The following is a 54,548-nucleotide window of genomic DNA, read 5'->3' on the forward strand; positions in this document are numbered from 1 at the left end:
GCCCCCGAACCGGGGATCTCGCCGTCGTCGATCGGGATCGTCGCGTCCGGATCGGTTCCGTAGAAGGGCACGTCGCCCTCGAGGGCCCGCAGGGACTCCCAGAGCGTGTCGAAGGAGAACTCCCGGTCGAACGATCCGAGCACGACGTCCGCCGCGTCGGGATCGTCGGTCAGCCCGACGGCCGAGTCCTCGAGGATGGTCCGGAGCCGATCGCTGCCGACGAGATAGACCGTCGCGTCGGGATACGTCGTCGCGAGGTACTCCGCCGAGACCGTCGCCGAGGTGAGGACGGTCGCCGGATCGACGTCGATCCCGTGGGGCTCGAGTTTCGTCCCGTAGTGATCGCTGCCCCGCGTCGGGTTGTTCGAGAACAGGAGTCGATCGATGCCGGCGTCTTCGAGAGCCCGGAGACCGTCGGTAACGTTCGGGAGCAACTCCTCACCGCGGACGACGGTGCCGTCGACGTCGAGGATCGCCGCCTCGTAGTCGGTCATCGGCCGGGACTACGTCCGGCCGGCGATTGAGTGTTGGGATGGTCCGCGGTCGAGTGACGACGGTCAGTTCGATCGCTCGAGTTCGAGTTCCAGGTCCGACGTCTCGAGTCCGGCGGCGTCGGCCCGCTCGTTGGACTCGATCAGGCGATCCAGTTTCGCCTCGAACTCCGCTTCGGAGAGTTCGCCGTCGGCGTATCGCTCCTGCAGTCTCGTGACGGGATCGCTCGCGGACGCCGTGGTCTCGGATTCGGACTCGGCCCCGACGGCGTTCCGTTCGGCCGCGCGATCGGCGTCGGCTCGCTCGTCGCGGCGGGTGAGATACCAGATCAGGAACGTGCTGACCACGAACAGCGCCGTGATTCCGAGTGCCCACAGCGGTCCCGCCAGTAGCAGGGCGGCGACGATCACGACGTCGGCCAGGACGAACTTGATGGCGAAGATTTCCGTGAGATTGTAGCTTCGGCCGCCGCTCTCGCTGCCCATACGTGACAGTTGGGTGTCGTTCGAAATAACTGTGCGGGACTGGCGGACGAGCGCTCTCGCGTCCCGGACTGTCGCGCGGTTCGAATCGGCGGTCGTCGGTACCGGGCGACACCGCGTCGAGAGGGAAATCGGTCTCTCGCCGGGACAACCCACATCACGCTGTCGAACGAACGGTCGGGTATGACGCTCGATACCGAGGCTCCCGATCCCCCCGCGCTCCGGGGACCGCAAGATCCGGGTGACTACGACGCCGTCGACGAACCCGAGGAGCGAACCGGCGACGACACGTACCGCGAGGACCTGGCCGACCTGCTCGAGGCGGGCGCCTGGGCGGACGCCTTCGACGACTGGGCCGACCGGACCGACCTGTCCGACGCGGCGTTTCGGGTCGTCCGCGAGGAAGGGTTGCTCCGCCGACTCGACTTCTACTGGAATCCGGCGGCCGAGGACGTCGGCTACCGCGTTCCACCGGTCCCCGAGGACCTGTTCGCGGCCCGCGAGACCCCCGAGTCGGACGACGTCGAGGACGTCGAAGAGGAGTTGGACGACCTCGCGCGGACGGTCAGCGAAGTGCTCGAGAACGATTACATCCACCGGGGGAGCGAGGAGTTCGGGTACGATTGGGAGTGACTCGATCCGTGTACGCAAGGCCGAGGGTTTAGCCGTCCAGAACCGACCGAGCGAGTATGCACGACGGCCGGGACCCGATCGAGCCGGTACGGTATCTGGCGGACACCCCCGGAGAACTGCTCGAAACGACCCGCCGAATCGTGGCGGCGGACACCCGGAATCCGCCCGGGGACACGAAACCGCTCGTCGACTGGCTCGTCGACGAGTTCGAGTCGCTGGGGTTCGACTGCGAGCGGTTCGGCGTCGATCCGATGAAACCGAACGTCGTCGCGACGATCCCCGGCGCCGACGACTTCACGCTCCTGTACAACGGTCACGTCGATACGGTTCCGTTCGACGCCGCGGAGTGGGAGCGCGATCCGCTCGGCGAGGTGGACGGCGACCGCCTGTACGGCCGCGGAACGACCGATATGAAGGGCGCGATCGGGGCGATGCTGCAGGTCGCCCGCGCCTACGCGCACACCGACACCGAGCCGCCGGTGACCCTGCAGTTCGCCCTCGTGAGCGACGAGGAGGTCTGGGGCGACATCGGACTGGCCGACCGACTGGCGGACGAGCGACTGGATCCCGACGCCTGTATCGTCGGCGAGGCGACCGGTCGGACCGACGTCAACTCGATCGCGGTCGGCGACCGGAGCTACGTCTGGCCGACGATCGAGTACGCGGGCCGGGCCGCCCACGGGTCGCGACCGATGCTCGGCGAGAACGCGATCGATCAGCTCTACGAGGTGCTGCAGGTCTGTCGCCGACGTCTCCGGGAGTTCGACGTACCGACGGACGGGATCGACGACGAGATCCTCGACGAGAGCGTCGCGTACTACGCCCGGTATCTGGACGCGGCGTCCGCCAGCGCGCTGTTCTACTCGCCGACAGTCAATCTCGGTCGGTTCTCCGGCGGTGACGCGGTCAACACCGTTCCCTCGAGCGCCCGGGCCGACCTCGACGTCCGCGTGTTGCCGACGGTCGAGCCAGAAGCGATCGTCTCGCGGATTCGCGACTGTCTCGACGACCGGGCAGCCGCGACGCTCACGGACATCACGTGGTCGGAGGGCTCGTACACGGATCCGGAGTCCGCGATCGTCCGCGCGACGACCGACGTCGTCGACGATGTCGTTCCGACGCCGGTCTACCGCCGATTCGCGACGGGCGGCGGCGACGCCCAGGTCTTTCGGGAGGCCGGCGTTCCGACGGTCGAGTTCGCGACCGGAACGGGGACGGCGCACGCGGTCGACGAGTACACGACCGCGGACAAACTCCTGCAAAACGCGACCGCGTACGCTCGAGTGCCGTTCGCGATCGATCGGGAACGCAGCGGGTGACGTCCGATCCTCGCCTTCCGACCGGAGGTGGGAATTCTTATCCGCGGACCCGCCCTACGTCCGCGTATGACACTCGAGGTCGAACCCCCCGAGCCGCCGGAGCTGGACTTCGTCGACCCGAACGAGTACGAGGACGCGACGATCAGCGCCGACGGGGACGTCGACTACCGCCGCGAGGAGCTCCAGGAGTTCCTCGAGACGGGCGCCTGGGAGGAAGCGTTCGACGAGTGGCGCGAGGACACCGATCTCGAGGAACGGGAGTACGAGATCGCCCGGGAGTTGGATCTCTTCGCCGGTTTCGACTTCTTCTGGGACGACTTCGCCGACAGAGTCGGCTACCACGCGCCCGGCATTCCGGAGGACTGGCAGGCCCGGGAGTACCACCCCGACCTCGACACGTGGGGAACCGTCTCCTCGATCAACGCCGAACTGACCGAATTCGGACAGATCGTCTCGGTGACCCTCAAGGAGGAGTACGTCGACTGGGAGGCCGAGTACGAACCGCCGGAGGACCTCCCGGACTTCGATTGACGAGCGCGGCCGTCGCGACCGCACTCTCGAGCGTGGCAGGAAAGCGCGCGAGCGACTGAACTACTGACCGACCGACCCGGCGAGCTATGCCCGGGCGACCGCGATGTTTCTCGTCCGCCCGCCGCACTCGGGACAGGACTCGAGCGAGTCGGTCATCTCTCGGTAGCCACACTCACTACACTCGTAGTACGATCGGTCCGGCGCGTGTGGGGCGGGATGCACCATAGTGGAATGAGATGACTTACCACGAAAAAGCGTTGTGCTGGGACAGTTAGTACGACCTTCTACAATCATACTTGGGTAGACATCCTATAATATTGATCGTACGCCCAATTATTCTCGACATCGGGGGAGCCAGAGATGAGAGAGTTCGACGCCCGAATTCCGTTCCGTTCGGCGGAATCTCGAGACGGTCGTGGGGTCATACTCGAGCCCGTCCCGTCTTCGAACGTCCACCTTCCCAGCAATCGCGGGGAGAACACGGTTTTATCGACCCGTTCGTATTCTCGGTCGGGATCGACGATACGCGAGTCGGAACGAAACGACCTCGAGAGCAATTCTCGCGCGGGTGATCCTCGCGCGTTCGTCTCCCGAGTGGGGACCGCAACGACCGCGCGAATCGGACCGATCTGTTCCTCGCACCACCGAGACACCATCGACGGCCGAACCGCCCTCCTCGAGTCCGAAATCGGTGGGTATTCGTCGGTCGTTCGGCTATCCCCGATAGACCCCACATGGCGCTTCGCGAGACGGTCGACCGGCTTCGCGGCTTCGACGTCCTCGTCCTGACGGCCGCCATCTGGTTTCTCGCGAAGTTCCTCCGCTACGCCTTCCCGCCGCTGTTCGACTCGTTTCAGGCGAGCTACGGCGTCTCGAACGCGGTGCTCGGGACCGCCTACACCGGGCTGATGCTCGTCTACGCGGCCATGCAGTTTCCCTCCGGCGTGCTCGCGGACCGCTTCGGCTCGGTGGGCGTCATCACCGCGGGCGTCGTCGTCGCGGCCGTCGCCGCGCTCGCGCTGGTCGTCGACTCGCCGTTCCTCGTCCTCGTCGGCGCGATGCTCGTCATGGGCGCCGGCACCGGGGCACACAAGACCGTCGCCGTTCGACTGCTGTCGCGCGCCTATCCCGCGCGGACGGGCCGGGCGCTCGGCGTGCTCGACACGTTCGGCGCGTTCGGCGGCGTCGTCGCACCGGCCGTGATCGTCGCCGTGGCGAGCGTCCCGTTCGCGCTGGGCGAGAGCTGGCGGCTGCTCTTCCTGGGCGCCGGACTCCTCGGACTCGCCCTCGGCGCGACGTTCCGGGTACGCGTTCCCCGACGGCTGCCGGACGACTCCGCGGGCGATGCCGCCACGGCCGCCGTCTCGGCCGGCGGCATCGGTCAGTACACGACGCTCCTCCGGGACCGGCGGTTCGCGGTGTTCGCGCTGGTGACGGTGCTGTTCTCGTTCACCTACAACGGGTTCGTCGCGTTCGCCCCGCTCTATCTCACGCAGGAGGCGGGACTGACCGACGCGACGGCGGGATTCCTCTACAGCGCCCTCTTCCTCGCGAGCCTGGTCCAGCTCGTCACCGGCGACCTCAGCGACCGGATCGGGCGACTCCCGATCATCGTCGGCACGCTCGGGCTGGCGTCGGTCGCGATGACCGCCTTCATCGCGCTGACCGGGACGGCCGGACCGCTGGTCCTGGGCGCGACGCTGATCTCGGTCGGCATCGGCTCCCACGGCTTTCGGCCCGTGCGAGGGGCCTACCTGATGTCGACGATCCCCGACGACGTCGCCGGCGGCGGCCTCGGCGTCGTCCGGACGCTGTTGATGGCCGCGGGGGCGATCGCTCCCGCGATCGTCGGCACACTCTCGGAAACCGCCGGTTTCCGGCCCGCCTTCGCCCTTCTCGCGGCGTCGGTCGCCGCCGCCACGGCGCTCGGCGCCGTGCTCTGGCTGCTCGAGTAGTCGACTTCGATGACAGTCATCACCCCTGTTTACCGTGGAAAGAGTTAACGTACCTCGGTGCAAATGTTGACACATGACAGTCACCGACCAGCTCGAGTACGAGTGCGTCGCGTGCGGACACCGCGAGACGGTCGCCGACGCGCTCGTCAGCACCTGTCGGCGATGCGGGGGCGAGATGCGAAACGTCGAACCGATCCGGGAGTAACGAGCGACCACCAGATCCCGTACGGCGGGCGCCAGCGCCGTTTTTTCGCCAGTTCCGTCGCGTAGCGTCGCTGTCCGCGAACGCGATACGTCTCCCGAGTGACCGATACCGTCCTCGAGAACGGGACGACGATTCGAGTCGAGCGAAAGCGCGATCCCTTACCGCCTCGCCGCGACGGCACCGGCGATCAGAACGACGCCGAGCACGACGGCGACGACACCGATCGTCCCCTCGCCCGCGAGCGCGAGCGAGCCGCCGGCGACGACGCCGGCACCGCCCCCGCCGGCAGCGAGCGGGACGACCACATCGCCCGTCGCGGACGACTGATCCTGGTCCCGAGACCGGTCGTCCGTCTCGAGTCGCTCTCGCAACTCACCGACGTCCGTCCGCAGCGCCTCGAGTTTCTCCTCGCGGGCCGACGACGACTCTACGTCGTCGATCGCCGACTCGAGCGCGTCCAGCCGATCCGAGAGCCCCGTCAGCCGGTCGTCCGTCGACTCGAGCGCCGCCTCGTCCGGCGTGGCGTCGAGCGCCGCCGCGAGTTCGTCGACCTCGCTCGCGACCGACTCGAGGCGGTCGTCGTGCGCCTCGATCGAGTCGGCCTGCCGATCGAGCCGGGACCCGTGATCGCTCGTTCGATCGTCGAGTTCGTCCATCCGATCGTCGAGTTCGTCCATCCGATCGTCGAACTCGCTCGTCCGGTCGTCGAGTCCGTCGGTGCGGGCGGCCAGTTCGTCGACGCGATCCCCGACGGCCTCGAGGCGTTCCGCGACGTCGTCCGGCGCCGTCTCGCGGTCGGCCTCGAGCGCCGCGATCGCCTCGCGCGTTTCGTCGGACGACGCGCGAAGCGCATCGAGATCGCGCTCGAGACCGTCGATCGACTCCTCGAGCGTCGCAACGGCCTCCGTGGACGCGGTCGTTTCGTCGAGCGAGTCGAGTCGCTCGTCGAGTTCGGCGACGCGTTCTGAAACCCGCTCGACGTCGGCGTCGACGCCGTCGACGGTTTCGGTGACCCCTTCGAATCGGTCGTCGATGTCGGCCTCGAGCGAGTCGACCTCGGCATCGAGACCCTCGAGACGGTCCTCGAGCGCGTCGGTCTCGTCCGCCACGGTCGTTCGGAGGTCGGTCGCGACGTCGTCGAGGTCCGCCTCGACCGAGGCGATTCGATCCGTCAGCGTCGTCTCCAGTTCCTCGAACCGAGCCTCGAGCGCGCCGAGTTCGTCCGCGAGGGCGTCGATCTCCGCCGTCGCCGACTCGACCGTCTCGCGCGTCCCCGCGAGCGAATCGGACAGTTCGGCGACCGCGTCGGCGTCCGGAGCCGCCTCGTCGAGCCGATCGAGCCGCGACTCGAGGGTCGCGAAGTCGTCCTCGATCGATCCGATCGCGTCCTCGAGTCTCGTCTCGACGTCGGCCGTCCGGTCCTCGAGTCGCGCCTCGGTTTCCGTCACCGTCGCTTCGAGGTCGGCGGTCGCCGCCGCGAGTCGGTCGTCGACGTCGGCCTCGAGCGAGTCGAACTCGGCGCCGAGGTCGTCGACGTCGCTCCCGACGGCCTCGAGGTCGGCCGCGAGATCGGTGACGGTGTCCTCGAGCGCCGCCCGTTCCGCGAGGTCGTCGAGTCGTTCCGCGACGGCCGCGACGCCATCGCCGAGTTCCCCGAGCTCCGCCTCGAGGGCGTCGAGTTCGTCTTCGACGGCATCGACCCGCTCGCCGTCGGCCGCCGTCGACTCGAGGTCAGCGATCGTCTCTCGAGCGCGTTCCAGGCGCGCTTCCAGCTCGTCGGCTCGGTCGCCCAGCGTCTCGCGGGCGTCGGTGACGTCGTCGGCCAGCGTCTCGACGCGGTCGTCCGTCGAGGCGAGGCGTTCGTCGACGTCCGTGAGGTCCTCGTCGACAGCTTCGAGATCCGTCGCGGTCGCCTCGAGTTCGCCCTCGACCGCGTCGATTTCGTCCTCGATCGTCGCCACCACCTCCTCGATATCGGCGTCGATGGCAGCCAGGTCGTCGTCGACCGTCTCCTCGATCGCCTCGATGTCCGCCGCGAGTCGCTCGAGGTCGTCGTCGGTCCGCTCGACGTGGTCGTCGAGCCGATCGTCGACGCCGTCGATCCGAGCCGACTGCGTCTCGAGACCGTCGTCCAGATCGTCGATACGGCTCCCGATCCGGTCGACGTCCTCGCCGACCGCGTCGAGCGTCTCGTCCAATCGATCGATCGTCCCGATCGCGTCCTCGAGGGCGGCCGCGGACGCGGTCTCCGCCTCGAGACGCGCTAAGTCCGTTCGGAGCGTCGCCAGCCGATCGTCCAGCGCGGCCGCTCTGTCGTCGACCCCTTCGAGATCGTCGGTGAGCGCCTCGATCCGCTCCTCGAGGGCCGCGCGTTCGTCCGCGGTCGTCTCCGACAGCGCCTCGAGGTCGGCCTCGAGCCCGGATTCCAGCCCGTCGAGGTCCGCCGCCAGCTCCGATTCGAGATCGTCGAGATCACCCTCCAGCCCGGCCTCGAGCGCCTCGAGATCGGCCGCCAGATCGGTCGCGAGCCCGTCGACGTCCGCTTCCAGTTCCGCGAAGGCCGTCGAGAGCGCGTCGAGCTCGTCCCCGAGTTCGTCGACCGTCTCGTCGCTCGCGTGCGTCTCGCTCTCGGCCTCGAGGTCGCGCAGGTCGGCGGCGAACGCCTCGAGGCGCTCGTCGAGGTCCGCGACCGTCTCGGCCTCGGCCGTCCGCTCCTCGACGTACTCGAGCTCCTCGAACGCCGCCTCGAGGTCGGTTCGAACCGATTCGATCTCCTCGTCGCGGTCGGCGAGCCGGTCGAACAGCTGCTCGATGGCGTCGTCCGCGCGGTCGCGGTCCGCGTCGGCCCCGCCGTCCAGATCGCCGTCGAAGGCGAGCGTCGTCGATCCGTTCGCGTCCGGAGCGGCCGCGACCCCGCTCGCTCCGTCGCCACCGGCGCCATCGTCCTCGCCCGTCGACCAGGTGACGTCCTCGTAGGCGTCGACGTCGTCCTCGGCCGCCGCGAGGGCGCCTCGGGCGGCGCTCCCGGCGGGATCGTCTGCCAGCCGCACGCCGCGAACCGAGAACGGGAGCGGCGCCGCGTCGAACCGCCCGCCGAGCAGGAACTCGAGTCCCTCGATCGCGCCGTCGCCGGCGACCGCGATCGGGACGGCCAGCCCCTGCTGGACGTCGTTCTCGTCGGCTTCGGCCGCGACCGCGTCGGCGAGGTCGCCGATCAGCGCGTCGTAGGCCTGCGCGAGCGCGCTCTCGATCTCGCCCGACGCCGCGTCGGGATCGAGCGTGAACTCCTCGAGGACGGCCGCGATCGCCGCCGGCTCGCGGCCGGTCTCGGCCGCCGCCCGCTCGACGATCCACTCGCTGCCCTTCGCGAGCGAGAACGCCAGCGCGGGCACGCCGTAGTAGGCCAGCGCGACGCCGGTCGTCTGCGACCCGAGACAGATCCCGAGCCCGGTGTAGTTGTCATCGGCCAGCTGGTCGTAGACGACGGCGAACCCCCTGCTGATCGGTGTGGCGTCGGCCGCGTACTCGTCCACGACCGACGCGACGGTCTCGCGGTGGGCCTCGGTCGGCTCCGCGGCGTCGACCAGCGTCCCCGGCGTCGTATAGCAGAGGCGGCCGTCGCCAGCGTCGATCTCGAGCGTCTCCTCGAGCAGCGCCTCGAGGACCGGTTCGGCGTAGCCGTCGACCGTCAAGACCCCGTTAGAAAACAGCGACTCGGGCGTCGTCCCGGTCGCGTCGGCGACCGCCTCGGCGGTCGTCCCGACCGCGTAGGTCGTTCCGTCTCGCTCTACGAACAGTCCGTCCTCCGGCGAGTCGGTCGCCGTGACGTCGTCGACCGGAACGACGACCGGCGGTACCGATTCGATCGCGTCCCCGGCCGGTTCGGTGGCCACCCTGAGTGCTCCCGGTCCGATATCGAGACCCGTTCCCATGCTACCGGGAAGTCAGAGCGCCCTCTTTGAGCTTTGGCTCCGAATACCAGATGTGAAAATCGAGTGCGGACGCGTCTCGGCGCGTTCGGCCGAGAGACGGCAGTTTCGCTCTGTTTCGATCGACGAACAGCAACGCGTCGGTCGTCGACGCTCGAGTCAGTCGGCCGGCGTCGGGGACGGAACGGGCTCCCCGACGGTGATCGGCTCGCCGACCGAGAGCGTCGCTCCCACCGACGCCTGCGGGACCCGCGTCTCGGACAGCAGCCGGAAGTAGTGGTCGAACCGCACCGCGGTCGCCCAGTCGGGCAGCGTCGCTTGGCGGCGCTCGACGAACGTCTCTCGGAACCCGTCGGTTTGCACGCCGGTCTCGGGGTCGCGCGCCGAGACGCCGCGCAGTTGCGACGGCGCGGTACCGTACAGCGTCGTCGACCCGACCTCGACGGGAACGATCCGATCGGCCCGCCCGTAGAGTCGGTCCTCCCAGAACGGCGGGGCGCCGCCGACGACGAGGGTCGGCTGGAAGCGACGGCACAGTTCGTCGGCGTCGATCTCGTCGTACCATCCAGCGACCGTCTCGAGCGTCTCGGCGCTGACGACCGTCGGCCCCGACGGAGCCGCGACGTCCGGGCCGCCGCCCTCGTCGGTGCGAACGATTTCGACCGGGTAGCCGAGGTACTCCGAGAGCCACGAGGCGAAGCACTCCCGATCGAGGTCGAGGTGGAAGGTCGCGGTCTCGTCGCTCCCCCGTTCACCGACCGTCACGGTCTCTCGCTCGAGGTCGTACGTGGTCTCGAGCCTGCGGAGTCGGGGCTCGCGTTCCGCGGTGATCGGCGCGGGTCGGGCGTCGCTTCCCGCCGTTCGTTCGACGATCGTATACCGCCGCTCCCACGCCGGCCCGCCGTCGACGAGCGCCCGTTCCGAAACCGATACCGCATCGAGGGACGCGACCGGCCGAATCCGTATCCGCTCGAGATGTACCATCGGCCCTACTGTCTCTATCCGAACGGATATGTCTGTTCATTTCACAACTCGAATTGAAAATTCAATATCGATGGTGGTTGGCGTTCGTCGCGACTGCGTCGGAATCCGACGCGGCGAGGACACGTTTTTTGCGCTGGGAAACCATCACTACGACCGAAATGTCCGCCGAGAATCCGCTCGCCGAGGTCGTCGACAACCTCGTGTACGAACCCGCACAGGTCCACGAGCACGGCATCGATCTGACTGTCAGCGCCGTCTACGAGGTCGCCGCGCCCGGTCGACTGGATTTCGGCGGCGACGAACTCGAGGACGCCGACCTCGAGCCGGTGCCAACCGAACTCCGCGACCCGGACGACGAGTTCGGCTGGTGGGACCTCGAGGGCGGCCAGTACGTCCTCCAGCACAACGAGTTCCTGACCGACCTCGAGGAGCCCGTTCAACTCCAGCCGCGCAACGACCTGCTGGCTCGCGGCGGCTCTCACCCCTCGGTGCTGGTCGCGTCGCACCTGCCGCTGATTCCGCTGACCGTCGCCGACGGCGGCCTGCGAATCAAGGAGAACGCACGGGTCTCGACCCTGGTTCCGGTCGGTGCGGTCGGCGGCGGCTCCCCTCGATCCGAGTAGGACCGCGGTGCGCCCCGTCGCACTCACCGCGCCGGTCGGAGCCGCTCTCGGACGAATCGATGTTCTCGTTTCCGGTAGTTCGGTGCTACCGACGCGACCGCACGGTAGAGGCGGTGGACGCGGTGGACGTAACCCTCGGTACGACGATTCCTGAACTGCATAACAGTTATCATGTTAGGAGTGTGACTTGAACTAATGGATTCGAATCGGGGACTCGTTTCGCTCGGGTTCCTTCTCACGCTACTTCTCGTTGGAATGGGTCTCATCACCGTGTTTCATGGAGGGCCGAATGCGACGAACGAGGATGTCGCGCATGTCGAGAGCTATCCGGTCGGTCCGGAGAGACCGACCCCGTTGACCTCCTCGAACGTCGCGGACTACGCTGGTACGTACGAAGAGCGCCTGTTCTACAACGACCTACTCGCGAGCCAGAACCACAGTCTCGAGGCCGATAAACGAGTGATAGCCGACTGTTCCCCACTCTCAGTTTCGAACGCGAGTACGGACGGGTTTCACGTCCAGTTGGAGTGTCGAGGCGAGGTCACCGACTCATCGCAACCGTCCGAATCCGAGGAGTTCACCTACTCGGCCACCTATCGGATAACGAATAATACGACAAAACAGACTGTACTCCGGAATTATCCGTTCGGAACGGACAGAGCGTTCAATAACGAACGGAACGAGACGGCCGAAACCGAGTGACCGGATTACCGACCTTCGTACTCCGGATCGCGGTCCTCGAAGAAGGCCTCGACGCCCTCCTCGTGATCCGCGGTGTCGAAGACGATCCCCTGGGCCGTCGCCTCGTCGGTCAGGGCCTGCTCGAGGGACTTGTTCAGCCCTTCGCCTACCAGCCGATTCGCGTGTCGGAGCGCGATCGGCGGACCGGAGACGACCTTCTCGACGAACTCGTCGACCCGCTCGTCGAACTCATCGGCGCCGTAGACGTGGTTGACGAGCCCGATCTCCGCGGCGCGGTCGGCGTCGATGATATCGCCGGTCAACACGAGTTCCTTGGCGACGTTCTCGCCGACGACGCGGGGCAGCAGGTAGGAGGTCCCGGCGTCGACGCTCAGCCCGACCTGCCGGAAGACGAAGCCGAAGACGGCGTTCTCGCTGGCCAGTTGCACGTCGCAGGCGATCGCGAGGTTCGCGCCGGCGCCGACGGCGGGGCCGTCGACCAGCGCGACCGTCGGAATCGGGAACTCCACCACCCGCCCGATGAGCGCGTTCGTCGAGCGCTCGAGTCGGCGCACCCGCTCGTCGGCGGGCACGTCGTTCTCGATGCCCTCGACCATCCGCTCGATGTCGCCGCCGGCCGAGAACGACCCGCCCGACCCCTCGATGCAGACGACTCGAGCGTCGCTGCCTTCGATCTCGTCGAGCGCCTCTGAGATGCCGGCGCTGATCTCCGCGGAGAGGGCGTTGCGCCGATCCGGCTGATCGAGCGTGATGATCGCGCGGCCGTTGGCCTCGATCTCGAGGTGGACCGCCTCACCCAGCGCCATTATTCGGCCTCCGCTTCGCTCTCTTCTTCCTGCTCGCGGAGCTTGAACTTCTGGACCTTCCCCGTGGTCGTCCGCGGCAGTTCCTCGACGAACTCGACCTCGCGGGGGTGCTTGTACTCCGCGAGGTTGGTCAGGCAGTACTCCTTGATCTCCTCCTCGGTCACGTCGCCGTCGGGCGTGCGGACGATGAACGCCTTGACGGTCTCGCCGCGGCGCTCGTCCGGGATGCCCGCGACGGCGGCGTCGGCGACGTCCTCGTGCTCGAAGAGGAGTTCCTCGACTTCACGCGGATAGACGTTGTAGCCGCCGGTGACGATCATGTGCTTCTCGCGGTCGACGACGTAGAAGAAGCCGTCCTCGTCGCGGTAGCCGACGTCGCCGGTATGGAACCAGCGTCGGCCGCCCTCCTCGGTGAAGGCCTCCTCGTTGGCCTCGGGTAGGCCGTAGTAGCCCTTCATCACGTTCGGGCCGGCGACGACGATCTCGCCGGTGATCTCGTGGAGGTCGGCCTCCTCCTCGTCGACCGGCCCCTCCTCGACGGGGTCGACGTCCTCGAAGTCGTCGTCGACGACCCTCGAGTCGACGCCGGGGACGGTCCTGCCGATGCTACCGACGCGTCGGCCCTCGATCGGGCTGTTGAAGTGAGTGATCGGACTGGTCTCGGTCAGTCCGTATCCCTCGTAGATCTTCGGCTCGTAGAGCTCCTCGAACTGGCGCAGGACCTCGACCGGGATCCCGGAGCCGCCGACGCCACAGAGCCGTAGCGAGGACATGTCGAACTCCTCGGCGTCGGGCTGGTTGATGATGTCGTTGTACATCGCCGGCACGCCGTGCATGACCGTCAGCTCCTCGTCCTCGATCAGCGAGACGGCCTCCTGTGCGTCCCAGGAAGCCATCGGGTAGTAGGCGCCGCCGTTGAACAGCGACGCGTTCATGACGACGGTCATCCCGTAGATGTGGAACAGCGGCAACACGCCGAGGGCCTTGTCGTCCGGCCGGATCCCGTCGGGGATGAGTTTCGACGCCGCGTTCGCGTTCGACGCGAGGTTCTCGTGGGTGAGCTGGACGCCCTTCGGCTGGCCCGTCGTCCCGGAGGTGTACGGCTGGACGGCGTCGTCGTCGTCGTCGCGCTCGGTGATCCCGGGATCGCCCGGCTCGAGGAACGCCTCGAACTCGGTAGCGCCCTCGGCCTCGCCGCCGACGCTGACGATGTGCTCGACGTCCGTCTCGTCCCGTACCTCCCGGACGAAGGGGACCAGATCGGCCAGCGCGACGACGACCTTCGCCCCGCTGTCCTCAAGCAGGTGACCGATCTCGCGCGCCTTGTACTGCGGGTTCATCGGAACGACGACTCCGCCGGCCCGCAGCGTCCCGTGGAACGAGATCAGAAACGGCGGGACGTTCGGCAGATAGAGCGCGACCCGGTCGTCGGCACCCAGCCCCCGTTCCTCGAGCGCGGTGGCGAACGCCCCGGTCTGACCCCAGAACTCCTCGTAGCTCGTCTCCGAGCCCTGAAACCCGATCGCGGTGTTCTCGCCGTGGTCCTCGACGGCGGCCGCGACGTTAGTGACAAGATTTGTCATGCTACGTGCGATGTGTTTCCGTGTACCGTAAAAAAGATTGTCAAAGATCCACCGGAGTACTCCTTTCCGACGGTAACCGCTCGCCCAGACGAGACAGTCAGCGTTAGCGAATCGTTCCGGTTCGCCGACCTCGGCCGGACCGTTCTCGAGCGAGAAGCAGGTCGACTGGCGATCGGTGCGAACGGGTGACCGCGACTGGCCGATCCGGGCGAGTCAGGTATCGACGAAGATCCCGTCCGGATCGAGTTCCGCGAGCGGTCCGACGCGCTCGCCGTCGGTCGCGTACCGGTAGAGCGCCGTTCGGACGATCATGCCCAGTACCTGCGTAACGACGATGGTCGCGACGACGAGGACGCCCCCGAGCGCACCGAGCGCGTACGCAGTGGGTCCCGTCGCCGAGACGTAGGCAACGGCGAGCATGCAGATTCCGGTCAGCGTGACCGGGAGCAGCGCGAGTCCGATACCGAACGCGGCAGTGATGGACTCGCCCCACGTCCGGGCGAACGCGTCGCCGCTCTTCCGGAGCTCCGACCGGAGCGATCCCGTTCGGTCCGTGACGATCACCGGGACGACGAAGAAGGGGAACGGAGGCGGGGACGGAACCCGCCGAGTCGGATCAGCCGTCGGGCGCGAACCGCTCGGCGCTCTCGGTGTGCTCCGCGAGCGTCTCGAGGAACCGGGCCGCGTCCGCGCCGTCGACGACCCGGTGGTCGAAGCTGAGGTCGTAGGTCAACTCGCGGCGGAACTCGAGGCCGTCGCCGCTCCGTCGCGGGCGCTCTCGCACCCGCCCGATTCCGAGGATCGCGATCTCCGGCGGGTTGATGACCGGCGTGAACGAGTCGACGCCGAGGACGCCGAGGTTCGTGACGGTGATCGTCCCGCCGCGGAAGTCCCGCATCGTGTACTCGCCGGACTGAACGGTCTCGGTCAGCCGTCGCCGCTCGGTCGCGATTTCGCCGAGGGACTTCGAGCCGATATCGCGGAGCACCGGCGTCACCAGTCCCGCGTCGATATCGACCGCGACGCCGACGTTGTGCTCCTCGTACAGCCGGTGGGTCCCGTCCTCGAACGTCGCGTTGAACGCGGGATGCTCCTCGAGCGTCGCCGAGAGCGCACACAGCACGGGGTCGACCAGCGAGACGTCCGCCTCGAGGCGGTCGTTCGCCGTCTCGGTCGCCCGAAACAGCGCCTCCGCGTCGACCTCGCGGCTGGCGGTCACGTGGACGGCGTTCCGATAGCTGTCCTGCAGGCGGTTCGCGATCGTCCGTCGCATCGGGGAGAGCGACCGCTCCTCGCGGACGGTGCGGTCGGTCTCGTCGCTCTCATCTGGCTCGGTATCGTTCGATGACATGGGAATGGAATAATCGATATCAGTGGCTTCGATGGCCGTTCGAAACGAGGCGAACGCGGGGATCGCTACGCCGGGGCGATCCAGGCGAGGACGTCCCCGCGCTCGAACTCGTCGTCTTCCTCGAGGGCGATCTCCTCGAGCGTGCCGTTCGTCGGCGCCGGAACGTCGACGCTGACCTTCTCGACCTGGAACTCACAGAGGTCGTCGCCTTCCTCGACGCTGCTTCCCTCGCTCAGGAACCAGTTGACGACGACGCCCTCGTCCTCGTCGGTGTCCGCCGGCCAGACGTCGCCGGTGTCGACGGCGACGCGATCGTCGTCCGGACTCATTCGTCACCGTGGGCCGCGCGGATGGCGCCCGTGATGTCCTCGGCGTCCGGAATGACCTCGTTCTCCATCGGCCGGGCGTAGGGAAGCGGAACGTCCGGGACGGCGACCCGTTCGACGGCCTCGAGGTCGGCGAGGCCGTCCTCGGCCACCCGCGCGACGATCTCGCCGGTGACGCCGAACGAGCGGTAGTCCTCGTCGACCACGACGAGGCGGCCGGTCTTCGCCACCGAGTCGCGGACGGTGTCGGCGTCGAGCGGCACGAGCGTCCGGAGGTCGACGACCTCGACGTCGATCCCGTCGTCGGCGAGGTCGTCGGCGGCCTCGAGCGCGCGGTGGACGTGCAGGCCGAGCGTGACGACGGTCACGTCCGCCCCCTCGCGCTTGACGTCGGCGCTGCCGAAGGGGATCGTGTAGTCGTCCTCCGGGACGGGCGTCTTCGGCCCGTCGGGAGCCGGCAGCCAGCCGATACCCATGAGCCGCTTGTGGAACAGGTAGACGACCGGGTCGTCGTCGCGGACGGCGTTGTGCATCAGCCCCTTCGCGTCGTAGGCGGTCGACGGCACGACGACCTTCATCCCCGGCAGGTGGGCGAACGTCCCGTAGAGGGTCTGGGAGTGCTGGGCGGCGTCGTTGTACGTGCCGCCGACGGCGGCCGTGAGCACCATCGGTACGCTGACGGAGCCGCCGCTCATGTAGGTGTTCTTGGCCATCTGGTTGTAGATCTGGTCCATCCCGACGCCGAAGAAGTCGACGAACATGAGTTCGGCAATCGGTCGCATTCCGGCCTGAGCCGCCCCCACCGCGGCGCCGATGTACGCCGTCTCGCTGATGGGGACGTCCATGACGCGGTCGCGGCCGAACTCCTCGAGCAGCCCCTCGGTGCTGTCGAAGATGCCGCCGTAGTCGGCGACGTCCTCGCCCATGTAGAAGACGTCGTCGTCCGCGCGCATTTCGTGGGCGATCGCCTCGACCATCGCCCGGCTCATGGTCAGCGATCGATCCGTCTGCCCTCCCTCCGCCGGGTCTTTCTCCTGTTGTGCCATCAGTCGTCACCTCCGAGTTCCGCGGCGGTCGGTTCGCTGTCCGTCACGCCCGACGGCGGGTTCGTGAACACGTCCTCGTGAGCGTCCGCCGGCTCGGGCTCCGGTTGCTCTTTCGCCCACTCGATCGCCTCCTCGACGCGCTCGCGAGCGCTCGAGCGCAGGCCGGCGATCGTCTCGTTGTCGACGCCGTGGGCGCGGAGATCCGCCTCGAGTCGGTCGATCGAGTCCCGTCCCTCGGCCGCGGTCTTGTCCTCGTCGGAGCGGTAGGCCTCGGGGTCGCCCATGAAATGGCCCATGCGGCGGTGGACCTGCACCTCGAGCAGCGACGGCCCGTTCCGGTCTCGAGCGCGACCGATCACCTCTCGCGCGGCCTCGTAGACCGCGACGGCGTCGTCGGCGTCCACGCGAGCGCCCGGGAGGTCGAACCCGTCGGCGCGCTGGGCGCCGTTCTCGACGTCGGTGACGCGTTCCTTCGGCATGCTGATCGCCCAGTCGTTGTCCTCGACGACGAAGACGACGGGGAGGTCCTGTACGGCCGCGAGGTTGAGCGACTCGAGGAACGCGCCCTGATCGATCGCGCCCTCGCCGAGGAACGCGACCGCGACGCTGTCGGTGTTGCGCTTCTTCGCGGCCAGTCCGGCGCCGACCGCGGGCGGACAGCCCTCGGCGATGATTCCGCTGCACGCGAAGTTGACGTCGGGATCGAAGAGGTGCATGTGGCCGCCCTTCCCCTTGCTCAGGCCCGTCTCGCGGCCGAAGATCTCGGCGGTCATCCGCTTCAGATCGACGCCCTTCGCGATGGCGACGTGGTGAGGGCGGTGCGGGGCCGTGACCGTGTCGTCGTCCCGCAGCCGCTGGCAGACCCCTGCGCCCGCCGCCTCCTGGCCCGCGGCGAGGTGTAACTCGCCGGGAATCGGCCCGGCGGAGATGTCGAACGCCGGTTGCTTCCCCTCGAGGTACTCCTCCTGCAGGCGCTCCTCGTAGTGACGCGCCGTCACCATGGCCTCGTACATCTCTTGAAGTTCGGTAACAGGTACCATGCTCGGTGGGTGTGACTACATCGATCGATAAATAGCTAGGCACCGGAACGGCGACGCGAGTCCCCTAGAGCGGGACTCGAGGCTATATACGTCCGTATTCCTAACGTCCGATACCATGTATCAGGACGTGCTCATTCCGACGGACGGGAGCGACGGGACCCGCCAGTCGATCGATCACGGGTTGGCCATCGCGAAGCGGTTCGACGCGACGATTCACGCGCTGTCGGTCGTCCCGGAGGGCCCGCTCGGGACGTTGCAGAACGATACGGCGATCACCGCCGCCGACCGCGCCGTCGAGCGCGTCGAGCGGGAGGCCGCCCGCGAGGACGTCGAGGTCGTGACGGCGGTCGAGCAGGGCGTTCCCCACGAGGAGATCCTCGAGTACGCCGACGAACACGGCGCGGACATGATCGTCATGGGGACCCAGGGCCGGACCGGTCTCGACCGCGTACTGATGGGGAGCGTCACCGAGCGCGTCGTCCGGATGGCCGACGTGCCGGTCGTGACCGTTCGCCTCTCCGAGGACGTCCGGATCGACGACGCCGACGAAGCGGAACGGATCGCCCGCGAGGCGCTCGCCGCCGAGGACGGATCGCTCGACCCGGCAGCGATCTCCGTCCTCGAGGAACCCCACCGCACGAGCGCCTCCTGGATCGTCCCGCTCGAGACGGCCACCGATACCGTCCACGTCCACGTCGACGCCGTGACCGGTGAAGCGCGGACGGCGACGCGATCCGAGTGACCGGCCGCGTGGCACTACCGATCGGGCCGAGAGAGCGACGGTGGCGATTCCGCCGCGTTCCGGTTCGAACCGGTCGACGATTGGCCCGGACCGACGCTCCAGCCGCGTCACACCTACATAGTTTGGCAATGGAGCTATCAGTATCTGGGACGTTCACGCTAATGACGAGGGAGGAACACCTAGTCGTTGCCAGTAGGGGGGTTCCGACTCTGAGACAGTTCCCTCGTCTCGGTTATCACCGTTCCACCGTCGGCCTCCACCAGCCGACTTTTTCAGGCGCTCGAATCGATACCCGCCGGACCGACAGCGAGTGACGCTCGAGTCGGGTCGGCCGAGCGAGTCTCGCTCGATCGGTCGTAGCCGCGGCTTTCGTACGTCTCGAGAGGCCGTCGTCCCATTCGTTCCCGGCTCATTCCGAACGCGGCGCAATGTGATGGTCAGCGTGACACTACAAAGCACTTATACTAGCGATCGAATCCTCCAGACGTCACCCGCCGATGAGTTCGTCACAGCAGGCATCGAAATCGACCGATCGACCCCGGACGGCGCTCGAGCGATTCCGCGCGGTCGCGAGGCCGCGCCTGGGCGTCGATCCGCGAGCGCTCGGCGCGTTTCGAATCGCGCTGGGAGTGCTCTTGCTCGCCGATCTGGCGTTCCTCCGGATGCCGGGACTGATTCCCTTCTACACCGACGACGGCGTCTTCCCGCGGTCGGCGCTCGCCGACGTCTATCCGACGTTCGCGGCCGCGTCGCTCCACGCGGTGTCCGGCGCGGCGTGGGTGCAGGGGATGCTGTTCGCGATCGCCGGCGTCGCCGCCGCGTGTCTGCTCGTCGGCTACCGGACGAAGCCCTCGCTGGGGCTCTCGCTGCTCCTGTCGGCCTCGCTGTTCGCCCGGAACCCGCACGTGGTCAACGGCGGCGACACCATCCTGCTCACGTTCCTGTTTCTGGGCCTGTTCCTGCCCCTCGACGCGCGCTGGTCGCTCGGCGGCGGTCAGCAGAGCGACGACGCCCGCGGCCGGAATCGACCGGTCTACTCGCTCGGGACGGCGATACTCTGCGTCCACTTCGCGACCATCTACGCGGCGAGCGCGGTCCACAAGTACCAGAGCGACGCGTGGCTGTCCGGGACGGCGGTACCTCGAATCTTCCACCTCGAGGAGTACATCGTGCTACTCGGCCCGTCGCTCGCCGAGTTCCGCGCCGTCCTCACCGCGATCAACTGGGTCTGGGTCGCTCTGCTCTCCGTCTCGCCGTTCCTGATTCTGTACACCGGGCGGCCGCGGGCCGCACTCGCCGCCGCGTTCGGCTGCGCCCACCTCGGGATGGCCGCGACGATGCGCCTGGGCGCGTTCCCGTTCGTCATGATCGCCGGCCTGCTCCTGTTCTTCCCGGCGTCGGTCTGGGACCGACTCGAGCGGGCCACAGCAACTGTCGGCCCGGCCCTCCGTCAGCGGCTCCCGTCCTCGATTCGATCGCATCGAATCGACGGGGTCGGACCGCTGTTGCCCGACTCGAGGCCCCACGTTCCTCGCGTTCGGCGGGGCGTCCGGGTCGGGAGCACCGCGCTGCTCGTCGGTGTCTTCGTCGCGCTCCTCCTCTGGCAGGCGGCGGGCCTCGGGATCGCCGAGGATTCGACGCCGGATCTGGACGGCGAGCTCTCGGAGGTGAGCTGGTCGTTCTTCGCGCCGAACCCGCCAGATACCTCGAGCCGGTACGCGATCGAGGCGACCCTCGAGTCCGGCGAGACGATCGACGCGGTCGACGGCGGCGAGGTCGCGTTCGACCGTCCGCCGGACGCCGCCGAGACGTACCCGACGACCCTCTGGCACCGATACGGCGTCGATATGCGCTACGCCGGCGAGTCGCAGTACGAACCGGCGGCGGCGTACGTCTGCGAGGCGGTGGATCGGGACCTCGAGTCGGTGACGATCTATCACGTCGAGCAGCCGGTCGACGCGGACGGGCCGGTCGGCGATCCGGTCGTGACCGAACGGATCACCAGGGGATGTTAACGGGAATACTCCATTTCCTTTCAAGAGAGTCCGGTCGAACCACTCAGTCACTCCGTGTGCGATCGCCACGACGGAGATCGAGTTGACCGAGAAGAGATCCTCGAAGATATCTAGGTCGGAGATGACGTCGATCCTAAACACCCGCGGAGGGCGTAGCAGTTGGCTGCTAATCGACTCCTCGAGTTCGGTGTCAGCCCGCACAGGGGCGACAACGCACTCGATATCGGCACCGATGATAGCCAGTAATCTTATCGTGAAACCATCCAATTTTGCTGATATGAATCGACGAACGGTGCTCCTTGCGAGCGGTGTCACACTCTCGACTGCGCTGGCCGGCTGTTCTGGTGATACGGACGAAAACAGTGACGGAAACGGGACTGGGAACGGCAACGAAACAGAACCTGAAAACGGAACCGAAAACAGCACCGAAAGCGAGACTGCAAATAGCGACGAAGACGGCGAGGAAGAATCAGGGAACGAAGACGTCGACGACGTCGAGGCGGTCGTCGGCTCACTCGTTGAGGGCGAGAACATCCATCTCGTCGTCGAAGATACTGAGACCACTACCCAGATCGGGGATTTTCAAGAAGCCGACAGCGGTACCGAATACCTTATCGCCACGCTCGCGATGAAGAACGTCTCAGAGGACTTCATCAACGTCTCCCAACTGCTCCAGACGTCCGTTCGCGACGACGAGGGGTATTCGTACACACAGTCGCTCGCCGTCACCGATCAGCCATCGTTCGATGGCGGTCAGTTCGTCCCCGGCGAAGTCGAACGCGGTACGATCGTCTTCGAACTGCCCCAGGATGCGACCGGGCGAACCCTCGAGTTCGATTTCGACGTCGACCTCATCGGAGGGGTCAATCGCGCCGAGATCGACCTCGAGGACGAGACTGGCGTTCATACTCTCGAACAGGATCTCGCGATCGACGTCCACGATGTCGGTGAGACGGTCGGCTTCAGCGATGTCTCGGTAACGGTCAACGGGGTCGAGTTCGAAAGCGAACTCGGTCGCTATACCCAACCTGACGAAGGCAACGAGTACGCGATCGTCGATATTTCTATTGAGAACAACTCAGGTGAAGAACAGTCCGTCTCGACCATGCTGCAGATGCTCGTCAAAGACGGCGCGGGCTGGAGCTATCAGGAGGATCTGATGGCGGCCTCGCAACTGGATCGAGCGTTTGACGAGGGCTTGCCGCTCTCGGACGGGGAGACGCGGCGCGGCCAGCTCGCCTACGAGGTCGAACAGGGCCTGCACTCGCTCTACTGGGTGTTCGAATTCTCCCTTTGGACCGAGGGCGATAAGACGTTTTGGCGACTTCGCTGAAGAAGATCGTCGTGTGTCTCCGCTGGTTCATACGCTTCGGGCTCGACATCGTCCGGATCGAACGTCCGCCCGCAGAGGGTCGTGTACGTGATCCCGGACTCGAGGTGGCAGCCGTTACCGTCGGCGGCGATCAGAACGTACTGCCGTACTGAGTCACGCCGCGACACCTCCGTTAGAGCCGGCTGAGGGGTTTTGAACCTCGGTTCGGACTACCGGAAACGGTGGTGTTTCCAGTGGGTTCGATACCAGTTGGTAGCGGAGTTGAACTACGGATCCAAGCCAGGGCGGGGATTTGAACCCCGGGAGTCTCGATTACAAGTCGAGTGCATGAACCACCCATGCTCCCCTGGCGCAGTTTCGGGTTAGCCGTCCTCCTTTGAAGGTGTATCGTTTTCCGAGCGGTCGTCCTCGACCTCGAGGTCGCGCTCCATCGCGACCCGATAGGTCTCGTACCCCTTCCGCTCGTAGAACCGGCGGGCGGCCTCGTTGCGGGCCATCACCTCGAGCACCACGACTTCGGCGCCCTGGGCTTCGAGTTCGTCCTCGGCGGCCTCGAGCAGCGCCGTTCCGAGTCCCTGCCCGCGGGATCCGGGAGCGACGTAGATGTTCGAGAGCAGGCCGCGGGTGGCGTCGAGCTCGAGCGAGCCGCGCTCGAGGGAGAACGAGGCGAAGCCGACGACGGTCTCGCCGTCGCGGGCGACGAGCAGGCCGTCGTTGACCTGGTGGGCCGCGAGCGTGTCCCGCATCGTCTCCCGGTTGGCGTCGGCGTGGACGTAGGAGTCGTGTCGGCGCTGGTCTCGAGCCAGCCGGACCCACAGGTCCGCGACCGCCTCGACGTCGTCGGCGGTGGCGCGTTCAATCGTCGGCCGGCTGTTGTCGTTTGGGACCATCCTCGAGTGCGGTCACGGCGGGCAGCGGTTCCGCGGTGAGCATCCGCAGGGCGGCGCCGCCGCCGGTGCTCACGTGGGTGAAGCCGTCGACGCCGAGGCTTCGCAGCGCGGAGGCGGTGTCGCCGCCGCCGACGATGCTCATCTCGACGTCGGTCGCGGCGCCGTAGAGCTGCCGGGTGCCCGTCGCGAAGGCCTCGTCCTCGAAGACGCCGGCGGGGCCGTTGAGGATGACCGTGCCCGCGTCCTCGAGCAGGCGTTCGTAGTAGGCCAGCGTCGAGCTGCCGATGTCCTTGGCGGCCTCCTCGTCGCCCGGCGGGAGGGCGTTGACGCCGAGTTCGTGGCGCTCGCCGTCGCGCTCGACGGCGACGTCCCGTGGGAGCGCGATGCTGTCGCCGTAGGCGTCGAGCAGGTCGGCGGCGCGGTCGATCTCATCCCAGTAACCCTGATCGTAGATGAAGTCGGAGCTGGCGTCGCCCACGTCGACGCCGTCGGCGATGAGGAAGACGTTGCCGACGACGCCCGCGGTGAGGACGTGATCGGCCAGCCCCTTCTCGAGGACGGACCAGGCGACGTCGATCGAGTCCGGGACCTTCGCTCCGCCGAGGACGTAGATGCGCGGTTCGGGGGTCTCCTCGATCGTCCCGAGGACGTCGAGTTCCGACTCCATCACGCGGCCGGCGTAGCCGGGCAGGACGGTCGGGAAGCCGACCAGCGAGGGCTGGGAGCGGTGGGCCGCGGCGAAGGCGTCGTTGACGTAGACGTCCAGCGCCGGCGCCAGTCCCTCCACGAGGTGGGTCTCGGCGGCGCGCTCGGGGTCGAACTCCATGTACTCCTCGCTGTAGAAGCGCGTGTTCTCGAGGACGACGCAGTCGCCGTTCTCGAGGCTCCGGACGGCTTCGCAGGCGGCGTCGCTGAACGTCGCGTCCACGTGGCCGACGGGCCGCTCGAGCAGTTCAGAGAGCCGCTCGGCGTGGGACTCGAGGGAGACGAAGTCGTCACCGCCGGGTCGGCCCTGGTGGGCGAGGACGGCGACCCGGCCGCCTCGCTCGAGCAGTTCCGAGAGGGTGTCCACGTGGGCACGCAGTCGGGCGTCGTCGGCGAGGGTACCGTCGTCGCCGATCGGGCTGTTGATGTCCACGCGGACGCCGACGGTGGTCCCTTCGACGTCGAGGTCGTCGAGGGTATCGATCATTATCCATGGGTGCACCGCGGCACCCGAAAGGTCTTTCTATCGGAGAAATCGCTGTCGGTGACCGTTGTCACGCCACCGCTTGACACGCAGCGGTCGCGTCCGCTCGGGCGACGCGGACCGCCGGCGACTCGGCGGTCACACCGTGCGACAGTCCGCACAGACGAGTTGGCCGTTGGCGTCCCACAGCGCGTCCGCGAGCGAGCCGCAGGCCTCGCAGACGCCCTGGGTCGTGTACTCGTCGCCGCCGTTGGCCAGCGCCCGCGAGTCGAGGCTCTCGCCGGACGGCTGGGACTGGGCGGCGCGCTCGTCCGACGGCTGGGACGCCTCGAGTCCGGCGCCGGCGTCGGCCGTCCGCGGCGACGTCATCGTGGCCTGGAACGAGCCCGCGGCGGCGATGACGTCGCGCTGAGTGACCAGCCCTACCACGCCGTCGTCGTCTTCGACCACGACGTTGCGGATGTTCTCGCGGGCCATCGCGTTGGCGGCGTCGGTGAGCGACCGGTCCGGTCCGAACGTGATGACCGGCGAACTCATGACGTCGCCGACGGTCGTCTCGGACGCGTCGCGGTCGTCGGTGACGACGCCGAGGACGTCCCACTCGGTCATGATTCCGACCGGTTCCGTTCCGCGGACGACGAGGACGCAACTCGAGCGCTCCTCGCGCATGAGTTCGACGGCGCCGCGAACCGTGTCCGACTCGCTGACGCCGACGTAGTCGTTCGTCAGGACCTCTCTGACCGACAGTTCCGATTCCATGTGTGAAAGATAACCACACACCGGCTAAAAGCTACTCCCGCCACTCTTAAGCGAATCGGGGTCGAAGTTTCGTGACTCGGCTTCTCGACGGCTCTACGCGGGAAACTGTTCACCGCGCTGGCTGACGGTCCCACGGACGGTCGGAACGGCTCTTTCGACGCTCGAACCGCTCACCACTCGAGTTCGACGCGGGTTCCGTTGGCCCGACACTCCTCGAGGGCGTGTTTCGCGGCGAAGCCGGCGTCGTGGGCGCACTCGCCGCGGCCGACGCCGACCTGCAGTTCGACGTCGACGGCCTCCTCGACGTGGCCGATCGCCTCCTCGTAGTCGGCTCGGTCGAGGTCGGGGCAGGCGACGATGATGTTGTCCCCGCCGACGAAAAAGGAGAGTCCGTCGTGGGCGTAGCGCATGTGCCGCATCAGCTCGGCGTACCCCTGTTCGATCTCGATGAACGTGTCGAAGGCGTTGAGTTCGTCGGTGTAGGTGCCGGTCGCGTTGATGACGTCGAAGTGGGCGATCTGGACGTCCTCTTCGGTTCGGTCGGCGGTGCCGACGGCCCGGCCCTCGAGGCACTCGCGCCGGTCCTCGTCCTGGGCGCTGCCGGCCTCCTGGACGTGCGCGGTCGCGTCCGCCAGTGCCTGCACGGGGCTGGCATCGGTCGCGACGCCGAGGCTGAGCGTCACGGGATAGCGGTTGCCGACGGACTCCTGGAGGAGCGCGTGATCCTCGAGATCGAGGCCGTTCGTGACGGCGATCATGTTGTCGAAGCGCGTGAAGAAGGTGTAGCCGCCGCGGTTACCGACGAACTGGGAGATGTCGGCGTAGAGCCGGGACTGCATCGTCTGGAGGTCGGCCTCCCGACGGGGCTCCGGCGTGACCGTCCACGGCCCGTAGTTGTCGATCTGAACGAGCGTAACCTGCGTATTAGTCACGGTAGCAGAGGGTTTCGAACGCCGTCGTATAAGTGATACGTAATCCAGATGTGAGATGGGATCCGCGAACGGCGTCCTCAGGCTGGTCTCGAGTCGAGAGACGATCGCGTCCGCTTCAGGCGTGTTTCCGCTCGGGGTCCTTGCCCTGCGGGTGGTACTCCCAGAAGTCGCCGGCGCGCATGGCGTTGCCGACGGCCTTGTGCATGTCGAGGATCGTCTCGAAGTGATCGGGTTCGACGTACTCGAAGATCTCGCGCATCGGGACGACGCGCTTGTAGTTGATCCGGATCGGGTAATCGCCGTACTCCGCGACGAACTCGTCGCGCTCCATCGGGAAGTCCTCCTCCTCGTCGACCTTGTCCGCGATGATCCGCATGTCGTACTTGCGCATCCCCTCGCTGCCCTCCTCGCCGTCTGGATCGACGGGCCAATCGTTGCTCATACTCCGACGTGTGCAGGGGTCCCGCAAAAGGGTTACTCTCTTCGGGCGACAGACAGTGACACTGCCGTCGGCGTCACCTGGCTCTGCGGACCGTTCGGCGCACCGATGGCAGACACCGGCGAGTCGACGCTACCGATGATGGGGTCCATCCGATTGTGTGACACCATCTCGAGTCCGGCGACGCATGACTGCGGTCCGTGAGCTGCCAGAGGTTGATCCACCGACAGTAGTACGGTGGTATATAAATAAGACCGCAATTTGATATAAACTATAAGAGGGAACCGTATCAGTACCGTTACAGTGTAAACGAATCCGAACAGGACATCAGTTCGTTCGGAAACGAAACCGGCTGATGATCGCTCAGTCGTCGGCCGTCTTCTCCGCCCGCTCACCCAGAATCTCCTCGCGGTGTTCGTCCAACAGCGGCGCGCGACCGCGAGGCTTGGGCTCGGTCTCGCTCATCTTGATCGGGTTGCCCGCGATCTCGACCTCGGTGCCCGAGCCGGGCTGTTCGACGGGCACGAGCATGTCACGCGCGTGGACGTGCGGGTCGTCGAAGATCTCCTCGGTGGTCTGGACCTTGGCGGCCGGGACGCGGCCCTCGAGTTTGCTCACGAGTTCGTCGTTGGACTGCGCTCTGGTCCAGTCGGCGATCTCCTCGCGGAGCGTCTCGCGGTGCTCGAGTCGTTCCACGGTCGTCGGGTACGCCTCGGCCAACTCCTCGCGGCCCATCACGTCGCAGAGCTCGGCCCAGTGGTTGTCGTTGAACGCGGCGATGACGGCGTAGCCGTCGTCGGTCTCGAAGGCGTTGTAGGGGAAGAGCGTGGGGTGGGAGTTGCCCCGTCGAGTCGGCGCCTCGCCCGTGTACGACTGCTGGTAGATCGCGCGCTCGGTGAAGCTGAGCATCGAGTCGTACATGGCGGTGTCGACGTACTGGCCCTCGCCGGTCTGTTCGCGGTGGTTCACGGCGGCGAGGATGCCGATGCAGTTCAGCGTCGCGGTGAAGAGGTCGCCGACGCCGGGGCCGGTCTTCGTCGGCGGGCCGTCGGGCTGGCCGGTGGTCTCCATGACGCCGCCCAGCGCCTGCGCGATGAGATCGAAGGAGGGCTGGCCCTGCCGCTCCGTCTCACCGGTCCGCGGGTCGCCGAAGCCGCGGATCGAGGAGTAGATGAGGTCGTCGTTGTACTCTCTGAGCGTCTCGTAGCCCAGATCGTACTTCTCCATCGTCCCCGAGCGGTAGTTCTCGACGACGATGTCGGCCTCTTCGACCAGCGAGAGGAAGTCCGCGCGGTCGCCCTCGTCGCCGAGGTCCAGCTCGAGGCTCTTCTTGCCGCGGTTGACGCTCTGGAAGTAGCCGCCGTAGGCCTCCGCCTCGGGGTCGTCGACGAACGGCGGATTCGAGCGGATCATGTCGCCGCCCGGCCGCTCGATTTTGACGACGTCCGCGCCCATGTCCGCGAGCAACATCGTACAGTACGGCCCGGCCAGCACCTGGGTCAGATCGAGCACGCGCAGATTCGAAAGCGCTCCCATATACCGCTCCCTTTTTCAGGCCGGCACCTAAACCTTATTATCGATAATGTACATTGTGACATCGTCCCATAGGGACGCTATTAGGACGGTTAAGGTGTATTATCATGGAAGATCATTAACTTTATAGTGCGGTTCCTCATGGTTCTGCATACGATGTCCCAAACGGTCGTCCTCGGCGTGATCGGCTCCGACGCTCACGTCGTTGGAATCACCATCCTCGAACAGGCCTTCAGCGCAGCGGGCTTCGACGTGATCAACCTCGGCGTCCAGACCTCCCAGGAGGAGTTCGCCGAGGCCGCCGTAGCACACGACGCTGAGGCCGTACTGGTCTCCTCGCTCTACGGCCACGCCGAGCAGGACTGCCAGGGGTTCCACGAGGTCCTCGAGGACGCCGGGGTCGACGCCGTCACCTACATCGGCGGCAACCTCGCCGTCGGCCAGGACGAGTTCGAGCGGACCCGGCGGACGTTCCGGGCGCTCGGCTTCGACCGCGTCTTCGACTCCGAGACCGATCCCGAAGACGCGATCGAGGCGTTGCGAGAGGACCTGCAGATCAGACCGACCGAGTCTGAACGCGCGACGATCAGTTCCTAGATGATACGAGACGAACGCATTCCGGCCGACGAGCTACGGCGTATCGACGAGGAAATCCGATCGAACTGGCCGACGGGCGAAGACGTCGACTTCGAGGACGCCATCGCCTACCACGAGTCGCTGCCCGACAGCAAGCGATTCGCGGACGTCCTCGAGTCGGCCGACAAACCGCTCCTCCAACCTCGAGCCGGCGTGCCCCGGCTCGACGACCAGATCGAACTCCTCGAGTACCTCCACCGGGAGGGGCAGGCGGACCTCCTGCCGACCACGATCGACTCGTACACGCGCGACAACGAGTACGAGAAGGCCCAGCAGGGCTTGGAGAAGGCCCGCGAGACGGGCGACGACACGCTGAACGGGTTCCCGGCGGTCAATCACGGCGTCGACGGCTGCCGCGAGTTGATCGATTCGATCGACGCCCCGATCGAGGTCCGCCACGGGACGCCCGACGCCCGTCTGCTGGCCGCGATTACCTTCGCCGGCGGCTTCCAGAGCTTCGAGGGCGGGCCGATCTCCTACAACATCCCCTACACGAAACGCCACGGGCTCGAGGAGACCATCGAGAAGTGGCAGTTCGTCGACCGACTCGCGGGCGCCTACACCGAGCGCGGTGTGCGGATCAACCGCGAGCCGTTCGGCCCGCTGACGGGCACCCTCGTCCCGCCGTCGATCGCCATCGCGATCATGATCGTCGAGGGCCAGCTGGCCGCCACCCAGGGCGTGCGTTCGATCACGCTCGGCTACGGACAGGTCGGCAACGTCGTCCAGGACGTCGCCGCCCTGAACGCCCTCAAGAAACTGGGCACCGAGTACCTCCCCGACGAGGTCGTCGTCACGACGGTCTTCCACGAGTGGATGGGCGGCTTCCCGCCGGACGAGGCCCGCGCCAACGGCGTGATCGGTCTCGGCGGGATGACCGCCGCCATCGCTCAGCCGGACAAGGTCATCACCAAGTCCCCACAGGAGTTCCAGGGCGTGCCGACCAAGGAGGCCAACTCGGCCGGTCTTCGCACCACGCGGCAGGTCATCGACATGGCGATCGAGCAGCAGATCGACATCGACGGCATCGAGGAGGAACAGGACTTGATCGAGCGCGAGACGCGGTGTCTGATGGACACCATCTTCGAGCACGGGGACGGCGACGTCGTCCAGGGCACGATCAAGGCCTTCGACTCGGGGGCGCTGGACGTCCCCTTCGCGCCCAGCGACAGCGCGCAGGGCGCCGTCCTCCCGGCGCGGGACGACGACGGTCGCGTCCGCATCTTCGAGTGGGCCGACCTCGAGATGGACGACGATATCAAGGAGATCCACAAGGCGCGGCTCTCGCGCCGGGCCGATACCGAGGGCCGCAAGCAGTCGTTTCGCATGGTCGCGGACGACGTCGACGCGATCAGCGACGGCAAGCTCATCGGCCGACCGCAGTCAACGGGTGACGTCTAACATGGAAATCACAGGCATTCACGCGACGCCCGGTTATTCCGGGTTCTTCTTCGACGACCAGCGCGCGATCAAACGGGGCGCACAGCAGGACGGGTTCACCTACGAGGGCGAGCCCGTCACCGACGGCTTCGACGAGATCCGCCAGGCCGGCGAGACGATCATCGTCGACGTCGAACTCGCCGACGGCACCGTGGTGCGGGGCGACTGCGCCGCGGTCCAGTATTCCGGCGCCGGCGGGCGCGATCCGCTCTTTCAGGCCGACGAGTACGCCCCCGTCGTCTCCGGCCCCGTCGCCGACGAACTCGAGGGGCGGGACGCCACCGAGTTCCTCGAGAACGCGGAGACGCTCGAGGAGATGCACGTGGCAGGCGATCGGCTCCACACGGCGATCCGATACGGCGTCTCGCAGGCCCTGCTGTCCGCGGCCGCCGAAGCACAACACACCACGCGCACGGACGTCATGGCCGACGCCTTGGGCACCGAGCCCGCGACGGAGCCGGTGCCCGTCTTCGGTCAGTCCGGCGACGACCGCTACACCAACACGGAGAAGATGTTCGTCAAGGGCGTCCCCGTGCTCCCCCACGCGCTCATCAACAGCGTCGAGAAGATCGGCGAGCACGGCGAGACGCTCCTCGAGTACGTCGAGTGGCTCACCGAGCGCTCGCAGGAACTCGGCCCCGACGGCTACGAGCCCCGGTTCCATATCGACGTCTACGGCATGATCGGAGAGATCTTCGGCGCGCCCTACGACCGCGACGAGGTCGTCGACTACTTCGCCGACCTCGAGGACGCCGCGGCACCGTACCCGATCCAGATCGAGGGGCCGATGGACGTCGGCGACCGGGAAGACCAGATCGAGGCGATGGTCGAGCTCCGCGAGGGGCTCGCCGACGCCGGCGTCGGGGTCGATATCGTCGCCGACGAGTGGTGTAACACCTTCGAGGACGTGCGGGCGTTCGTCGACGCCGAGGCCGCGGACCTCGTGCAGGTCAAGACCCCTGACCTCGGCGGCGTCCACCGCAGCGGGCAGGCGGTCCGCTACTGCGAGGGGACCGAGACCCGCGCCTACCTCGGGGGCACCTGCAACGAGACGGAGACCTCTGCCCGCGCCTGCGCCCACGTCGCGCTCGCGACGAACGCCGCGCAGGTGCTGGCCAAGCCCGGGATGGGCTTCGACGAGGGGTACATGATCGTCGAGAACGAGATGCGACGGACGATCGCGCGACGGAACCGCCGACAGCGGCGACGAACCGAGAGCGAGACCGACGAGGTGACTGCGGATGACTGAGTGGACCGATCCCGACGCGTTCGCGCAGGCACTCGAGCGAGCCGACACGAAGGAGAAGGGGAACTGCTTCGAGGACTTCGCGGAGGGGGACGTCATCGAACACGACCCCGGCCTCACTTTGACCGAGTGGGGGAACCAGCAGTGGATGAGCCAGACGCTCAACCACGACCCGGCCTACTGGCGGACCGACGCCGCCGCGGACCGCGGCTTCGACGAGCCGCCGATCCACCCGGACTACCTCACCGCCGCGACGCTGGGCATCACCGTCGAGGACCTCAGCGAGAAGGGCGGCTACTTCCTCGGGCGGACCGACGTCCGGTTCCCCGGGACGCCCGTCTACGCGGGCGCCGAACTCCACGTCGAGAGCGAGGTCGTCGATACCGCGACCTCGAGTTCCCGACCGGAGTACGGCATCGTCTCCTGGCGCACCCGCGGGACGGACGCCGAGACCGGCGAGGTGCTCTGCTCCTACGAGCGGACGAACATGATTCCGCGCCGGGAACCCGTCGCGACCGACGGGAGCGGGGCTGCAACAACGGAAGCGGACGGCGACGACGAGCCCGATCTCCCCGAGGCGTTCGTCACTCCCGCGGGCGGCTACTTCGAGGACTTCGTCGCGGCCCTCGAGGAGGCCGACGCCGAGAACGCGGCGGTCGCCTACCGCCACGAGCGGGGCCGTACGCAGGACGACGTCACCGTCGCCTCGCTGCCGCTGGCGACCCTCAACACGGCCAAACAGCACCACAACGTCGACGTGATGAGCGACTCGCCGTCGGGCGACATCGTCACCTACGGCGACGTCACCCGCTCGACCGCGCTGGGCCACGCCCGCTCGGACGAAGAGACCTGGCGCGAGGTCGGCTTCGACGACGAGTCGTTCCACACGTTCGTCGCGGCGGGCGACACCGTCTACGCCTTTACGCGCGTGCTCGAGGCCGAAACTGACGCCTCGAGCGACGAGGCGGGGACCGTCCGATTCGAGCACATCGCCTTCAATCAGGACGACGAGCCCGTCTACTCCGGGACGCGAACCGCGGAGATTCGGAAACGCCCCAGCTAACCGGACCGAACGGCCGTACCGACCGCTGACCACCGCTGATCGCCGCTGACGACCACAGATCCGGCTTCAGAGACAGATCCGAACTCAGACACATGACCGACGACATCCGACTCTGCCGAACCTTCCAGACCGCACCGGCCGCCGTTCCGAAAGACGACTCGGCGAAGTACCTCGTCTCCGCGCTCACCGCGGAGGGATTCCAGGCGCCCGACTGGCTCGTCCCCGACATGGAGGACGGCACCGCGCCGAACATGAAGGCGGAGGGGCTCGAGAACACCATCGAGACGGTTCCGGAACACGACTTCCCCGGTGAGATCTGGCCCCGCGTCGAGTGGAGCTACGAGGACGAGGAGTACCGGGAGAAGGGACGCGACCAGATCGACCGCCTCGTCGGCGAGATCGGCGACGAGATCGACGGCGTCGTCGTCCCCAAGGTCGGCCGTCTCGAGGACGTCCGGCGCGCCGCCGAGGTCGTCGCCGAGGCCGAGGCCGAACACGGCCACGACGACGGCTCGATCGGCCTCTCGATCATCGTCGAGACCGGTCGCGCTCGCTCCGACCTGCGCGAGATCGCCGAGTTCGGCGAGGATTCCCGGCTGACCGGGCTGGTCTTCGGTCCCGTCGACTACACCGCCGAACTCGGCGGCCGCGACTTAGGTGACGGCCGCCCGCGCTGGGACGGCCTGCTCGAGGCGCTGTCCAACGAGGCCAGCGCCGCCGGCCTCGTCTCGATCGGCGGCCCCTTCGACGACCTGTTCAAGGAGCGTGCCGGCTTGACCTACTACAACGCGGACGAGTACGCCGATCAGGTCGAACACGAGGCCCGCCTCGGCCTCGACGGCTCCTGGTCGCTCTATCCCAAACAGACGATCCAGGCCAACACGATCCATATGCCCACGCCCGAGGAGCTCGAGCGCGACGTGAGCAAGATCGAGCGGTTCAACGAGGCCAAACGCGAGGGCACCGGCGCGGTCACGCTCGACGGCCAGATGGTCGACGAGGCCACCTTCAAGAACTTCCGCAACACGGTCCAGCAGGTCCGCGCGATCGACGAGATACGCCCGGGCCAGACCGAGGAGTACTACGACGACGACCTCCTCGAGCGCGCTCGCGACCTCGAACTCTCCTATCAGTAGGCGGCGATCGCGATCGTCGGATTCGGTTTTCGTAGTGGGCCAGATCCTCGCCGCGGTAGCGGTGGCAACGTCCCGGTCGGGGACGCCCCTAATCGGTCGACTCCTCCGCGCTCGATTCTTCCGTCTTCGACTCCTCTGCACGCGGGTTCTCGCGAACGACGAGCGACGCGATTCGAGCCCCCTCGACGTCGGCGACCTCGAATGCGTACCCGTCGACCTCGACGTGGTCACCGACCTCGGGGGCCCGGCCCAGCCGATCCAGCACGAGGCCGCCGACGGTTCCGAACTCGTCGGACTCGAAGTCGGCACCGAGTCGCTCGTTGACGTCCGAGACGGTGACGGCGCCGTCGACGACGTAGGAACCGTCGTCGCGCCGGTCGATCGAGGGCTCGTCTGCGTCGAACCCGTCGCGGAGGTCGCCGACGATCTCCTCGACGAGGTCCTCGACCGTGACGATCCCCTCGAAGACGCCCCACTCGTCGATCACCGCGGCCATCTGGGCACGGTCGCCCTGGAACTGTTCCAAGAGGTCGGTGACGGGCGTCGTCTCCGGCACGACGGGCATCTCGCGGGTGACCTCGCCGACGGTCACGCGCTCGAGGTCGCCCTCGGACTCGCCGGCTCGCAGCACGTCCTTGGCGTCGACGAAGCCGACCACCTGATCGTCCGCATCGGGATCGAGCACCGGATAGCGAGTGTGTCCCTCCTCGAGGATCAGCGTGCGAAGGTCAGAGAGCGGAAGGTCGTCGGTGATCGTCACGGCGTCGGGCCGGGGCACCATCACCTGCTGAACGGTCGTGTCGTCGAGTTCGAAGACCTGTTCGATCATCTCGACCTCCTCCGCGTCGATCTGGCCCTCGCTCCCGGACCTGCTCAGGACGGTCAGGATCTCCTCCTCGGTGAGCGTCTCGTCGGTCTCCGAGGCCGGCGGAATCCCGATCAGTCGCGTGAAGGCGTTGGCCGTCCCGTTGAAGACGATGATCCCGGGGAGGAAGGTGTAGTAGAAGAACTTCATCAGCGGCGAGACCAGCAGTGCGACGCGTTCGGCCTGGGCGATCGAAATCGTCTTCGGCGCGAGTTCGCCGAAGACGACGTGCAAGAACGTGATGAAGCTGAATCCGATGATGAAGGCGACGAGGTGGAGCAGGCTCGCCGGGAGAATCGGCGCGAGCACCGGCTCGAGCAGGGCCGCCACGGCCGGTTCGCCCAGCCACCCCAGCCCCAGCGAGGCGAGGGTGATTCCCAGTTGGGTGGTCGCGAGGTAGTCGTCTAAGTTGTCGACGGCCTCCTGCAGGAGCGTCGCCCCGGTCTTCCCCTCCGCGACCGCCTGTTCGACGGCCGACGAGCGAACGCGGACGTAGGCGAACTCCGCGGCGACGAAGAAGCCGTTCAGGGCGACCAGCACGAACGCCCCGAACAGCCGCGCGAGGTCGGCGACGAGGTCTACCATGGCCGGTCGTTCCTCCGGACTCGAGCGGTGCCTCGAGTCGACTCGCTTCTCGACGTCGATTCCACGCTCGGCGCTGGCGTCGCGCTCGAGGACGGGGACGTCCGCACAGCGTCCCCGTGAGCGGACGACCGACCGTCGCCCGCGTTCACAGTGACGGCATCCATCATACTCCCCAGTCGTCACGCCGGCCCTATAGTTACGTGGGCGACAGATGCAACGAGGCGAATCCATCGGCCGACGAATCGCTCGAGGTCGGCGTCACCGTCGCGGGCGACGGAAGGGAGACGAGCGGGAGGGCCCGCACGGACGGACCGCCGTCCCGCTGGGGATGACGTCACCAGTTTCCGGTGACGGTGCCGCCGGTCACTCGGCGAGGACCGCGCTCGCGAGGTCGGGAAATATTCGATCGGCGAAGTGGACCGCCAGCACCACGACGATCGGGCCGAGGAAGAGCCCGTACCAACCGAACGCGAGCGTCCCGAGGAAGTAACCCAGCAGGACCAGTCCCATGTGGACGCCGCTGCGCGCCGAGAGCAGCGACCGCGCGAAGAAGTCGGGGATCGTGTCCACGACGGTAAACGAGAGGACGAAGAACGCGATCGGCTGCCACAGCGGCGTCGCCGTCGCGAGCGCGAGACCGAGGAGGTACAGGCCGTACGGGACGTAGACGATCTTCATGCCGACCGCGGGAATCAGCGTCCCGATGCCGATCAGGACGGCGAGCAACACCGGCGTGGCGACGACCGGCCCACCCGAGGCGACCAGGTTCAGACCCAGAAAGGTGACGGCGGCGATAGCGGCTGCCACGCCGACGATCGCGAGGTTACTGACGAAGATCGTCTCGAGGTCGTCGTCGACCCCGTCGAGAAACGAGACGACCTGCTCGTCGCCGTCGACGCTTCGGACGAACCACCGTCGGAGCGTCCCGTCGTCGCGCAGCAGGTAAAAGAGGAACGTGAGCATGAGGAAGAACCGCGCGAGCACCGAGAAGACGAACCCCGCGACCGTCGAGAGCCGCCCGAGGAGCCCGGGAAGGCCGCCGCGGAGTATCGAGGTGATCGATCGGCCCGGAGCGGAGGTGAGCCGTCGCCGGAGTCGGTCCAGGTTCCGCTCTCGAGCGATCGAGAGGTACGGCTGGAGAGCCGACCGATAGGCCTCGAGGTCGCTCGCGGCGAGGAACTGATCGAGTTCCCGCAGGGCCACGACTCCCGCGTAGCCGACGACGGCGAACATGGGGACGACGACGGCCAGGATCGTGACCGTCGCCGTCACGTTCGGATGGTCGAGGCGGCGATCGAGCAGGCGGTAGAGCGGCCGCGTGGCGTAGTAGAGAAAGATCGCGAACAGGAGCGTTCCGACGTAGGCGTAGAGGGCGACGCCGATCGCGAGGGCGATGACCAGACCGAGACTCGCCCAGACGACGCGGCGGCCGTCCCACCCGCGGAACGCGCACATAGTTCCTCCTCATCGGCGCGTGTCAAAAACGGTGGGCGCGCGACTGCACGCGGTCTCGGGCGCACCCGCCGCGGGCGTGACCGCGAGTCGGTCGGCCCTCGACTCACGCGGCGAGCAACAGGAGGGAGTAGCCCGCCGCACCGACGACGAACGATCCGAACCGGCTCCGCCGCTCCGACGGGAGCTCTTCCTTGATCACGTTGAGGACGATGCCGCCGCCGAGGAAGGCCAACAGGAGCGCGAGGACGAACTCGCTGACGGGCGTCGCGTAGCCGACGGTGACGCCGAGGAGCACCGCCGCCGCGAGCAGCCACCGGCCGTACCGGTGGTAGATCCGGCCGTGGTGTTCGCGGAGCCCGAAGTCGTTCACGACGAAGTGCAGCGCCATCGCGACGACGAAGAACGCCAGGCTCGTGACGCCGGGCTCCTCGCGATGGACGAGGAGATAGCCGACGAGGGCGTTGTAGGCGGCGAACGATCCCGCGTGGACCCAGAAGACGCCGTCCGGCGTCCGCTCGGGCTCGCCGCCGTCGGTGTCCGTTTCAGCCACGTTTCCGCCGTCGGTGTCCGTTTCAGCCACGGTTCCGCCATTGGCTTCCGTTCCAGCCACGTCTCCGCCGTCGGCCTCCGTTCCGATCATGGCGAAGCGCTCGAGGCCGTAGAAGGCGACGAACCCCGCGAGCGTCACGAGGTAGATGTGGCGGTCGACGGTAGCGAGGACGGTCCCGCTCTCGTCGATCGCCGCCGCGGCGGCCCCGACCTCGGGCAGGAGGTGGACGAAGACGTACGCGACCGAGACGCCCCCGGCCATCGACAGCCACCGACTGCGCGGGATCGCCTCGAGGAATCGGAGCCGACCGGCGAACACGTGGACCAGCGCGAGTCCGATCGCGAACGCCGCGGTGAGCGCATCGACGAGGCCGAACGCGGTACTCGAGATCGAGCGAGCGACGATCGGCGGTCCGCAGACGCCGATCGCCGACGGCGGGACCGCGGTCGCGAACCACAGTTCCATACGGACCGTTCGGCCGGGACCGCCTTCGGTTCGCTGCAAGCGAATCGCTCGAGCGGCGAAGCGAGCGTTTTTCGCCGCTCGAACGGTCACGCGTGCCGACAGATACCGCGATCGACGCCCATATCCTTCTACCAGGTTCGACGGGTTCGGAGCGCTAGCCGGTCGCGTTCGGAGACCAGTCGGAGTCAGCGGTCGACGCTCAGTCGTCGCTCCCCGACGGCCACTCGCGACCGCTCGCCTCGATGACGGCGCGCAGCTGCCGGCGGCGCTCGTCGAGGTCCGCGAGCGCGTCGGCGAACTCCGCGTCGGAGACCGTGGGAACGCCCGCCTCGCGGAGGTGATCGAGATCCGGTGCCGGTGGCACCTGGTCGGCCGGCTCGATCGTGTCGGTGTACGCGTTGAGGTAGCTCTCGGCGTTCGAGCGCGCACTCGCGATGAGCGCGTCGTTAGGTCGGTGTTCCTCGGGAACCCCGAACCGCAGGAGCGTCAGCGCCTCGTCGAAGACGACGACCGCTCTGGCCGAGGAGTCGAGCAGTTCGTCGCTGTGGTAGTAGTGGAGGATCGGATGGATCTTGTGCTGGGCCCCGAGGTCACTGAGCTCGGCCGAGAGCGTGTCGAGGAGGTGGTCGAACTGGTCGAAGTCCTCGCCGTTCCAGCCGGTCGTGACGAACGTCTCGCCCCGTTTACCGATCCCCAGGACGCTGTTCGCGTACGATCGACGGCCGGTGACGCCGTCGAGCACCGAGATCACGTACGACACGCCCAGCGTGACGAACAACATCCCGCTGGCCGTCGTCAGAGCGGCGGCGACTTGCCACAGGCTGGAGCCGGGGTAGAAGTCCCCGTTCCCCATCGTGAACATGGTCTGTGCGACGAAGTAGAACCGCCCGATCCACGTGACGGGTCCCGTCGGGCGGGAGTGAACGAGAGCGTCCTCGCTGCCGGCGAAGACGAGCGTCCAGCCGAGCCAGATGAGTCCGACCCACACGAGGAGGTTCAACGCGAGGATGAGCGGCCCGCCGATCGAAAGTCCCTGGTCGCGCTCGTCGCCGAGAGTGCGGAGCCGGTGCCACGCGCTGATCATTAACCGCGACGAGAGCGGTCCCGCACCCTTGTCGTCCCAGAGGATCGTCCAGAACAGGTCGACGATCGCGACGGAGAGACAGCCGATTCCGACCGCGAGAGACAGGAGCCGTACCGGCCCGGTCGATGAGAGGCTCTCGACGGCACCGGCGGTGACGTTGAGAAGGCCGAACCTGACCATCTCGATACACATACGAGAGTGGCTCGGAAAACGCTGCGGTATGAAAACCGAAACGCGCCCCGAAGGCGTCTGGAACGCGGACCGGCGGCTTCCATCGTCACGACGTCCAGACTGACTCGGTATCTGAGAGATCTCCGAAAGCGCAGGCACACCCTATTTCACCTGTCAAGTAGGACGATTGTCAGCCCATGTCCGTCGCTCCCGATCCCCCCGAAATCTTCGACCGCGCGGCCGAAGAGGGGGAACGACGCCTCGATCAGTCGTGGCTCGAGTTGATTTCGACCAGTTTCATCGCCGGGTTCACGATCGTCTTCGGCCTCGCGGCGCTCGGCATCGTCCACGCGGTCCTCGAGCCGCGGATCGGTGACGCCGCCAAACTCCCGGGATCGCTCGCGTTCGGCTTCGGCCTCGTAATGCTGGTCGTCGGTCGGTCGGAACTGTTCAACGAGAACTTCTTCGATCCGGTCGCGACGGCGATCGAACGAGACGACTCGTGGCTGATCGGCCCGCTGCTCCGCCTGTGGTCCGTCACGTTCGCGTTCAACCTCGTCGGCGGTGCCCTCATGGTGCTCGTGCTGTCGGTTCCCGGCGCGCTCCCTGATGGAACGGACCATGCGCTGGTGACGGTCGCCGAGGAGATCGTCCATCGGGAGCCGACGGGGGTATTCGCGGACGCTATCGCGGGCGGTGCGCTCGTAGCGTTGCTCTCCCACCTCCTCGAGGCCGTCGATGGCGTCGGCGGTCGGATCGCCATGGCGTACATCGTCGGCATCCTGCTAGCGCTCGGCCCCTTCGATCACGTCATCGTTACCGTTCTCCACGTCTTCTTCGGGATGGCGTTCGGTGCCGATATCAGCGTCGGTGCGCTGGGGACGACGACCGCCGTCGTGACGGCCGGGAACGTCGTCGGCGGACTCGGCCTGGTCACGTTCAGTCACATCGCGCAGGTCGAAGGAGCGCGCTCGTCCGGCGACTGACCGCCGGTGACCGACGCGGCGACGTTCGTCGACCGGATCGAACCGTCGCCGCCCGGCCGAGTCCGGCCGAGCGTACTTGAGCGTCGATCCCGTTCGATACCGGCGTGACCAATCGTGGCGGGGCTCCGACGGACGGAGCGGCCGAACGCACGCGTCGTCTCGTTCTCAACCCGACGAGCGGTGAGGCCGATCACGCGGAGCGAGTGCGACGACTCGCCGCCGAGCACGGCTTTTCGGTCGTCGAGACCGAGCGGGCCGGCCACGGAGCCGAGCTCGCGGCGACAGCGGCGGCCGACGGCGTCGACCTCCTCGCGGCCTGTGGCGGTGACGGGACCGTCCACGAGGTCGTCCAGGGACTCGTCGCGGCCGACGCGCTCGAGGACGTGACCCTCTCGGTGATCCCGGCGGGCACGGCCAACATCTACGCGTCGGGGCTGGGAATCGAAAGCGTCGACGACGGCTTCGCGGCGGCCCGACGGGGCGCCACGAGGCGGCTGGATCTGGGCGTTGCCGACGGCGAACCGTTCGTGCTGTCGGCGATCGCGGGGCTGCTGGCGTCGGCGAGCACGGCCACTTCCGCGCAGCTCAAAGAGCGGATCGGCACCCTCGCGTTCGTGGTCGAGGGCATCCGGACCGCGCGGGAGTTCGACGGCCTCGAGGTCGCGGTCGACGCCGTCGCCGGCGACGAGGAGTACGTCTGGGAGGGGGAGGCGCTCTGCCTGCTCGTCGGCGCCCTTCGAGGGTTCACCGGCCCGGACGAGCCGTCGAACGCCGAAACCGGACGGCTCGAGGTGACGGTCGTCGACCGGCTACCGCCGACGGACGCGATCGCCGAAGCCGTCGAACAGCGACTCTTCGATCGAGAGACGCCCCACGTCACGACGATCGAGGCGTCCGAACTCGAGATCGTCGCCCTCGAGGACGACCCGGTTCGGTTCAGTCTGGACGGGGAGCGCCGGGAGTACGACCGCGTCGAGATCGGCGTTCGACCGCGGGCGCTCCGCGTCTGCGTGGGCGAGGCGTACGCCTCGAGCCCGTGACCGGTCCGAACGGCGTCACGTCCCCCATTGGCTCCACGCGAACACCGCGACGAGGAGCGCCCCGAGCGCGATGAACACGATCCAGTTGCCGAAGGGGCCCGGCACCTCGACGAGTCCCGACGCCTGCAGCAATCCGAACCCGAGCAGAAGGACTCCCAGAATCGAAATGACGCCGATGGCCACCATCTCCTTGGCCATCCAGTAGCTCTCTTGGGCCTCTTGCTCCTCGTCCCGAGTCGGTTCGTCGATCGCTTCCCCGTCGGGTTCGTTCCCGAGGAGTCTGGCGTCCTCGTTGATCTCTTCTTGGTCAGTTCCGGGCGTGTCCGGTCCGGAGTCGTCGGCGTCGCTCATTGAGGACCGTTCACATCGAACACTGGTGTGCGTTCCACCTGCGAGTACAGGCGACGAACCGACGCCAGTCGGATCCGAGTCTGATTCGTCTTCCGGCGCGTCGGTCACTCGAGGCGCACCTCGCTTCGCTCACGGCTTCGCCGTTCGCTATTCCGTGGTGCTACGCGCCACGCTTCGCTCGTCGTATGATACTCGCGAGAAGACGGTGGGGATGGGATTCGAACCACGGTCGTTCCGCTCACTCCGTTCGCTTCACTCCCTGATTCGAATCCCACCGTGTCGTTTCCGCTCGAGAGACTCCTCACTACGTTCGTCGTATTCTCTCGCGGAAAACGGTGGGGATGGGATTCGAACCCATGAGGCTAGAAGCCACCTGCTCTCAAGGCAGGCGCGTTGGGCCGCTTCGCTACCCCACCGCATCGCCACCTTCTCCGTACGTTCAAAAAGTACTATCGGTTACGATCGCTCGAGCGAGCCGTCGTCTCCGATCGCCAGTCCCAGTTCGTCGACGACCGCGGCCGTCGCCTCGCTGCCCGGTTGGTCCGCGAGGCGTCGCGCCTCGAGCAGCGCGATCGTCGAGCGCAGGCCCGCGGGCGTTCCGACGGTCGGGAGCATGGGAGCGAACCCGACGCCGAGGTCCGCGTCCGTCGCTCGAGCGGCCAGCGTGCTCACCTCGGGCGTCGCGTACGCGTCGGTGAAGTCGATCGCCTCCCGGAAGCCGGTGAGGTAGGTCCGACCCTCGGCGGACGGGCCGAGGACGACCTCGTGGCGCCGGACCGACATCGCCGCGCCGTCGATCTCGGTGCGCCGAACCAGCGGGACCGTCGGCTCGAGGACGCCGACGCTGTCGGCCCCCTCGCGCTCGAGGAGGTGGGTGACGGTGTTGCCGATTCGCGCGGCGCGACTCGAGCCGACCTGTCGTTCGAATCGGACGCCCTCGTCGCGGTCGCCGTCGCCGGCGATGGCGTCCTCCCCGAGCGCGTCGATGACGAGCGCGCGGACCTCGGCTTCGGGGTCAGTGTCGGTATCGTCGGTGACGAACTCGTCGGGAAGCGTCTCCGCGTCGCGGTAGTTGACCAGCAGGTCGCCGCCGCTCTCGGCGACGGCCCAGCAGACGTCGGCGACGGCGGCCTCGTAGAGCGCGACGGCGTCGGCGGCCGACAGCGGCGTTTCGTCGACGAGCGACGACAGGACGAGTCCCTCCCGGGGCGGATCGACCGGAACGACGACGATCATACGTGGCTCTCCGCGGACGCGACCCTTGAACGCGGCGCTTTCGGCGGCATCGCCGACGCCGTTCGCACCGCCGGCGGACGAATTATAGTGGTGGACCGACAGCTATCGGCCATGGAAGAGCAAACGCTCCCGCGATCGATTCCCGGGTCGGTCGGCTTACTCGGCGTCCTGACGGTCGTCCTGCTGGCGGCGCTCGGCGCCTGGAGTTTCGTCGACAGCAATCTGATCGGGTCCGGCGACTACCTCGCACCGATTCTCGGAATGCTCGCCGTCGTGGTCGTCGCGGTCGGCGCGCTGGCCGTTCTCGGTGCGCGATCCCGCGAGTGGCTCGCCAACCCCTACTGGTGACCCGTCGGTCGCTTACCGCTCGCGTCGCCCCTTCGTCTGCCGGTAGTCCGACGCCATCAGGTCGACGAACTCCTCGAGCCACGCCTGCGTTTGCGCGTCGGACTGCTCGCGGGGGTCGACCATCGGAACGAGTTCGAACCCGCGACCGCGGATCCGCCGCGCGTGATCGTCGGGCAGCGCGAGGTCGTCGGCCGGCGTCGTCGTGTACTCCACGCCGAGCTCCCGCAGGGGTCGCTCGCCGACGGGAACGAGGATCTCGGGGTTGATCATCCGGATCTCGGCGTTGAGGTAGGGATCGCAGTTGGCGATCTCCTCGTCGGTCGGTCGCCGATCGGGGTCGCGACAGCGCGTGAGGTTCGTCAGGTAGACGTTCTCGAGGACCGGCTCGTCCGCCGGCGACGTCGCGTCGCAGAGCCCGAGGCGCTCGAGCATCCGACGGAGCGTCGTTTCGGACTCGGTGCCGTCGGCCGCGGTCCCGTCTTCCGTCTCCGCGGCGAAGGGGACGCCGATCGCGTCCGCGCTCGCGGTCGGGCGCTCGCCGACGAACAGGAAGTCCGCGTCGACGTCGCCGTAGCCGTGGACGACCTGCGTGCGCGTCTCACAGAGCGCCGGACAGTTCCGACACTCCTCGTCCATGCCGAACGGGTTCGCTCGAGACTGTTGATTCGCGTCCACACTCGAGTCTCGAGGGAGGAACCTAAAAACGACGCGGCTGCTGCGGTCCGCCGTCGACGAACGTCGCCGGAAAAACGAGACCGGTCGCGGCGGCGATTCCGGCGCGCTCGGCTGCGGTCGACTACGCCTGGGACTGGGCGGCCTGAATCCAGTCGGCCGCGCGGGCTTGCGAGATCTCCGCGGCCTCTGCGACGGTGGTCGCTTCCGTTCTGGCGAGGTCGGCGATGGTCTCGATGCCCGCCTCGGCGAGACGGTCGGCGTAGGTCTGGCCGACGCCCTCGAGAGACTGCAGGTTCTGTTCCTCAGCGTTGTCGCCCCGTTCGGTCGCGGTTTCGATCGCGTCCGTCGTCTCGACCGCGAGGTCCTCGGTCGCTTCGGCGGCCTCACCGACCAGGTCCTGTGCGCTCTGCTGGCTCGTCCGGGCGACCGACTCGGTGGACTCCTGGGCCGTCTGTGCGACCGCTTCGGTCGACTGCTGGACGGTGTCGGCGACGTCTTCGGTCTGCTGCTGGACCGTCTCGGCGGCCTCCTCGGCGCGGCGGACGCCCTCGATCGTCTGCTCTTCGGTCTCCTGCTGGGCCTCGAGCATCGACTGCGTCGAGTCGGCGAGCACCTGCTGTTGCTGCTCGCTCAGTTCGCCGACCGCCTCGAGGAAGCCGTCCTCGAACTCCTCCCAGGCCTCGTCCTGGGTGCGCTCGAACTCGTCGAATCCGTCGTTGACGGCCGAACGAACGTTGAACTCGTCGCCGTCCATGACGGACTCGAGGGCGTCGAACTGCGCGTGAAGCATCCGCTGGACGAGGTCGGCGTGCTGCTCGAACCCCTCGTTGAACGCCTGCTTGGTCTGTGCCGTCCCCTCTTCGAACCCGTCGTCGACGGTCGATCGGACGTCGTACGCGTCCTCGTCGACGGCGTCCTCGAGGGCCTCGAGCTGAGCGTCGAGGAACCGGCGGGCGAGTTCGGTGCTCTGCCGCTGGGCGCTTCGCTGTGCCGCGAGGCCGTTGCGCAGGAACGACTCCATCGCGTTCTCCTGGAACTCGATTCCCTGCTCGAACAGCTGTTGGCTCTGTCTGATCGACTGGCGCTGCAGTTCGAACGTGGCTTCGATCGGTGTGGTGGCGTCGGTCATCGCTATCTCTATCGACAACGGCCAACGGGATAAGTGACACCCCTAAATGGTTTTAGACGACATCTGATACCACAGAATGGCACAACGTATCGCCACAGCTACAGCTAGCGGTTTTCCGTGGGGGTGTCAACGATAGTATGGGAAGCCCGATATCTGCGAGTAGGACAGGCGTCTCCGAATCATCGCTCACGCGTGACGAACCCGGCGACCGTTCGAGTACTGCGCCTCGGCGGCCGTTCAGCGACCGAGACCGCCGCGCTCGGTGACCTCGAGGATGAACTTGACGTTGCGAACGATTTCCTCCGGAGTGGTCTCCTCGTCGGGATCGTAGAGGTCGCTGGTCCGGTAGAGGATGTTGGCGAGCTGTTTGCTCTCGCTGGTCTCGCCCCGGACGTCGTCGGCCACGTCGCGCAGCGCCGCGACCCGTTCGGGATCGGGTTCGAACTCGGGGTCGTCTGCGGCGTCCGCGTCCGATCCGTCCGTCGAGTCGGCGTTGCCGTCCGCCGTCATCGATCGGTCGATGCTGCCTCGTTCCGTCTGGTCTGTGAGACGCCGCGCCGGTGGACGATCCCGGTGTTGTTCGCGACGTTCTCGGTGATCGTCCGGAAGGCGTCGCCCGTGGCGCTCTCGTCCTCGAGGACGGTCGGTTTCCCGCCGTCGCCGCCCTCGCGGACGGCCGGATCGAGCGGAATCGAGCCCAGGAACGGCATCTCGTGTTCGTCGGCGAACTCTCGGCCGCCGCCGGAGCCGAAGATGTCGTGTTCGCCGCCGCAGTCGGGACAGGAGAACGTCGACATGTTCTCGGCGATACCGAGCACGACGGTGTCGTGTTTGGCGAACATCTCGAGGCCCTTGCGGGCGTCGTCCAGCGCGACGTCCTGGGGCGTCGTGACGATCACCGCGCCGGTGACGGGCATCGTCTGGAGCATCGTCAGCTGGGTGTCGCCGGTCCCCGGCGGGAGGTCGATGACGAGGTAATCGAGGTGCCCCCACTCGACGTCCTCCGTCAACTGGGTGATGACCTTGTGGACCATCGGTCCGCGCCAGATGACGGGGTCGTCCTCGCCGGTGAGGAAGGCCATGCTCATCAGCTTCACGCCGTACTTCTCCGGCGGCACGAGCGTCTCGTCCTCGGTGGCCATCGGCGGCTCGTCGGCGTCGACCATCCGCGGCACGTTCGGCCCGTAGACGTCGGCGTCGAACAACCCGACAGAGGCGCCCAGTCTCGAGAGACCGGCCGCGAGGTTGACGGCGACCGTCGACTTGCCGACGCCGCCCTTCCCGGAGGCGACGGCGATGACGTTCTTGACGCCCGGCAGCACCTGGTCCTCGTTGGCGACGTCGTCGCGGTCGGGAACGCTCGCCGAGAGGTCCGGCTCGAGCCCCTCCTCGACGAGCAGTTCGCGCACCTCGCCGGCGATATCGGTCTCGGTGGGGGAGTAGGGCGCCCCCAGCGCGAGATCGATAGCGACCTGCTCGCCGTCGACACTGATGTCGTTGACGAGTCCGAGCGAGACGATATCGTCGCCGAGTTCCGGATCCTCGACCGTCCGGAGGCGGTCGCGAACGGCAGCTTCGTCCATGTCACTAGCTACTTCCGGGCGTCGAAAAGGGTTGTGTTCCCACCTTTTTTCTTCGGGTTCTCCCTCTCGAGGCTCGGTCGAACCGCTCGAACAAATCTGTCTGGCGAGAGCGAAGCTCTCGCTGACCGTTGCTCACTTCGTTCGCAAAGAGACCAAAAAAGCCGCTCGCTCACTTCGTTCGCTCGCGGGTGCAACACTTGCGATTTCACGCATCATCGCCTCCTTACGCATCGAAATTGAATCACGGCCCGCCGTCGGTCGACCGTCAGTGGCCGCCGGTGAGATGGAGCCCGACGATTCCGACGACGATCACGCTGAGGAACACGAGTCGAGCCGACGACGCGGGTTCGTCGAAGAGGGCGATTCCGAGCGTCGCGGTTCCGACGGCGCCGATTCCCGTCCAGACCGCGTACGCGGTTCCCACCGGGAGATCCCGGACCGCCACTGCCAACAGCCCCATGCTGATGACGAGGGAGACGACGGTAGCGAGCGTCGGGAGCGGTCTCGAGAGCCCGTCGGAGTACTCGAGTCCGATCGCCCAGCCGACTTCGAACAGTCCCGCGAGTACCAGCAGATACCACGACATACTCGGTACGGGATCCGAACCGCGGGTATAGGCACCTGTCGTTTTCACTGCGGTCTGGACTGGTCCGCAGGTCGATCAGCGAGCCCGCATCAGGCGTTGAAATCGAACCGCGGCCCGCCGTAGGTCGGCGGATCCGGCTCGAGTTCGACCCCCCGCTCGTACCGGACGAAGTTCAGGTAAAAGGGACGGCCACAGCCCTCGACCGGCTCGCCCTCGAGGTCGGTGACGGGACCGTCCTCGCCGCAGAGAAATTCGATCCCGTCGGCCGACTCGCGGTCCGGATCGTCCGGGTCGGCGTACTCCCACCCCGGCTGGGGGCTCTTCGTGACCGACCGGTCCGCCAGGTCCGGCGGCCGCTCGAGGCTGACGACGGCGTTGCAGTGGGGACAGGTGTAGCGAACGGTGACGGTCATCGAGGGACGATAGGAGACTCGAGGACGTAAGTCTGCGGTCACAGACGACCCGTTCTCCGTTGCGGTGGCGCGCGCCGAGCCGCGAGGAGCGGACAGCGACTCGCGGCCCAACTCGCGTGAGGGATGAGTGAGCGAGTGTACGAGCGAGCGAATCGGCTGGGGAGGGCGTGGAAATCCCCGTTGCCACGATAGGAGAGGCGACTCGAGGACGGCGGAGCCGACTCGAGTCGTCGAACGTCGTTTGATACGCGTCTGTAGATCGGTCCCGAACCGTTTACCCATCCACAGGCCCAGAATCGCCCATGGCCGAGACCGAGTTCGATCCCGAGAAGTTCGAGGACAAGTACGTCCACTACTTCGAAGAGCTGCAGGAGGCCTACTCGAACGCCTACAACCAGCTCCACGGCCGGTACGACTCCGCGATCCTCAAGGCGATCGACCGGAACGTCCTGAGCGAGAGCGAACCGTTCTACGAAGGCGATGGAGAATTCCGCGTCGACCTCCCCGAGGAACGAGTCGAGGAGGTCCGCGCCGCCGTCGGTGACCCCGACCAGTTCGATACCGTCCTCGAGGAACTCGTCGACCGGATCGAAACCGAACTACGGCGCATCTTCGGGTTCGAATCGGCCGACTGAGCCCGAACGCGTTCGCTACCGACACCCGAACACCTTTCTCCCTGACGGGAATTCGTGCAGGTATGATCGACGAGACGGTCGAGGAGATTCAGGAGATGCAGACCCACAGCTCCTCGGTGGTGGCCGTCCGCGCCACGCGCGCCCTCGAGGAGTTGCTCGAGCGGGAGTTCGCCACCGTCGACGAGTACACGCGCGCCCTCGAGCGCAACGGCTCGGTGCTCCGGCGGGCGAACCCCTCCCACGCCTCGCTGCAGAACGCGGTCCGTGAGGTCGTCGACGACGTCACCGACGCCGATCCGGAGAGCGTCGAGGCGGCGAAAGAGTACACCCGGGACAAGATCGACGCGGTCGTCTCGCGGGTCGAGTCGGGGAAGGACCTCGCGGCGGAGAACGCCGCCGACCTCCTCGAGGACGGCGCGACGCTGCTGACCCACGATTACTCGTCGACGGTGCTGGAGGCCCTCGAGCGGGCGACCGACGCGGGAAAGAGCTTCGAGGTCTACGTCACCGAAGCCCGGCCCCGATACATCGGCCGCAAGACGGCGCGGGCGCTGTCGGACCTCGATGGCGTCGAGACGACGCTGATCACCGACAGCGCCCACGGGGTCTACCTCGAGGACTGTGACCGCGTCGTCGTCGGCATGGACTGCATCGTCGAGGACACGCTGTACAACCGCGTCGGCACGTTCCCGATCGCGTCGACGGCCGCACGGCTGGACGTCCCCGTCACCGTCCTCGGCTCGGCGTCGAAGATCGTCAGCGAGGGGTTCGTCTTCGAAAACGAGTTCCGGCCGGGCAGCGAGGTGATGCCGGAACCCGCGGAGGGCTTCGCCGTCGAAAACCCCAATTACGACGCGACGCCGATCGAACTGCTCGAGAGCGTCGTCACCGACGAGGGACGACAGACGTTCTAGCCCAGTGGCGGCCGCTTGAACGGGATTCGCCCGAATTCACTCGCGTTCGCCGAACGTCCGCGGCGCGCCCTCCGTCGGCGTCGCCCAGTCGACGGCGTTGCGCAGCACTCGCCGCACGTCCTCGTTCTCGTAGATCGGGTACTCCTCGTGGCCCGGCCGAAAGTAGAAGATCCGGCCGCTGCCCCGCCGGTAGCAACAGCCGCTGCGGAACACCTCGCCGCCCTCGAACCAGCTGGTGAACACCAGCCGGTCGGGCTCGGGAACGTCGAACGGCTCGCCGTACATCTCCGTCCGCGGGAGTTCGATCGATTCGTCCAGCCCGTCGGCGATCGGGTGTCCGGGGTCGACGACCCAGAGCCGTTCCGTCGCGCCGTCCTCGCGGTACTGCAGGCTACAGGTCGTGCCCATGAGGCGCTTGAAGACCTTCGAGTAGTGGCCCGAGTGGAGGACGATCAGGCCCATCCCCTCGAGGACGCGCTGCTGAACGCGGTCGACGACGTCCGCCGAGACCTCGTCGTGGGCCTCGTGGCCCCACCACAGCAGGACGTCGGTCTCCTCGAGGACTGCCGCGGGAAGGCCGTGTTCCGGCTCGTCTAACGTCGCGGTACGGATCTCGTGAGCGGGCGTCTCGTCCCGGTCGGCGCCGCCGGCGTCCAGCGCCTCGGCGAGCGTCGCGTGGATCCCGTCCGGATAGACGGCCGCGACGTCGTCGTCTTCGCGCTCGTGACGGAACTCGTTCCAGATCGTAACGTCGGCCATCGAGCGGCCATCGTCGCGGACGCCCTTAGCTGGGGCGATACCGAGCGACGACACTCTGGTTTACGTATGAATTACACCGATCCCGTCCCGTCGATACGGACAGTAATTGTGTAATTCTGGGTGAAAGACAGCCCGATTGTACAGATTAATCGGTCACAACCCTTATTTCGATCGCCGACCGCTTCTCTCTATGGACTGGGACCGCACACAAACGTCATCGAAATCGCCCGTTTCGGCTATCGTCTCCTCCCGAAGTATTCCGCAATCGGAGGTTTCGCGATGATCGGCGACGGCCTCGGTATCGGGATCGTCGGCCTGGGCGGCATGGGCCACCTCCACGCGCGCAGCGTCTCCGACCTCGGCGCCGACGTCGTCGCCGGCACCGACCTCGTCGAGGCGCAGCGACGACGGTTCGCCGACGAGTTCGGCGCGCGAACCTACGAGACCCACGAGGAGATGGTCGTCGAAGACGACGTCGACGCCGTTATCGTGACGACGCCCAACCGGTTCCACGAACCGATCGCCGTCGACGCCCTCGAGGCCGGCTGTCACGTGTTAGTCGAGAAGCCGCTGGCCCACACCTTAGAGAGCGCCGAGCGGATCGCCCGCACCGCCGCGCGCGCGGACGGAATCTGCATGGTCGGCTTCCACAACCGCCACGCCGCCTCGATGGCCATGTTCGACGAACAGCACGCTCGCGGCCGGTTCGGCGACCTCACCCACGTCGAGGCCAACTACGTCCGCCGGCGGGGCGTCCCCGGCCCCGGCTCGTGGTTCACCGACCCCGAACTCGCCGGCGGCGGCGCCCTGCTCGACATCGGCGTCCACGCGCTCGATCTCGCCCTCTACACGCTCGACTTCCCGGAGATCACGGAGGTCTCCGGCGTCGCCCGGACGACGTTCGGCACCGACGCGGAGTACGCCGACCCCGACGGGTTCGGCGACAACTGGGACGCCGAGGCCGAGACCTACGAGGTCGACGACTCCGTCAGCGCGTTCGTCCGCACGGCCGAAGGCCAGACGATCTCGCTGGAGGCCGCGTGGGCGACCAATCGCGAGGAGAGCATGGACTTCCGCGTGCGCGGCACCGAGGCCGGCGCGCAGTTCGACATCGGTGACACCAGTCTCGACATCCTCGAGGCGGGCACCGCGGGCGTCGATCACTACGCCGACGTGACGATGACCGGCGACGAGTCGGTGACCGGCTACACCCAGCAGGACGCGCAGTTCCTCGAGGCGATCGCCCTGGGCGCGACGCCCGAGACGAACACGGTCGAGGAGGCCCTGACCGTCCAGCGCGTCATCGACGCGATCTACCGCTCGAGCGAGACGGGACGTGCGACCGAACTCGCCGAACCGGCGGTCTCGGAGTTCCAGCTCGAGCAGGCGACGCGACTCGAGTAGCTGCGTTCTTCTCTCTTCTCCGACGTGTTTCGAACCGACTACTGGCGTTTCTATCGGGCTCTATAAGAATCGGCAGACCTCTTCGTCTAAGACTGTCTGCGAAGAGATACTTGATCAGTCCGTTTTCATGGCAACGACGGAGACGCGACTGTGAGTTTTCCAGTCGCGTCTCCGTATTATAAAATAATAGGAAGTAGATAGAAAAATATAATTCGTTCCAGTTGGTTGGTTTCACTGCATGCAGCGGCGAGCACTACTCAAAACGGCCGGCGCGTCACTCGTCGCCGGAGCAGCGATTACCGGAACGACGGCGGCTAGCGACGACGATCCGCAAACAGTCTCCTTCGAGTACATCAGTGCCGAAGACGCGGGCGTGGGCCCGGACGAGTATCGCGTCGAATCGGCCGGCGACCACATCGTCGTAATCACAGGATCTGTAGAGGTACCGTCAGTAAATTGTCACAGACCCGAAGTCGCCGGTGTCGAGTCGACCGCAGACGAGGATGTCGTGCAGCTGAAACTAGTTAGTCCCAATACTGTCTGTTTACCGGCTTTTAGCACCGTCGGGTTCCGCATCGAACTCGAGCACGTCGACGATCCCCGTGATGTCGGTCTCGAGGTCGTTAATACGGACGAGGCGCCCGGTAACTACTCCAAAACGCTCACGCGCGTCGACGAGTGAGGGCGGCTTGCGGCGACGATCGCGTTCGAATCGAACTCGAGTACGAGGCAGACGACCGGTCGGAAACCGGGTCGTCTCAACGGCGATTCGCCGTCAGACTCTCGAGTTCCGACGGTGAATCGAGATGGCGATCTCTCGTGTCTCGGAAGAGGACCTGGCGGCCGCTGACCGTGTCTGATCGAACAGCGAGAAAAGCGGCGAGCCGACTTACAGCACTTCGTCGAAGTCGTGGTGGCCGTGGATGTCGACGCCCTCGTCGGTGATCTCACAGAGGAAGACGCCGTTACCGGAGCCGGTGTCGCGCTCGACGGCGGACTTGATGCCGTGGGCCGCGACCGAGACGGCCTCCTCGTTGGACATGTCCTCCTCGTAGGCCTGCTCGAGGTGACCGTAGGCGAGTTGCATCCCGGAGCCGGTGACGGTGTAGTCGTCCTCCATGACGCCGCCGGCGGGGTCGATGCTGTAGACGTGGCTGCCCTCCTCGTCGACGCCGCCCAGAATCGGGTGGATGGCGAAGAACGGGCCGCCGCGGGCGAAGTTGCCCGCCAGCGTCGCGAGCGCGTCGATGCTCATCTCTTCGCCGCGTCGGGACTCGTAGAGGTTGACCTCGGCGCGGAGACTCGAGATGAACGACTGAGCGCCGCCGACCGAGCCGACGAGCGTTAACGCGGCGGTCGGGTGGATCTGCTCGACCTTCTGGACGTTCTTGTTCGAGACGAACCGGCCGCCGAGGCTGGCGCGCATGTCCGTCGCGATGACGACGCCGTCGGCCGTCGAGATGCCGATGGTCGTCGTCCCGGTCTTGTTGACGTTCTCGAGGTCGGCCCGCGTCAGGTCGTTCTGGGGCATCGACCCGATTTCGGGCTCGTAGGGGTTCGGATCGTCGGCCAACTGGTCGACGGTACGGGAGAAGTCCGAATTATGCTGAGGTGCTCGCATTGACGAAACGTTACGGCCGGCACGGTATAAAACACCGGCGGTCACCTCGGGGGTTTCCGCTTTCCGGACCGGCGGCTCTCGAGGCGAGCGTCGACAGAAACGGCGGTTTCGGCGTCGGTCCGGACGGATTCGTTTACTCCTCGTGTTGCTTGGCCTCGAGGGCGTCCTCGACGTTCGCGAGGACGCGGTGGATCGGTAGCGTGACGCCGGCCTGGCGGGCGGCGATCGCGAGGGGCATCGCGACGATGCCGGTCAGGATGCACAGTTGGTACAGGGCGAACAGGGTCGCGTGGTACACGCGGGATATCATCGACGTTCAGCCATGGCCAGACGATGGGCATATATAAACTTTCTCGTAATTCGTTGACTATAACGATCGATAGGTAGGATCTAGGTCGACGCAGTCGTGCGATTCAACTGTAGTTGTATTACGAACCACTCGAGGCGCACTCGGATCGATGTACGACTATCCAGACGGCAATTGACCCGCTCAATTCTCGTAACTTATGGGAACGATTCGGCTCACGTGCGCACCCGGTGCGCGCCGGTCGCGTCGCAGTTGAGACGCGCCGACCGCGGATCTCGTCGCGAGTCCGATCGAGAACGATGCGGGCTCGAGAACGCGGTCGTTTGCCGGCGACGAACCGCAAGACAGGAAACCCCCCGGAACGACCACGAGGTATGGGCAATTATCTCGTCGCGATGGAAGCCGCATGGCTCGTTCGTGACGTCGAGGAGATCGACGACGCGATTGGCGTCGCCGTCAGCGAAGCCGGGAAACGACTGAACAGCGAGGACATGGACTACGTCGAGGTCGAGGTCGGCGCGACGGGCTGTCCCGCCTGCGGCGAACCCTTCGACTCGGCCTTCATCGCGGCCGACACCGCGCTCGTGGGGCTGGCCCTCGAGATGGAAGTGTACAACGCCGACAGCGAGGAACACGCCTCCCGAATCGCCAAGAGCGAGGTCGGCGGCGCGCTGCGGGACGTTCCCCTCTCGGTCGTCGACATCATCGAGACGGAAGAAGAGGACTGATCTCGCGTCGATCGCCGACCGACGGCGTCGACCGACCGTCGCGGACGGTGTCAGCCGACCCAAAGTATTTTTGATAACCCGCAGTTATTGATCCGTATGGAACTACCGACGCCCGCGGATCTGCGCCAGCGCCGTACCGAACTCGGGCTGACCCAGAGCGAACTCGCGGAGACGGCCGACGTCTCACAGCCCCTGATCGCCCGGATCGAGGGCGGGGACGTCGACCCGCGGCTCTCGACGCTGCGGCGCATCGTCAACGCCCTCGAGAAGGCCGAGAGCGACGTCGTCCGCGCCGAGGACCTGATGAACGAGGCCGTCGTCAACGTTTCTCCCGACGACGCCGTCAAAGAGGCCGCTCGGAAAATGGAGGAGGAAGCCTACTCCCAGCTCGCCGTCATTCAGGACGGCATTCCGGTGGGCTCGATCAGCCAGAGCGACCTCGTCCACCTCGATTCGGAGGCCCGCGACGAACCCGTCGAGGAGCACATGAGCGAGAGCTTTCCGACGGTGTCGAAGGACGCGACGTTAGACGAGATCAGCAACCTGCTCGAGCACTACAAGGCCGTGATGATCACCGAGGCCGGCGAGACGGTCGGGATCATCACCGAAGCGGACATCGCCTCGCGGTTCTCCTAGTCGGTCGGTCCTCGAATCGGCGGCTCCCCTCGTCGGTCCTCGAGCCCGCAGATCACACCGCCAGATACTCCGTCACCGCGTCCCGCGACTGGAGGCGGTCGCGACCGAGCTCGTCGACGATCTCCCCCTTGTCGATGGCGTAGCAGCGTTCCGCGAGGTTCTGGACGACGTGGAGGTTCTGTTCGACGAAGCAGATCGTCGTCCCGAGTTCCTCGTTGACGCTCCGCAGGTCTCGCGTGATGTCCTGGACGATCGAGGGCTGGACGCCCTCAGAGGGTTCGTCCAGCAGCAGGAGGTCGGGGTTGCCGATCAGCGCGCGACCGATAGCGAGCATCTGCTGTTGGCCGCCGCTCATCGTCCCCGCCTCCTGACCGCGCCGTTCCTCGAGGATCGGGAAGTAATCGTAGACGGCCTCGTACTGCAACCGGTCGTCGCCCGCGTTGATCGTCTCGCCCATCCGCAGGTTCTCCTCGACGGTCAACTCGGGGAAGACGTCCCGGCCCTGCGGAATGTAGCCCATCCCGCGACGGGCGCGGACGTCGGCCGGTTCGTCGGTGACGTCCTCGCCGTCGAACTCGATCCGGCCCTCGTCGGCCTCGAGCAGACCCATGACGGCCTTGATTAGCGTCGTCTTGCCGACGCCGTTTTTCCCCATGATACCG

The 54,548-nt window shown here is 66.9% G+C and carries 57 protein-coding genes, 2 tRNA genes and 1 pseudogene (2 of these 60 only partly in view); 24 read left to right on the forward strand and 36 right to left on the reverse strand.

Annotation, left to right across the window (positions count from 1 at the left end; translation table 11 throughout):
- Positions 1 to 494, reverse strand: the 5' portion of a protein-coding gene (locus WD430_RS18320) for an HAD-IIA family hydrolase (RefSeq protein WP_339103860.1). 286 nt of this gene lie to the left of the window's left edge; the window shows 494 of its 780 coding nt (coding positions 1-494); its start codon is at positions 492 to 494; its stop codon lies off the left edge, out of view.
- A 63-nt stretch (positions 495 to 557) separates the two neighbouring features.
- Positions 558 to 977 (reverse strand): SHOCT domain-containing protein, encoded by a 420-nt coding sequence (locus tag WD430_RS18325; protein ID WP_339103861.1) that lies wholly within the window; start codon positions 975 to 977, stop codon positions 558 to 560.
- Positions 978 to 1,157: 180 nt separating this feature from the next.
- On the opposite strand from WD430_RS18325, the gene WD430_RS18330 reads away from it, so the two are divergent.
- The 3 genes from WD430_RS18330 to WD430_RS18340 all read left to right on the forward strand — a co-directional run bounded on the left by WD430_RS18330 (position 1,158) and on the right by WD430_RS18340 (position 3,457).
- A complete protein-coding gene (locus WD430_RS18330) occupies positions 1,158 to 1,607 on the forward strand; it encodes a hypothetical protein (protein ID WP_339103862.1) in 450 nt (149 codons plus the stop codon).
- Positions 1,608 to 1,663: 56 nt separating this feature from the next.
- The gene (locus WD430_RS18335) at positions 1,664 to 2,926 is read left to right on the forward strand and encodes a M20/M25/M40 family metallo-hydrolase (RefSeq protein ID WP_339103863.1); all 1,263 of its coding nucleotides are present in this window, start codon (positions 1,664 to 1,666) and stop codon (positions 2,924 to 2,926) included.
- A 66-nt stretch (positions 2,927 to 2,992) separates the two neighbouring features.
- The gene (locus WD430_RS18340) at positions 2,993 to 3,457 is read left to right on the forward strand and encodes a hypothetical protein (protein WP_339103864.1); all 465 of its coding nucleotides are present in this window, start codon (positions 2,993 to 2,995) and stop codon (positions 3,455 to 3,457) included.
- Positions 3,458 to 3,541: 84 nt separating this feature from the next.
- On the opposite strand, the gene WD430_RS18345 is transcribed toward WD430_RS18340, so the two are convergent.
- On the reverse strand, positions 3,542 to 3,682 hold the full coding sequence (locus WD430_RS18345; protein WP_339103865.1) for a rubrerythrin-like domain-containing protein: 141 nt from the start codon (positions 3,680 to 3,682) through the stop codon (positions 3,542 to 3,544).
- A 509-nt stretch (positions 3,683 to 4,191) separates the two neighbouring features.
- Between WD430_RS18345 and WD430_RS18350 the strand changes: the two genes are divergently transcribed.
- Both WD430_RS18350 and WD430_RS18355 read left to right on the forward strand, forming a co-directional pair.
- Positions 4,192 to 5,412: an MFS transporter gene (locus WD430_RS18350; RefSeq protein ID WP_339103866.1), complete on the forward strand. Its 1,221-nt coding sequence runs from the start codon at positions 4,192 to 4,194 to the stop codon at positions 5,410 to 5,412.
- A gap of 73 nt (positions 5,413 to 5,485) precedes the next feature.
- Positions 5,486 to 5,617, forward strand: a complete 132-nt coding sequence (locus tag WD430_RS18355; protein WP_339103867.1) for a rubrerythrin-like domain-containing protein — start codon at positions 5,486 to 5,488, stop codon at positions 5,615 to 5,617.
- 158 nt (positions 5,618 to 5,775) lie between these two features.
- Here WD430_RS18355 and WD430_RS18360 read toward each other — a convergent pair whose 3' ends face one another.
- Both WD430_RS18360 and WD430_RS18365 read right to left on the reverse strand, forming a co-directional pair.
- Positions 5,776 to 9,549, reverse strand: a complete 3,774-nt coding sequence (locus WD430_RS18360; RefSeq protein WP_407067129.1) for a chromosome segregation ATPase — start codon at positions 9,547 to 9,549, stop codon at positions 5,776 to 5,778.
- A 156-nt stretch (positions 9,550 to 9,705) separates the two neighbouring features.
- Positions 9,706 to 10,530 carry an MOSC N-terminal beta barrel domain-containing protein gene (locus WD430_RS18365; RefSeq protein ID WP_339103869.1) on the reverse strand — a complete coding sequence of 275 codons (825 nt, stop codon included), beginning with the start codon at positions 10,528 to 10,530 and terminating at the stop codon, positions 9,706 to 9,708.
- A 158-nt stretch (positions 10,531 to 10,688) separates the two neighbouring features.
- On the opposite strand from WD430_RS18365, the gene WD430_RS18370 reads away from it, so the two are divergent.
- Both WD430_RS18370 and WD430_RS18375 read left to right on the forward strand, forming a co-directional pair.
- Positions 10,689 to 11,153, forward strand: coding sequence for a dCTP deaminase (locus WD430_RS18370; protein ID WP_339103870.1), 465 nt, complete (start codon positions 10,689 to 10,691; stop codon positions 11,151 to 11,153).
- Between the two features lie 195 nt (positions 11,154 to 11,348).
- The gene (locus tag WD430_RS18375; RefSeq protein ID WP_339103871.1) at positions 11,349 to 11,855 is read left to right on the forward strand and encodes a hypothetical protein; all 507 of its coding nucleotides are present in this window, start codon (positions 11,349 to 11,351) and stop codon (positions 11,853 to 11,855) included.
- Positions 11,856 to 11,860: 5 nt separating this feature from the next.
- Here the strand turns inward: WD430_RS18375 and WD430_RS18380 are convergent, their stop codons facing one another.
- The 7 genes and pseudogenes from WD430_RS18380 to WD430_RS18410 all read right to left on the reverse strand — a co-directional run bounded on the left by WD430_RS18380 (position 11,861) and on the right by WD430_RS18410 (position 17,980).
- Positions 11,861 to 12,661, reverse strand: a complete 801-nt coding sequence (locus WD430_RS18380; RefSeq protein ID WP_339103872.1) for an enoyl-CoA hydratase-related protein — start codon at positions 12,659 to 12,661, stop codon at positions 11,861 to 11,863.
- Positions 12,661 to 14,244 carry a long-chain fatty acid--CoA ligase gene (locus WD430_RS18385; RefSeq protein WP_339103873.1) on the reverse strand — a complete coding sequence of 528 codons (1,584 nt, stop codon included), beginning with the start codon at positions 14,242 to 14,244 and terminating at the stop codon, positions 12,661 to 12,663. Before WD430_RS18385 ends, WD430_RS18380 begins: the two co-directional genes overlap by 1 nt.
- A 213-nt stretch (positions 14,245 to 14,457) precedes the next feature.
- Positions 14,458 to 14,811 (reverse strand): annotated as a pseudogene (locus tag WD430_RS18390) (DUF6159 family protein); the annotation flags it as partial.
- Positions 14,812 to 14,860: 49 nt separating this feature from the next.
- Entirely contained in the window at positions 14,861 to 15,595 is a 735-nt protein-coding gene (locus WD430_RS18395; RefSeq protein WP_339103874.1) for a 2-oxo acid dehydrogenase subunit E2, read from the reverse strand.
- Between the two features lie 65 nt (positions 15,596 to 15,660).
- Positions 15,661 to 15,924: a lipoyl domain-containing protein gene (locus tag WD430_RS18400; RefSeq protein ID WP_339103875.1), complete on the reverse strand. Its 264-nt coding sequence runs from the start codon at positions 15,922 to 15,924 to the stop codon at positions 15,661 to 15,663.
- Positions 15,921 to 16,967 carry an alpha-ketoacid dehydrogenase subunit beta gene (locus tag WD430_RS18405; RefSeq protein ID WP_339103876.1) on the reverse strand — a complete coding sequence of 349 codons (1,047 nt, stop codon included), beginning with the start codon at positions 16,965 to 16,967 and terminating at the stop codon, positions 15,921 to 15,923. Before WD430_RS18405 ends, WD430_RS18400 begins: the two co-directional genes overlap by 4 nt.
- Positions 16,967 to 17,980 (reverse strand): thiamine pyrophosphate-dependent dehydrogenase E1 component subunit alpha, encoded by a 1,014-nt coding sequence (locus WD430_RS18410; protein ID WP_339105838.1) that lies wholly within the window; start codon positions 17,978 to 17,980, stop codon positions 16,967 to 16,969. Before WD430_RS18410 ends, WD430_RS18405 begins: the two co-directional genes overlap by 1 nt.
- Before the next feature lie 142 nt (positions 17,981 to 18,122).
- Here WD430_RS18410 and WD430_RS18415 point away from each other — a divergent pair, with 142 nt between their 5' ends.
- The 3 genes from WD430_RS18415 to WD430_RS18425 all read left to right on the forward strand — a co-directional run bounded on the left by WD430_RS18415 (position 18,123) and on the right by WD430_RS18425 (position 22,097).
- Positions 18,123 to 18,749 (forward strand): universal stress protein, encoded by a 627-nt coding sequence (locus WD430_RS18415; protein WP_339103877.1) that lies wholly within the window; start codon positions 18,123 to 18,125, stop codon positions 18,747 to 18,749.
- Positions 18,750 to 19,246: 497 nt separating this feature from the next.
- Positions 19,247 to 20,764: an HTTM domain-containing protein gene (locus WD430_RS18420; protein ID WP_339103878.1), complete on the forward strand. Its 1,518-nt coding sequence runs from the start codon at positions 19,247 to 19,249 to the stop codon at positions 20,762 to 20,764.
- Between the two features lie 187 nt (positions 20,765 to 20,951).
- A complete protein-coding gene (locus WD430_RS18425; protein ID WP_339103879.1) occupies positions 20,952 to 22,097 on the forward strand; it encodes a DUF4352 domain-containing protein in 1,146 nt (381 codons plus the stop codon).
- A gap of 277 nt (positions 22,098 to 22,374) precedes the next feature.
- On the opposite strand, the gene WD430_RS18430 is transcribed toward WD430_RS18425, so the two are convergent.
- The 7 genes from WD430_RS18430 to mct form a co-directional block, all read right to left on the reverse strand.
- A tRNA-Thr gene (locus WD430_RS18430) sits at positions 22,375 to 22,448 on the reverse strand.
- 11 nt (positions 22,449 to 22,459) lie between these two features.
- On the reverse strand, positions 22,460 to 22,987 hold the full coding sequence (locus WD430_RS18435; RefSeq protein ID WP_339103880.1) for a GNAT family N-acetyltransferase: 528 nt from the start codon (positions 22,985 to 22,987) through the stop codon (positions 22,460 to 22,462).
- Entirely contained in the window at positions 22,953 to 24,179 is a 1,227-nt protein-coding gene (locus WD430_RS18440; RefSeq protein WP_339103881.1) for a phosphoglycerate kinase, read from the reverse strand. Before WD430_RS18440 ends, WD430_RS18435 begins: the two co-directional genes overlap by 35 nt.
- 135 nt (positions 24,180 to 24,314) lie before the next feature.
- Positions 24,315 to 24,935, reverse strand: coding sequence for a CBS domain-containing protein (locus WD430_RS18445; RefSeq protein ID WP_339103883.1), 621 nt, complete (start codon positions 24,933 to 24,935; stop codon positions 24,315 to 24,317).
- Positions 24,936 to 25,105: 170 nt separating this feature from the next.
- Positions 25,106 to 25,867, reverse strand: a complete 762-nt coding sequence (locus WD430_RS18450; RefSeq protein WP_339103884.1) for a GTP cyclohydrolase III — start codon at positions 25,865 to 25,867, stop codon at positions 25,106 to 25,108.
- A 115-nt stretch (positions 25,868 to 25,982) separates the two neighbouring features.
- Positions 25,983 to 26,309: a DUF5785 family protein gene (locus WD430_RS18455; protein ID WP_339103885.1), complete on the reverse strand. Its 327-nt coding sequence runs from the start codon at positions 26,307 to 26,309 to the stop codon at positions 25,983 to 25,985.
- 360 nt (positions 26,310 to 26,669) lie between these two features.
- Complete coding sequence (gene mct, locus WD430_RS18460; RefSeq protein WP_339103886.1) at positions 26,670 to 27,842, reverse strand: succinyl-CoA:mesaconate CoA-transferase; 1,173 nt, start codon at positions 27,840 to 27,842, stop codon at positions 26,670 to 26,672.
- 138 nt (positions 27,843 to 27,980) lie between these two features.
- Between mct and glmS the strand changes: the two genes are divergently transcribed.
- The 5 genes from glmS (at position 27,981) to citE (ending at position 33,360) form a co-directional block, all read left to right on the forward strand.
- Complete coding sequence (gene glmS / locus WD430_RS18465) at positions 27,981 to 28,436, forward strand: methylaspartate mutase subunit S (protein WP_339103887.1); 456 nt, start codon at positions 27,981 to 27,983, stop codon at positions 28,434 to 28,436.
- Positions 28,437 to 29,876, forward strand: coding sequence for a methylaspartate mutase subunit E (locus WD430_RS18470; protein ID WP_339103888.1), 1,440 nt, complete (start codon positions 28,437 to 28,439; stop codon positions 29,874 to 29,876).
- Position 29,877: 1 nt separating this feature from the next.
- Entirely contained in the window at positions 29,878 to 31,164 is a 1,287-nt protein-coding gene (locus tag WD430_RS18475) for a methylaspartate ammonia-lyase (RefSeq protein WP_339103889.1), read from the forward strand.
- Positions 31,157 to 32,224 (forward strand): 2-methylfumaryl-CoA hydratase, encoded by a 1,068-nt coding sequence (mch, locus tag WD430_RS18480; protein WP_339103890.1) that lies wholly within the window; start codon positions 31,157 to 31,159, stop codon positions 32,222 to 32,224. The genes WD430_RS18475 and mch overlap by 8 nt, the downstream gene beginning before the upstream one ends.
- Positions 32,225 to 32,316: 92 nt before the next feature.
- Complete coding sequence (gene citE / locus WD430_RS18485) at positions 32,317 to 33,360, forward strand: L-malyl-CoA/beta-methylmalyl-CoA lyase (protein ID WP_339103891.1); 1,044 nt, start codon at positions 32,317 to 32,319, stop codon at positions 33,358 to 33,360.
- A gap of 88 nt (positions 33,361 to 33,448) precedes the next feature.
- On the opposite strand, the gene WD430_RS18490 is transcribed toward citE, so the two are convergent.
- The 4 genes from WD430_RS18490 to WD430_RS18505 form a co-directional block, all read right to left on the reverse strand.
- Positions 33,449 to 34,810, reverse strand: coding sequence for a hemolysin family protein (locus WD430_RS18490; RefSeq protein WP_339103892.1), 1,362 nt, complete (start codon positions 34,808 to 34,810; stop codon positions 33,449 to 33,451).
- Positions 34,811 to 35,173: 363 nt separating this feature from the next.
- Positions 35,174 to 36,265, reverse strand: a complete 1,092-nt coding sequence (locus tag WD430_RS18495; RefSeq protein WP_339103893.1) for an AI-2E family transporter — start codon at positions 36,263 to 36,265, stop codon at positions 35,174 to 35,176.
- A 103-nt stretch (positions 36,266 to 36,368) separates the two neighbouring features.
- Entirely contained in the window at positions 36,369 to 37,280 is a 912-nt protein-coding gene (locus tag WD430_RS18500; protein WP_339103894.1) for a hypothetical protein, read from the reverse strand.
- Positions 37,281 to 37,479: 199 nt separating this feature from the next.
- On the reverse strand, positions 37,480 to 38,556 hold the full coding sequence (locus tag WD430_RS18505; protein ID WP_339103895.1) for a potassium channel family protein: 1,077 nt from the start codon (positions 38,554 to 38,556) through the stop codon (positions 37,480 to 37,482).
- A 176-nt stretch (positions 38,557 to 38,732) separates the two neighbouring features.
- Between WD430_RS18505 and WD430_RS18510 the strand changes: the two genes are divergently transcribed.
- Complete coding sequence (locus tag WD430_RS18510) at positions 38,733 to 39,521, forward strand: formate/nitrite transporter family protein (protein ID WP_339103896.1); 789 nt, start codon at positions 38,733 to 38,735, stop codon at positions 39,519 to 39,521.
- A gap of 104 nt (positions 39,522 to 39,625) precedes the next feature.
- On the forward strand, positions 39,626 to 40,561 hold the full coding sequence (locus tag WD430_RS18515; protein ID WP_339103897.1) for a diacylglycerol kinase family protein: 936 nt from the start codon (positions 39,626 to 39,628) through the stop codon (positions 40,559 to 40,561).
- A 15-nt stretch (positions 40,562 to 40,576) separates the two neighbouring features.
- Here WD430_RS18515 and WD430_RS18520 read toward each other — a convergent pair whose 3' ends face one another.
- The 3 genes from WD430_RS18520 to WD430_RS18530 form a co-directional block, all read right to left on the reverse strand.
- Positions 40,577 to 40,912: a hypothetical protein gene (locus WD430_RS18520; RefSeq protein ID WP_339103898.1), complete on the reverse strand. Its 336-nt coding sequence runs from the start codon at positions 40,910 to 40,912 to the stop codon at positions 40,577 to 40,579.
- A gap of 333 nt (positions 40,913 to 41,245) precedes the next feature.
- Positions 41,246 to 41,328: transfer RNA gene (locus tag WD430_RS18525), tRNA-Ser, on the reverse strand.
- 40 nt (positions 41,329 to 41,368) lie between these two features.
- Positions 41,369 to 42,148 carry a hypothetical protein gene (locus tag WD430_RS18530; protein ID WP_339103899.1) on the reverse strand — a complete coding sequence of 260 codons (780 nt, stop codon included), beginning with the start codon at positions 42,146 to 42,148 and terminating at the stop codon, positions 41,369 to 41,371.
- A gap of 111 nt (positions 42,149 to 42,259) precedes the next feature.
- Here WD430_RS18530 and WD430_RS18535 point away from each other — a divergent pair, with 111 nt between their 5' ends.
- Positions 42,260 to 42,496, forward strand: a complete 237-nt coding sequence (locus WD430_RS18535; protein WP_339103900.1) for a hypothetical protein — start codon at positions 42,260 to 42,262, stop codon at positions 42,494 to 42,496.
- A 12-nt stretch (positions 42,497 to 42,508) separates the two neighbouring features.
- Here the strand turns inward: WD430_RS18535 and WD430_RS18540 are convergent, their stop codons facing one another.
- The 6 genes from WD430_RS18540 to WD430_RS18565 form a co-directional block, all read right to left on the reverse strand.
- Positions 42,509 to 43,132 carry a uracil-DNA glycosylase gene (locus WD430_RS18540; protein WP_339105839.1) on the reverse strand — a complete coding sequence of 208 codons (624 nt, stop codon included), beginning with the start codon at positions 43,130 to 43,132 and terminating at the stop codon, positions 42,509 to 42,511.
- 160 nt (positions 43,133 to 43,292) lie between these two features.
- On the reverse strand, positions 43,293 to 44,300 hold the full coding sequence (locus WD430_RS18545; RefSeq protein ID WP_339103901.1) for a helix-hairpin-helix domain-containing protein: 1,008 nt from the start codon (positions 44,298 to 44,300) through the stop codon (positions 43,293 to 43,295).
- A 237-nt stretch (positions 44,301 to 44,537) separates the two neighbouring features.
- Positions 44,538 to 44,810, reverse strand: a complete 273-nt coding sequence (locus tag WD430_RS18550) for a hypothetical protein (RefSeq protein WP_339103902.1) — start codon at positions 44,808 to 44,810, stop codon at positions 44,538 to 44,540.
- Positions 44,807 to 45,883, reverse strand: coding sequence for an Mrp/NBP35 family ATP-binding protein (locus WD430_RS18555; protein ID WP_339103903.1), 1,077 nt, complete (start codon positions 45,881 to 45,883; stop codon positions 44,807 to 44,809). The genes WD430_RS18550 and WD430_RS18555 overlap by 4 nt, the downstream gene beginning before the upstream one ends.
- A gap of 265 nt (positions 45,884 to 46,148) precedes the next feature.
- On the reverse strand, positions 46,149 to 46,469 hold the full coding sequence (sugE, locus tag WD430_RS18560) for a quaternary ammonium compound efflux SMR transporter SugE (RefSeq protein WP_339103904.1): 321 nt from the start codon (positions 46,467 to 46,469) through the stop codon (positions 46,149 to 46,151).
- 89 nt (positions 46,470 to 46,558) lie between these two features.
- The gene (locus WD430_RS18565; protein ID WP_339103905.1) at positions 46,559 to 46,882 is read right to left on the reverse strand and encodes a hypothetical protein; all 324 of its coding nucleotides are present in this window, start codon (positions 46,880 to 46,882) and stop codon (positions 46,559 to 46,561) included.
- Between the two features lie 302 nt (positions 46,883 to 47,184).
- Here WD430_RS18565 and WD430_RS18570 point away from each other — a divergent pair, with 302 nt between their 5' ends.
- Together WD430_RS18570 and WD430_RS18575 are read left to right on the forward strand one after the other, a co-directional pair.
- The gene (locus tag WD430_RS18570) at positions 47,185 to 47,517 is read left to right on the forward strand and encodes a DUF5783 family protein (protein WP_339103906.1); all 333 of its coding nucleotides are present in this window, start codon (positions 47,185 to 47,187) and stop codon (positions 47,515 to 47,517) included.
- Positions 47,518 to 47,579: 62 nt separating this feature from the next.
- A complete protein-coding gene (locus WD430_RS18575) occupies positions 47,580 to 48,431 on the forward strand; it encodes a translation initiation factor eIF-2B (RefSeq protein ID WP_339103907.1) in 852 nt (283 codons plus the stop codon).
- A 36-nt stretch (positions 48,432 to 48,467) separates the two neighbouring features.
- On the opposite strand, the gene WD430_RS18580 is transcribed toward WD430_RS18575, so the two are convergent.
- The gene (locus tag WD430_RS18580) at positions 48,468 to 49,190 is read right to left on the reverse strand and encodes a ThuA domain-containing protein (RefSeq protein WP_339103908.1); all 723 of its coding nucleotides are present in this window, start codon (positions 49,188 to 49,190) and stop codon (positions 48,468 to 48,470) included.
- A 279-nt stretch (positions 49,191 to 49,469) separates the two neighbouring features.
- Between WD430_RS18580 and WD430_RS18585 the strand changes: the two genes are divergently transcribed.
- Together WD430_RS18585 and WD430_RS18590 are read left to right on the forward strand one after the other, a co-directional pair.
- Complete coding sequence (locus WD430_RS18585) at positions 49,470 to 50,594, forward strand: Gfo/Idh/MocA family oxidoreductase (protein WP_339103909.1); 1,125 nt, start codon at positions 49,470 to 49,472, stop codon at positions 50,592 to 50,594.
- A gap of 238 nt (positions 50,595 to 50,832) precedes the next feature.
- On the forward strand, positions 50,833 to 51,276 hold the full coding sequence (locus tag WD430_RS18590) for a hypothetical protein (protein ID WP_339103910.1): 444 nt from the start codon (positions 50,833 to 50,835) through the stop codon (positions 51,274 to 51,276).
- Between the two features lie 207 nt (positions 51,277 to 51,483).
- Here WD430_RS18590 and psmB read toward each other — a convergent pair whose 3' ends face one another.
- Together psmB and WD430_RS18600 are read right to left on the reverse strand one after the other, a co-directional pair.
- Positions 51,484 to 52,215 (reverse strand): archaeal proteasome endopeptidase complex subunit beta, encoded by a 732-nt coding sequence (psmB, locus tag WD430_RS18595; protein ID WP_339103911.1) that lies wholly within the window; start codon positions 52,213 to 52,215, stop codon positions 51,484 to 51,486.
- 133 nt (positions 52,216 to 52,348) lie between these two features.
- Positions 52,349 to 52,525: a hypothetical protein gene (locus WD430_RS18600; protein WP_164722049.1), complete on the reverse strand. Its 177-nt coding sequence runs from the start codon at positions 52,523 to 52,525 to the stop codon at positions 52,349 to 52,351.
- Between the two features lie 371 nt (positions 52,526 to 52,896).
- Here WD430_RS18600 and WD430_RS18605 point away from each other — a divergent pair, with 371 nt between their 5' ends.
- On the forward strand, positions 52,897 to 53,250 hold the full coding sequence (locus WD430_RS18605) for a DUF555 domain-containing protein (protein ID WP_008896827.1): 354 nt from the start codon (positions 52,897 to 52,899) through the stop codon (positions 53,248 to 53,250).
- Positions 53,251 to 53,346: 96 nt separating this feature from the next.
- Complete coding sequence (locus WD430_RS18610) at positions 53,347 to 53,886, forward strand: CBS domain-containing protein (RefSeq protein ID WP_339103912.1); 540 nt, start codon at positions 53,347 to 53,349, stop codon at positions 53,884 to 53,886.
- Between the two features lie 52 nt (positions 53,887 to 53,938).
- Here the strand turns inward: WD430_RS18610 and WD430_RS18615 are convergent, their stop codons facing one another.
- Positions 53,939 to 54,548, reverse strand: the 3' portion of a protein-coding gene (locus WD430_RS18615; RefSeq protein WP_339103913.1) for an ABC transporter ATP-binding protein. 89 nt of this gene lie beyond the right edge of the window; the window shows 610 of its 699 coding nt (coding positions 90-699); the start codon falls outside the window, past its right edge; it ends in the stop codon at positions 53,939 to 53,941.

The organism is Haloterrigena sp. KLK7 (assembly GCF_037914945.1).
In the GTDB taxonomy this organism is placed as follows: domain Archaea; phylum Halobacteriota; class Halobacteria; order Halobacteriales; family Natrialbaceae; genus Haloterrigena; species Haloterrigena salinisoli.

Coding starts and splice junctions, on each gene's coding strand:
- WD430_RS18495 (WP_339103893.1), bottom strand. CDS start 36,265: ATGTGCGCGTTCCGCGGGTGGGACGGCCGCCGCGTCGTCTGGGCGAGT.
- WD430_RS18570 (WP_339103906.1), top strand. CDS start 47,185: ATGGCCGAGACCGAGTTCGATCCCGAGAAGTTCGAGGACAAGTACGTC.
- WD430_RS18505 (WP_339103895.1), bottom strand. CDS start 38,556: ATGTGTATCGAGATGGTCAGGTTCGGCCTTCTCAACGTCACCGCCGGT.
- WD430_RS18575 (WP_339103907.1), top strand. CDS start 47,580: ATGATCGACGAGACGGTCGAGGAGATTCAGGAGATGCAGACCCACAGC.
- WD430_RS18445 (WP_339103883.1), bottom strand. CDS start 24,935: ATGGAATCGGAACTGTCGGTCAGAGAGGTCCTGACGAACGACTACGTC.
- WD430_RS18340 (WP_339103864.1), top strand. CDS start 2,993: ATGACACTCGAGGTCGAACCCCCCGAGCCGCCGGAGCTGGACTTCGTC.
- mct (WP_339103886.1), bottom strand. CDS start 27,842: ATGGGAGCGCTTTCGAATCTGCGCGTGCTCGATCTGACCCAGGTGCTG.
- glmS (WP_339103887.1), top strand. CDS start 27,981: ATGGTTCTGCATACGATGTCCCAAACGGTCGTCCTCGGCGTGATCGGC.
- WD430_RS18580 (WP_339103908.1), bottom strand. CDS start 49,190: ATGGCCGACGTTACGATCTGGAACGAGTTCCGTCACGAGCGCGAAGAC.
- WD430_RS18385 (WP_339103873.1), bottom strand. CDS start 14,244: ATGACAAATCTTGTCACTAACGTCGCGGCCGCCGTCGAGGACCACGGC.
- citE (WP_339103891.1), top strand. CDS start 32,317: ATGACCGACGACATCCGACTCTGCCGAACCTTCCAGACCGCACCGGCC.
- WD430_RS18325 (WP_339103861.1), bottom strand. CDS start 977: ATGGGCAGCGAGAGCGGCGGCCGAAGCTACAATCTCACGGAAATCTTC.
- WD430_RS18470 (WP_339103888.1), top strand. CDS start 28,437: ATGATACGAGACGAACGCATTCCGGCCGACGAGCTACGGCGTATCGAC.
- WD430_RS18530 (WP_339103899.1), bottom strand. CDS start 42,148: ATGATCGTCGTCGTTCCGGTCGATCCGCCCCGGGAGGGACTCGTCCTG.
- WD430_RS18520 (WP_339103898.1), bottom strand. CDS start 40,912: ATGAGCGACGCCGACGACTCCGGACCGGACACGCCCGGAACTGACCAA.
- WD430_RS18405 (WP_339103876.1), bottom strand. CDS start 16,967: ATGGCACAACAGGAGAAAGACCCGGCGGAGGGAGGGCAGACGGATCGA.
- WD430_RS18550 (WP_339103902.1), bottom strand. CDS start 44,810: ATGACGGCGGACGGCAACGCCGACTCGACGGACGGATCGGACGCGGAC.
- WD430_RS18355 (WP_339103867.1), top strand. CDS start 5,486: ATGACAGTCACCGACCAGCTCGAGTACGAGTGCGTCGCGTGCGGACAC.
- WD430_RS18490 (WP_339103892.1), bottom strand. CDS start 34,810: ATGGTAGACCTCGTCGCCGACCTCGCGCGGCTGTTCGGGGCGTTCGTG.
- mch (WP_339103890.1), top strand. CDS start 31,157: ATGACTGAGTGGACCGATCCCGACGCGTTCGCGCAGGCACTCGAGCGA.
- WD430_RS18395 (WP_339103874.1), bottom strand. CDS start 15,595: ATGTCATCGAACGATACCGAGCCAGATGAGAGCGACGAGACCGACCGC.
- WD430_RS18400 (WP_339103875.1), bottom strand. CDS start 15,924: ATGAGTCCGGACGACGATCGCGTCGCCGTCGACACCGGCGACGTCTGG.
- WD430_RS18555 (WP_339103903.1), bottom strand. CDS start 45,883: ATGGACGAAGCTGCCGTTCGCGACCGCCTCCGGACGGTCGAGGATCCG.
- WD430_RS18475 (WP_339103889.1), top strand. CDS start 29,878: ATGGAAATCACAGGCATTCACGCGACGCCCGGTTATTCCGGGTTCTTC.
- WD430_RS18600 (WP_164722049.1), bottom strand. CDS start 52,525: ATGATATCCCGCGTGTACCACGCGACCCTGTTCGCCCTGTACCAACTG.
- WD430_RS18610 (WP_339103912.1), top strand. CDS start 53,347: ATGGAACTACCGACGCCCGCGGATCTGCGCCAGCGCCGTACCGAACTC.
- WD430_RS18585 (WP_339103909.1), top strand. CDS start 49,470: ATGATCGGCGACGGCCTCGGTATCGGGATCGTCGGCCTGGGCGGCATG.
- WD430_RS18500 (WP_339103894.1), bottom strand. CDS start 37,280: ATGGAACTGTGGTTCGCGACCGCGGTCCCGCCGTCGGCGATCGGCGTC.
- WD430_RS18415 (WP_339103877.1), top strand. CDS start 18,123: ATGTATCAGGACGTGCTCATTCCGACGGACGGGAGCGACGGGACCCGC.
- WD430_RS18365 (WP_339103869.1), bottom strand. CDS start 10,530: ATGGTACATCTCGAGCGGATACGGATTCGGCCGGTCGCGTCCCTCGAT.
- WD430_RS18435 (WP_339103880.1), bottom strand. CDS start 22,987: ATGGTCCCAAACGACAACAGCCGGCCGACGATTGAACGCGCCACCGCC.
- WD430_RS18455 (WP_339103885.1), bottom strand. CDS start 26,309: ATGAGCAACGATTGGCCCGTCGATCCAGACGGCGAGGAGGGCAGCGAG.
- WD430_RS18440 (WP_339103881.1), bottom strand. CDS start 24,179: ATGATCGATACCCTCGACGACCTCGACGTCGAAGGGACCACCGTCGGC.
- WD430_RS18605 (WP_008896827.1), top strand. CDS start 52,897: ATGGGCAATTATCTCGTCGCGATGGAAGCCGCATGGCTCGTTCGTGAC.
- WD430_RS18565 (WP_339103905.1), bottom strand. CDS start 46,882: ATGACCGTCACCGTTCGCTACACCTGTCCCCACTGCAACGCCGTCGTC.
- WD430_RS18335 (WP_339103863.1), top strand. CDS start 1,664: ATGCACGACGGCCGGGACCCGATCGAGCCGGTACGGTATCTGGCGGAC.
- WD430_RS18350 (WP_339103866.1), top strand. CDS start 4,192: ATGGCGCTTCGCGAGACGGTCGACCGGCTTCGCGGCTTCGACGTCCTC.
- WD430_RS18420 (WP_339103878.1), top strand. CDS start 19,247: ATGAGTTCGTCACAGCAGGCATCGAAATCGACCGATCGACCCCGGACG.
- WD430_RS18345 (WP_339103865.1), bottom strand. CDS start 3,682: ATGGTGCATCCCGCCCCACACGCGCCGGACCGATCGTACTACGAGTGT.
- WD430_RS18540 (WP_339105839.1), bottom strand. CDS start 43,132: ATGGACGAGGAGTGTCGGAACTGTCCGGCGCTCTGTGAGACGCGCACG.
- WD430_RS18545 (WP_339103901.1), bottom strand. CDS start 44,300: ATGACCGACGCCACCACACCGATCGAAGCCACGTTCGAACTGCAGCGC.
- WD430_RS18510 (WP_339103896.1), top strand. CDS start 38,733: ATGTCCGTCGCTCCCGATCCCCCCGAAATCTTCGACCGCGCGGCCGAA.
- WD430_RS18535 (WP_339103900.1), top strand. CDS start 42,260: ATGGAAGAGCAAACGCTCCCGCGATCGATTCCCGGGTCGGTCGGCTTA.
- WD430_RS18330 (WP_339103862.1), top strand. CDS start 1,158: ATGACGCTCGATACCGAGGCTCCCGATCCCCCCGCGCTCCGGGGACCG.
- WD430_RS18360 (WP_407067129.1), bottom strand. CDS start 9,549: ATGGGAACGGGTCTCGATATCGGACCGGGAGCACTCAGGGTGGCCACC.
- WD430_RS18380 (WP_339103872.1), bottom strand. CDS start 12,661: ATGGCGCTGGGTGAGGCGGTCCACCTCGAGATCGAGGCCAACGGCCGC.
- WD430_RS18370 (WP_339103870.1), top strand. CDS start 10,689: ATGTCCGCCGAGAATCCGCTCGCCGAGGTCGTCGACAACCTCGTGTAC.
- sugE (WP_339103904.1), bottom strand. CDS start 46,469: ATGTCGTGGTATCTGCTGGTACTCGCGGGACTGTTCGAAGTCGGCTGG.
- WD430_RS18375 (WP_339103871.1), top strand. CDS start 11,349: ATGGATTCGAATCGGGGACTCGTTTCGCTCGGGTTCCTTCTCACGCTA.
- WD430_RS18410 (WP_339105838.1), bottom strand. CDS start 17,980: ATGTACGAGGCCATGGTGACGGCGCGTCACTACGAGGAGCGCCTGCAG.
- psmB (WP_339103911.1), bottom strand. CDS start 52,215: ATGCGAGCACCTCAGCATAATTCGGACTTCTCCCGTACCGTCGACCAG.
- WD430_RS18590 (WP_339103910.1), top strand. CDS start 50,833: ATGCAGCGGCGAGCACTACTCAAAACGGCCGGCGCGTCACTCGTCGCC.